At 60.4% G+C, this 55,416-nt stretch carries 52 protein-coding genes; 36 read left to right on the forward strand and 16 right to left on the reverse strand.

What is annotated here, in order from left to right; translation table 11 throughout:
* Positions 1-159: 159 nt before the first annotated feature.
* From cysG to ftsK, 6 genes are read right to left on the reverse strand one after another with little or no spacing between them, the layout of a single operon-like run.
* Entirely contained in the window at positions 160-1,554 is a 1,395-nt protein-coding gene (gene cysG, locus GIW79_RS19820; protein WP_054898296.1) for a siroheme synthase CysG, read from the reverse strand.
* On the reverse strand, positions 1,555-2,835 hold the full coding sequence (serS, locus tag GIW79_RS19825; protein ID WP_034127876.1) for a serine--tRNA ligase: 1,281 nt from the start codon (positions 2,833-2,835) through the stop codon (positions 1,555-1,557).
* Positions 2,836-2,850: 15 nt separating this feature from the next.
* The gene (crcB, locus tag GIW79_RS19830; RefSeq protein WP_236454346.1) at positions 2,851-3,225 is read right to left on the reverse strand and encodes a fluoride efflux transporter CrcB; all 375 of its coding nucleotides are present in this window, start codon (positions 3,223-3,225) and stop codon (positions 2,851-2,853) included.
* Complete coding sequence (locus GIW79_RS19835; protein ID WP_034127878.1) at positions 3,222-4,547, reverse strand: replication-associated recombination protein A; 1,326 nt, start codon at positions 4,545-4,547, stop codon at positions 3,222-3,224. The genes crcB and GIW79_RS19835 overlap by 4 nt, the downstream gene beginning before the upstream one ends.
* Before the next feature lie 27 nt (positions 4,548-4,574).
* Positions 4,575-5,198, reverse strand: a complete 624-nt coding sequence (gene lolA, locus GIW79_RS19840; protein WP_003174700.1) for an outer membrane lipoprotein chaperone LolA — start codon at positions 5,196-5,198, stop codon at positions 4,575-4,577.
* 54 nt (positions 5,199-5,252) lie between these two features.
* Positions 5,253-7,661 carry a DNA translocase FtsK gene (gene ftsK / locus GIW79_RS19845; RefSeq protein WP_032896677.1) on the reverse strand — a complete coding sequence of 803 codons (2,409 nt, stop codon included), beginning with the start codon at positions 7,659-7,661 and terminating at the stop codon, positions 5,253-5,255.
* Positions 7,662-8,137: 476 nt separating this feature from the next.
* Between ftsK and aat the strand changes: the two genes are divergently transcribed.
* The 3 genes from aat to infA all read left to right on the forward strand — a co-directional run bounded on the left by aat (position 8,138) and on the right by infA (position 9,901).
* Positions 8,138-8,818, forward strand: a complete 681-nt coding sequence (aat, locus tag GIW79_RS19850) for a leucyl/phenylalanyl-tRNA--protein transferase (RefSeq protein WP_089042250.1) — start codon at positions 8,138-8,140, stop codon at positions 8,816-8,818.
* 56 nt (positions 8,819-8,874) lie between these two features.
* On the forward strand, positions 8,875-9,582 hold the full coding sequence (locus GIW79_RS19855) for an arginyltransferase (RefSeq protein WP_003192088.1): 708 nt from the start codon (positions 8,875-8,877) through the stop codon (positions 9,580-9,582).
* Positions 9,583-9,682: 100 nt separating this feature from the next.
* Positions 9,683-9,901 (forward strand): translation initiation factor IF-1, encoded by a 219-nt coding sequence (gene infA / locus GIW79_RS19860; protein WP_002553999.1) that lies wholly within the window; start codon positions 9,683-9,685, stop codon positions 9,899-9,901.
* Positions 9,902-10,145: 244 nt separating this feature from the next.
* On the opposite strand, the gene clpA is transcribed toward infA, so the two are convergent.
* Together clpA and clpS are read right to left on the reverse strand one after the other, a co-directional pair.
* Positions 10,146-12,416, reverse strand: coding sequence for an ATP-dependent Clp protease ATP-binding subunit ClpA (gene clpA / locus GIW79_RS19865; RefSeq protein WP_003192090.1), 2,271 nt, complete (start codon positions 12,414-12,416; stop codon positions 10,146-10,148).
* Between the two features lie 29 nt (positions 12,417-12,445).
* On the reverse strand, positions 12,446-12,814 hold the full coding sequence (gene clpS / locus GIW79_RS19870; RefSeq protein WP_005789091.1) for an ATP-dependent Clp protease adapter ClpS: 369 nt from the start codon (positions 12,812-12,814) through the stop codon (positions 12,446-12,448).
* Between the two features lie 225 nt (positions 12,815-13,039).
* Between clpS and cspD the strand changes: the two genes are divergently transcribed.
* Entirely contained in the window at positions 13,040-13,324 is a 285-nt protein-coding gene (gene cspD / locus GIW79_RS19875) for a cold shock domain-containing protein CspD (protein WP_089042249.1), read from the forward strand.
* Between the two features lie 63 nt (positions 13,325-13,387).
* Here cspD and icd read toward each other — a convergent pair whose 3' ends face one another.
* Entirely contained in the window at positions 13,388-14,644 is a 1,257-nt protein-coding gene (icd, locus tag GIW79_RS19880; RefSeq protein WP_089042248.1) for an NADP-dependent isocitrate dehydrogenase, read from the reverse strand.
* A 483-nt stretch (positions 14,645-15,127) separates the two neighbouring features.
* Here icd and GIW79_RS19885 point away from each other — a divergent pair, with 483 nt between their 5' ends.
* From GIW79_RS19885 to GIW79_RS20000, 24 genes are all read left to right on the forward strand, one after another.
* A complete protein-coding gene (locus tag GIW79_RS19885) occupies positions 15,128-17,353 on the forward strand; it encodes an NADP-dependent isocitrate dehydrogenase (RefSeq protein WP_127880704.1) in 2,226 nt (741 codons plus the stop codon).
* Positions 17,354-17,578: 225 nt separating this feature from the next.
* Positions 17,579-18,025, forward strand: a complete 447-nt coding sequence (locus GIW79_RS19890; protein ID WP_054899043.1) for an NUDIX hydrolase — start codon at positions 17,579-17,581, stop codon at positions 18,023-18,025.
* A gap of 59 nt (positions 18,026-18,084) precedes the next feature.
* Positions 18,085-19,209: a tRNA 2-thiouridine(34) synthase MnmA gene (gene mnmA, locus GIW79_RS19895; protein WP_034127883.1), complete on the forward strand. Its 1,125-nt coding sequence runs from the start codon at positions 18,085-18,087 to the stop codon at positions 19,207-19,209.
* Positions 19,206-19,829 carry a high frequency lysogenization protein HflD gene (gene hflD / locus GIW79_RS19900; RefSeq protein ID WP_003192101.1) on the forward strand — a complete coding sequence of 208 codons (624 nt, stop codon included), beginning with the start codon at positions 19,206-19,208 and terminating at the stop codon, positions 19,827-19,829. The genes mnmA and hflD overlap by 4 nt, the downstream gene beginning before the upstream one ends.
* Before the next feature lie 125 nt (positions 19,830-19,954).
* The gene (purB, locus tag GIW79_RS19905) at positions 19,955-21,325 is read left to right on the forward strand and encodes an adenylosuccinate lyase (RefSeq protein ID WP_014718906.1); all 1,371 of its coding nucleotides are present in this window, start codon (positions 19,955-19,957) and stop codon (positions 21,323-21,325) included.
* A gap of 84 nt (positions 21,326-21,409) precedes the next feature.
* A complete protein-coding gene (locus GIW79_RS19910) occupies positions 21,410-22,576 on the forward strand; it encodes a ribosomal protein uL16 3-hydroxylase (RefSeq protein WP_014718907.1) in 1,167 nt (388 codons plus the stop codon).
* Entirely contained in the window at positions 22,569-22,991 is a 423-nt protein-coding gene (locus GIW79_RS19915; protein ID WP_236454901.1) for a GNAT family N-acetyltransferase, read from the forward strand. The genes GIW79_RS19910 and GIW79_RS19915 overlap by 8 nt, the downstream gene beginning before the upstream one ends.
* Before the next feature lie 226 nt (positions 22,992-23,217).
* Entirely contained in the window at positions 23,218-23,955 is a 738-nt protein-coding gene (locus GIW79_RS19920; protein ID WP_014718909.1) for a secretin N-terminal domain-containing protein, read from the forward strand.
* 493 nt (positions 23,956-24,448) lie between these two features.
* Positions 24,449-25,774, forward strand: coding sequence for an isocitrate lyase (gene aceA, locus GIW79_RS19925; protein ID WP_003174717.1), 1,326 nt, complete (start codon positions 24,449-24,451; stop codon positions 25,772-25,774).
* 643 nt (positions 25,775-26,417) lie between these two features.
* Complete coding sequence (locus GIW79_RS19930) at positions 26,418-26,831, forward strand: NADH-quinone oxidoreductase subunit A (RefSeq protein WP_003192109.1); 414 nt, start codon at positions 26,418-26,420, stop codon at positions 26,829-26,831.
* Between the two features lie 10 nt (positions 26,832-26,841).
* A complete protein-coding gene (locus tag GIW79_RS19935; protein WP_003174719.1) occupies positions 26,842-27,516 on the forward strand; it encodes a NuoB/complex I 20 kDa subunit family protein in 675 nt (224 codons plus the stop codon).
* Positions 27,517-27,588: 72 nt separating this feature from the next.
* On the forward strand, positions 27,589-29,373 hold the full coding sequence (gene nuoC / locus GIW79_RS19940) for an NADH-quinone oxidoreductase subunit C/D (protein ID WP_003192111.1): 1,785 nt from the start codon (positions 27,589-27,591) through the stop codon (positions 29,371-29,373).
* A 2-nt stretch (positions 29,374-29,375) separates the two neighbouring features.
* Positions 29,376-29,873, forward strand: coding sequence for an NADH-quinone oxidoreductase subunit NuoE (nuoE, locus tag GIW79_RS19945; RefSeq protein WP_056861694.1), 498 nt, complete (start codon positions 29,376-29,378; stop codon positions 29,871-29,873).
* Positions 29,870-31,228 (forward strand): NADH-quinone oxidoreductase subunit NuoF, encoded by a 1,359-nt coding sequence (gene nuoF / locus GIW79_RS19950; protein WP_057974910.1) that lies wholly within the window; start codon positions 29,870-29,872, stop codon positions 31,226-31,228. Before nuoE ends, nuoF begins: the two co-directional genes overlap by 4 nt.
* A gap of 136 nt (positions 31,229-31,364) precedes the next feature.
* Entirely contained in the window at positions 31,365-34,079 is a 2,715-nt protein-coding gene (gene nuoG / locus GIW79_RS19955) for an NADH-quinone oxidoreductase subunit NuoG (RefSeq protein WP_236454899.1), read from the forward strand.
* Positions 34,076-35,083: an NADH-quinone oxidoreductase subunit NuoH gene (nuoH, locus tag GIW79_RS19960; RefSeq protein ID WP_003174724.1), complete on the forward strand. Its 1,008-nt coding sequence runs from the start codon at positions 34,076-34,078 to the stop codon at positions 35,081-35,083. Before nuoG ends, nuoH begins: the two co-directional genes overlap by 4 nt.
* An 11-nt stretch (positions 35,084-35,094) precedes the next feature.
* The gene (gene nuoI, locus GIW79_RS19965) at positions 35,095-35,643 is read left to right on the forward strand and encodes an NADH-quinone oxidoreductase subunit NuoI (RefSeq protein WP_003174725.1); all 549 of its coding nucleotides are present in this window, start codon (positions 35,095-35,097) and stop codon (positions 35,641-35,643) included.
* Positions 35,644-35,652: 9 nt separating this feature from the next.
* Positions 35,653-36,156, forward strand: a complete 504-nt coding sequence (nuoJ, locus tag GIW79_RS19970) for an NADH-quinone oxidoreductase subunit J (protein ID WP_003174726.1) — start codon at positions 35,653-35,655, stop codon at positions 36,154-36,156.
* Between the two features lie 2 nt (positions 36,157-36,158).
* On the forward strand, positions 36,159-36,467 hold the full coding sequence (nuoK, locus tag GIW79_RS19975; RefSeq protein ID WP_003174727.1) for an NADH-quinone oxidoreductase subunit NuoK: 309 nt from the start codon (positions 36,159-36,161) through the stop codon (positions 36,465-36,467).
* Positions 36,464-38,317, forward strand: coding sequence for an NADH-quinone oxidoreductase subunit L (gene nuoL, locus GIW79_RS19980; protein ID WP_014718912.1), 1,854 nt, complete (start codon positions 36,464-36,466; stop codon positions 38,315-38,317). The genes nuoK and nuoL overlap by 4 nt, the downstream gene beginning before the upstream one ends.
* A 55-nt stretch (positions 38,318-38,372) precedes the next feature.
* The gene (nuoM, locus tag GIW79_RS19985) at positions 38,373-39,905 is read left to right on the forward strand and encodes an NADH-quinone oxidoreductase subunit M (protein WP_014718913.1); all 1,533 of its coding nucleotides are present in this window, start codon (positions 38,373-38,375) and stop codon (positions 39,903-39,905) included.
* 7 nt (positions 39,906-39,912) lie between these two features.
* On the forward strand, positions 39,913-41,376 hold the full coding sequence (gene nuoN, locus GIW79_RS19990; protein WP_003174731.1) for an NADH-quinone oxidoreductase subunit NuoN: 1,464 nt from the start codon (positions 39,913-39,915) through the stop codon (positions 41,374-41,376).
* A 238-nt stretch (positions 41,377-41,614) separates the two neighbouring features.
* Positions 41,615-41,965: a toxin gene (locus GIW79_RS19995; protein ID WP_032896660.1), complete on the forward strand. Its 351-nt coding sequence runs from the start codon at positions 41,615-41,617 to the stop codon at positions 41,963-41,965.
* Complete coding sequence (locus GIW79_RS20000) at positions 41,955-42,269, forward strand: helix-turn-helix domain-containing protein (protein ID WP_089042244.1); 315 nt, start codon at positions 41,955-41,957, stop codon at positions 42,267-42,269. Before GIW79_RS19995 ends, GIW79_RS20000 begins: the two co-directional genes overlap by 11 nt.
* 62 nt (positions 42,270-42,331) lie before the next feature.
* Here GIW79_RS20000 and GIW79_RS20005 read toward each other — a convergent pair whose 3' ends face one another.
* Both GIW79_RS20005 and GIW79_RS20010 read right to left on the reverse strand, forming a co-directional pair.
* Positions 42,332-43,084 (reverse strand): outer membrane beta-barrel protein, encoded by a 753-nt coding sequence (locus GIW79_RS20005; RefSeq protein ID WP_072446044.1) that lies wholly within the window; start codon positions 43,082-43,084, stop codon positions 42,332-42,334.
* 125 nt (positions 43,085-43,209) lie between these two features.
* Positions 43,210-44,043, reverse strand: a complete 834-nt coding sequence (locus GIW79_RS20010; protein ID WP_072446046.1) for an arylamine N-acetyltransferase family protein — start codon at positions 44,041-44,043, stop codon at positions 43,210-43,212.
* Positions 44,044-44,163: 120 nt separating this feature from the next.
* Between GIW79_RS20010 and GIW79_RS20015 the strand changes: the two genes are divergently transcribed.
* On the forward strand, positions 44,164-44,400 hold the full coding sequence (locus GIW79_RS20015) for a DUF6555 family protein (protein ID WP_003192128.1): 237 nt from the start codon (positions 44,164-44,166) through the stop codon (positions 44,398-44,400).
* Positions 44,401-44,430: 30 nt separating this feature from the next.
* Here the strand turns inward: GIW79_RS20015 and GIW79_RS20020 are convergent, their stop codons facing one another.
* Together GIW79_RS20020 and GIW79_RS20025 are read right to left on the reverse strand one after the other, a co-directional pair.
* Positions 44,431-44,631, reverse strand: a complete 201-nt coding sequence (locus tag GIW79_RS20020; protein WP_032902837.1) for a DUF6021 family protein — start codon at positions 44,629-44,631, stop codon at positions 44,431-44,433.
* A gap of 12 nt (positions 44,632-44,643) precedes the next feature.
* The gene (locus GIW79_RS20025; RefSeq protein ID WP_057974912.1) at positions 44,644-44,823 is read right to left on the reverse strand and encodes a hypothetical protein; all 180 of its coding nucleotides are present in this window, start codon (positions 44,821-44,823) and stop codon (positions 44,644-44,646) included.
* A 114-nt stretch (positions 44,824-44,937) separates the two neighbouring features.
* On the opposite strand from GIW79_RS20025, the gene GIW79_RS20030 reads away from it, so the two are divergent.
* Positions 44,938-45,459 carry a DUF3087 family protein gene (locus GIW79_RS20030; protein WP_054917278.1) on the forward strand — a complete coding sequence of 174 codons (522 nt, stop codon included), beginning with the start codon at positions 44,938-44,940 and terminating at the stop codon, positions 45,457-45,459.
* 20 nt (positions 45,460-45,479) lie between these two features.
* On the opposite strand, the gene GIW79_RS20035 is transcribed toward GIW79_RS20030, so the two are convergent.
* On the reverse strand, positions 45,480-46,340 hold the full coding sequence (locus tag GIW79_RS20035) for a Dyp-type peroxidase (protein ID WP_089042243.1): 861 nt from the start codon (positions 46,338-46,340) through the stop codon (positions 45,480-45,482).
* 138 nt (positions 46,341-46,478) lie between these two features.
* Here GIW79_RS20035 and GIW79_RS20040 point away from each other — a divergent pair, with 138 nt between their 5' ends.
* Together GIW79_RS20040 and GIW79_RS20045 are read left to right on the forward strand one after the other, a co-directional pair.
* Positions 46,479-48,095: an NADP-dependent glyceraldehyde-3-phosphate dehydrogenase gene (locus GIW79_RS20040; RefSeq protein WP_089042242.1), complete on the forward strand. Its 1,617-nt coding sequence runs from the start codon at positions 46,479-46,481 to the stop codon at positions 48,093-48,095.
* 163 nt (positions 48,096-48,258) lie between these two features.
* Positions 48,259-49,320, forward strand: a complete 1,062-nt coding sequence (locus GIW79_RS20045) for an FUSC family protein (RefSeq protein WP_034127894.1) — start codon at positions 48,259-48,261, stop codon at positions 49,318-49,320.
* Between the two features lie 121 nt (positions 49,321-49,441).
* Here the strand turns inward: GIW79_RS20045 and GIW79_RS29685 are convergent, their stop codons facing one another.
* Complete coding sequence (locus GIW79_RS29685; protein ID WP_156358951.1) at positions 49,442-49,594, reverse strand: hypothetical protein; 153 nt, start codon at positions 49,592-49,594, stop codon at positions 49,442-49,444.
* Between the two features lie 8 nt (positions 49,595-49,602).
* A complete protein-coding gene (locus tag GIW79_RS20055) occupies positions 49,603-50,334 on the reverse strand; it encodes a TetR/AcrR family transcriptional regulator (RefSeq protein WP_034127895.1) in 732 nt (243 codons plus the stop codon).
* Between the two features lie 355 nt (positions 50,335-50,689).
* Between GIW79_RS20055 and GIW79_RS20060 the strand changes: the two genes are divergently transcribed.
* From GIW79_RS20060 to GIW79_RS20075, 4 genes are read left to right on the forward strand one after another with little or no spacing between them, the layout of a single operon-like run.
* Complete coding sequence (locus tag GIW79_RS20060) at positions 50,690-51,397, forward strand: ABC transporter ATP-binding protein (RefSeq protein WP_054917300.1); 708 nt, start codon at positions 50,690-50,692, stop codon at positions 51,395-51,397.
* The gene (locus tag GIW79_RS20065) at positions 51,394-52,593 is read left to right on the forward strand and encodes an ABC transporter permease (RefSeq protein ID WP_236454897.1); all 1,200 of its coding nucleotides are present in this window, start codon (positions 51,394-51,396) and stop codon (positions 52,591-52,593) included. The genes GIW79_RS20060 and GIW79_RS20065 overlap by 4 nt, the downstream gene beginning before the upstream one ends.
* Positions 52,586-54,064 carry a TolC family protein gene (locus tag GIW79_RS20070; RefSeq protein WP_236454895.1) on the forward strand — a complete coding sequence of 493 codons (1,479 nt, stop codon included), beginning with the start codon at positions 52,586-52,588 and terminating at the stop codon, positions 54,062-54,064. Before GIW79_RS20065 ends, GIW79_RS20070 begins: the two co-directional genes overlap by 8 nt.
* Positions 54,054-55,316: an efflux RND transporter periplasmic adaptor subunit gene (locus GIW79_RS20075; protein ID WP_236454889.1), complete on the forward strand. Its 1,263-nt coding sequence runs from the start codon at positions 54,054-54,056 to the stop codon at positions 55,314-55,316. The genes GIW79_RS20070 and GIW79_RS20075 overlap by 11 nt, the downstream gene beginning before the upstream one ends.
* Positions 55,317-55,416: the final 100 nt, after the last annotated feature.

Raw genomic sequence — 55,416 nt, forward strand, 5'->3', positions numbered from 1 at the left:
GACGGCATCCGATTTTTTTTCCGTGTTCTCGTGGGCTGGAAGTTGTTAATAAGAGACGGGGCGAGGGAGCTTCCCCCCGTTGGGCTGCGTGGCGCCCCCAAAATTTGGGGGGCGCTCCCCCTCCCACCGGGACCAACCTCCCTCGCCACAAGAGCCGGTTCAGACTTGGGATTGAGCGCCCTCGAACCACTTGAGCTTCTCACGCAGTACCACCACTTCACCGACGATCACTAATGTCGGCGCATGCACCTCATGCTCCGCCACCATGCGCGGCAGGTCGGCCAGGGTGCCGGTGAACACGCGCTGGTTGGACGTGGTGCCCTGCTGGATCAGCGCCGCTGGGGTGTCCGACGCGCGCCCGTGCTTGATCAACTGCTCGCAAATGATAGGCAAGCCAATCAAGCCCATGTAGAACACCAGGGTCTGTGAGGGGCCGACCAGGTCTTGCCAAGGCAAGTCCGAGGTACCGTTCTTCAAGTGCCCGGTAATAAAACGTACAGATTGGGCATAGTCGCGATGAGTCAGCGGAATCCCGGCATAGGCCGCGCAACCACTGGCTGCCGTAATACCCGGCACTACCTGGAACGGGATGCCGTGGGCCGCCAACTCTTCGATCTCTTCGCCACCACGACCAAAGATGAACGGGTCCCCCCCCTTGAGGCGCAGCACGCGCTTGCCTTGCTTGGCCAGGTCTACCAGTTGCTGGTTGATCTGGTCCTGGGGCACCGCGTGATCGGCGCGACGCTTGCCGACGTACACGCGCTCGGCATCACGACGGCACAGTTCCAAAATCGCCGGCGCAACCAAACGGTCGTACAGCACCACGTCGGCTTGCTGCATCAGGCGCAATGCGCGGAAGGTCAGCAAATCCGGGTCGCCTGGGCCCGCACCCACCAGGTACACCTCACCGGGCGCGTAAGGCGGCGCGCCATTGACCTTTTCGATCAACAGGCGCTCGGCCTCCTCGCCCTGCCCGGCCAACTGGCGGTCGGCAATCGGGCCCTGGAACACTTCTTCCCAGAACGCCCGGCGTTGCTGCACATCCGGGTACAAACCTTTGACCTGAGCCCGAAAACGCGCGGCCAGCCCAGCCAATTGACCGTAGGTCGAGGGAATCCAGGTTTCCAGCTTGGCGCGGATCAGCCGTGCCAGTACCGGCGCGTCACCGCCGCTGGAGACGGCAATCACCAAGGGTGAACGGTCGACAATTGCCGGGAAGATCACGCTGCACAACGCTGGCGCGTCCACCACATTGACCGGCACGCAGCGACGCTTGGCATCACTGGATACTTGCGCATTCAGTGGCTCATCGTCGGTGGCTGCGATAATCAGGGTGCAACCGTCCAGGTCGGCCTCCTGATAACCGCGCAACATCAGTTCCCCGCCACTGCCCAGCACCAGCTCACGCAGCTGGCTTTCGATCTGGGGAGCAACCACCCGCAACACCGCGCCGGCGTCGGCCAGCAGCCGGGATTTGCGCAAGGCAATCTCCCCACCACCGACGACCAACACACGGCTGCCGCGCAGGTTATGAAACAGCGGCAGAAATTCCATTTAGCGGATGACCTCAACGCCCGCCATGTAAGGCTTGAGCACCTCAGGTACACGGATCGAACCGTCCGCCTGCTGGTAGTTTTCCAGCACGGCCACCAGGGTACGGCCTACGGCCAGGCCCGAACCGTTGAGGGTGTGCACCAGCTCCGGCTTGCCGGTTTCCGGGTTGCGGAAACGCGCCTGCATGCGACGGGCCTGGAAGTCACCGCAGTTGGAGCACGACGAAATCTCGCGGTATTTGTCCTGGCTCGGCACCCACACTTCCAGGTCGTAGGTTTTCACGGCGCTGAAGCCCATGTCGCCCGTGCACAGGGCCAGTACGCGGTAAGGCAGCTCCAGCAACTGCAGCACACGCTCGGCGTTGGCAGTCAGGCCTTCCAGGGCTTCCATGGAGGTCGACGGCTCTACTACCTGGACCATTTCAACCTTGTCGAACTGATGCTGGCGGATCATGCCACGGGTGTCGCGACCCGACGCGCCGGCTTCGCTACGGAAGCACGGGCTGTGAGCAACCAGCTTCAACGGCAGTTGCTTGGCGTCGAGGATTTCGCCGGCGACGATATTGGTCAGCGACACTTCGGCGGTCGGGATCAGGTACAGGTCGGCTTCGCCGTCGCGGCTGATCTTGAACAGGTCTTCTTCGAATTTCGGCAGTTGGCTGGTGCCCATCAACGCCGGCGCCTGAACCAGGTACGGGGTGTAGGCCTCTTCATAACCGTGTTCGCCGGTGTGCAGGTTGATCATGAACTGCGCCAGTGCACGGTGCATGCGCGCAATCGGGCCGCGCAGCAAGGCAAAGCGTGCGCCGGACATTTTTGCCGCGGTTTCAAAATCCAGGCCACCGGTCAATTCGCCCAAGGCGACGTGGTCCTTGATCTCGAAATCGAAGGCTTTCGGCGTGCCCCAGCGGCGCACTTCGACGTTGCCTTCTTCATCTTCGCCGACCGGCACAGATTCGTGGGGCAGGTTCGGAATGCCCAGCAGGATCGAATCCAATTGGGTCTGAATGCCTTCCAGCTCGATTTTGCCATCGGACAGCTCAGTGCCCATGCGCTCGACATCCGCCATCAACGGCGCGATGTCTTCACCGCGCTGCTTGGCCTGGCCGATGGACTTGGAGCGCGCATTACGTTCAGCCTGCAGTGCTTCGGTGCGGGTCTGGACGGTCTTGCGCTGTTCTTCCAGCGCTTCGATGCGCGCAACATCCAAGGCAAAGCCACGGGATGCCAGGCGGTCCGCTACGTCCTGAAGGTTGCTACGTAACAGTTTGGAATCGAGCATGTCGGTCTCTCGTTATCAAAGTTTGGTCAAGAACAGGCCAGCCCAGGTGGCGAGCAGCCCGCCGAATACGCTGATGGCCGCATAGCCAATCGCCAGCGGCACTTGCCCGCTTTCCAGCAGGCGCACGGTATCCAGTGAAAAGGATGAAAAAGTCGTCAGGCCGCCAAGAAAGCCAACCATCAGGCCGGCACGTACCTCGACAGGCACTTCCGGGCGTAACAAAAACAGGCCGTATAACACGCCGATCAACAGGCAGCCCACGATATTAACGGCGAGCGTCGCCGTATAGAAGTGTTTCGGCCAATTGGCGTTGATCCAATTGCCGGTGGCGAAGCGCAGCAGTGTACCGGCGATACCTCCCGCCGAGACGGCGATCACCAAAGGAATCATGTTTTTCTCCGCTGCCTGGGGCTCAGACGGTCGAGGGTGGCCAGGTGGTTGAGCTTCTCACCGATCTTCAGCTCCAGGCCACGGGGCACTGGCTGGTAGAACGGCTGCGGCTCCAGCTCATCGGGGAAGTAGTCTTCGCCGGCCGCGTAGGCGTCCGGCTCATCGTGGGCATAACGGTATTCGTCGCCATACCCCAGCTGCTTCATCAGCTTGGTCGGCGCGTTGCGCAGGTGCAGCGGCACTTCGAGGGAACCATGCTCGGCGGCCGCACGCAGGGCCGACTTGAAGCCCATGTACACTGCGTTGCTTTTGGGCGCGCAGGCCAGGTAAGTGATGGCCTGGGCGACCGCCAACTCGCCTTCCGGACTGCCGAGGCGCTCCTGCACCTCCCAGGCGGCCAGGCACAGGCTCAGGGCCCGCGGGTCGGCATTGCCGATGTCTTCGCTGGCCATGCGCACCACCCGACGCGCCAGGTACAGCGGGTCGCAACCGCCATCGATCATGCGCGCAAACCAATACAGCGCGCCATCAGGGTTGGAACCGCGTACGGATTTGTGCAGCGCGGAAATCTGGTCGTAGAAGGCTTCGCCGCCCTTGTCGAAACGCCGGCGTGTGTCACCGAGCAAGCTTTGCAACAGGTCGACGCCAATCTCGCCGCCGTCTTCGGCCAGGTCGGAAGCATTCTCCAGCAAGTTGAGAAAGCGGCGCCCGTCGCCATCGGCGGCGGTCAGCAAAATCTTGAAACCTTCATCGCTGAGGCTCAGCTGGCGCTTGCCCAGCCCCTTGTCTTCGCTCAAGGCTCGGTGCAGCAGCTTTCGCATCGCCGCTTCATCCAGACTCTTGAGCACATAGACCCGCGCCCGTGACAACAAGGCGTTGTTCAATTCAAAGGAAGGGTTTTCGGTGGTGGCGCCGATAAAGATCAGCGTACCGTCCTCGACATAAGGCAGGAACGCATCCTGCTGCGACTTGTTGAAGCGATGCACTTCGTCGACGAACAGGATAGTGCGTTTACCGTATTGCCCGGCCTGCTGCTTGGCGACTTCCACCGCCTGGCGGATCTCCTTGACCCCGGCGAGCACCGCCGAGACCGTTTCAAAGTGCGCATCCGAGACCTTCGCCAGCAACCGCGCCAGGGTGGTCTTGCCCACGCCCGGCGGCCCCCAGAAAATCATCGAATGCAGCGCACCCTGCTCCAGGGCTTCGCGCAAGGGCTTGCCCCGAGCGAGCAGGTGTTCCTGACCGACGTACTCATCCAGGTTGGTCGAACGCAAGCGCGCGGCCAACGGCTGGGCAATCGGGTCACTTCGAAACAGATCCATGGGCAGCGTTTGAAACCTCTGGGCAGTTTATTCCTGGATCACGTCGGCACCCTTGGGGATGTCGAACTTGAACTTGGACGCGGGCACCGGCTGGTTGGCCTTGACCCCGGAGAACAGGATATCGGTGCGCTGGCCGACGCTGTCGACCAGGCGCATGTTGTTGATCACGCCGTTGCCGAACGACAGGGACAGCGTGTCAAACAACGTGTCCTTGGATTTTGGCTTGAGGGTGAACTCGATGACGTTGCTGGTCTGCTTGGAGGTGATGTCGAAGCTGTCGTTGATTTTCGACACATCACCCGACAGCAGCAGTGCCGGGGTCTGGTTCAGGCGCGGATCGAGCTTCTTGATGGTCGCCTGTTCCAGGTCCGGGTCCCACAGCGTGACTTTCTGGCCGTCGGAAACGATGGTCTGCTCCGCCTTGCCTTCGGTATGCCAGTAGAACAGCCCTGGGCGCTGCACGGCCATTTCACCGGCTGTTTCCTGCAACTGGGTGCCGCCGGCATCCAGGGTCAGCTGGGAGAAGCGCGCGGTGAGGGTCTGGGATTTGTCCAACAGGTTCTTCAGGCTGGCGACGGAAGCCGGGTCAGCGTGAGCCGAAACAGCGGTCAGGGCCAAGGCTGGCAACAACAGCATGCGGATAAAGCGCATGGGAGTCCTCATTGAGTAGTCAGGGCACGCCGCGTGTTGCCACGCGGCGCGGAATCAGTCGCGCATCTGCCCGGGGGCGATGACTTCACGCGAGCCATTGGTGTTCATTGCGGTCACGACGCCGGCCATTTCCATGGCTTCGATCATGCGGGCGGCACGGTTGTAGCCGATTTTCAGCTTGCGCTGCACCGCGGAGATCGACGCACGGCGGCTTTCCAGTACGAAGGCCACGGCTTCGTCATACAAAGCGTCGGTCTCGGCATCGTCATCACCGCCACCGCCGCCATTTTCAAAGCCGCTGCCGGCTTCTTCGACGCCGTTGAGGATGTCGTCGTTGTACTCGGGCGCGCCGCGCAGTTTCCAGGCTTCGACCACACGGTGGACTTCGTCATCGGAAACAAAGGCGCCGTGAACGCGAATCGGCAGGCTGGTGCCCGGCGGCATGTAGAGCATGTCACCGTGGCCCAGCAGTTGCTCGGCGCCACCCTGGTCAATGATGGTGCGCGAGTCGATCTTGCTGGAGACCTGGAACGCCATGCGGGTCGGAATGTTGGCCTTGATCAGGCCGGTGATCACGTCCACCGACGGCCGCTGTGTCGCGAGGATCAAGTGGATACCCGCCGCCCGTGCCTTCTGGGCGATACGGGCGATCAGCTCTTCAACCTTCTTGCCGACGATCATCATCATGTCGGCAAATTCATCGACCACCACCACGATGGTCGGCAGCTTGGTCAGCAGTGGTGCTTCATCGTGAATACTTTCGCGCTTGTACAGCGGGTCGGTCAGCGGTGTGCCGGCGTCCTGGGCTTCCTTGACCTTGGCATTGAAGCCCGACAGGTTACGCACGCCCATCTTCGCCATGAGCTTGTAGCGGCGCTCCATCTCGGCAACGCTCCAGCGCAGGGCGTTGGCGGCGTCCTTCATGTCGGTGACCACCGGGCACAGCAGGTGCGGGATGCCTTCGTAGATCGACAGTTCCAGCATCTTCGGGTCGATCATGATCAGCTTGGCGTCATCCGGCCCGGACTTGAACAGGATCGACAGGATCATGGCGTTCACACCCACCGACTTACCGGAACCAGTGGTACCGGCTACCAGCAAGTGCGGCATTTTCGCCAGGTCGGTAATCACCGGCTTGCCGCCGATGTCATGGCCGAGCGCCAGGGTGACCGGCGATTTGAAGTTGTCGTATTCCGGCGTCGACAGCACTTCGGAGAAGCGCACGATCTGGCGGTCTTCGTTGGGAATCTCGATACCCACGGTGGTCTTGCCCGGGATCACTTCCACCACGCGCACGCTGGTCACGGCCAGGGAACGTGCCAAGTCTTTGGCCAGGTTGGAAATGCGGCTGACTTTTACCCCGGCGGCCGGTTGGATTTCGTAACGGGTGATCACCGGGCCCGGATGGATCGAGTCCACCGACACTTCGACGCCGAATTCCTTGAGCTTGATTTCCAGCAGGTGGCCGACGGCCGCCAGGGATTCGGGGGAATAGTTGAGTTGTTTCTTTTCGGCCGGGTCCAGAATCGAGATCGGCGGCAAGGTGCCTTCGACGGCGCTGTCGATGAACAGCGGTGCCTGCTTCTCTTTTTGCACGCGATGGCTGGGCTCCGGCGCCTTGGGCGGTGCCGGGGCGATCACGGGCGGCACCTGCTTTTCACGGTCCGACATGTGCTTGCTCAGGGCCTGCTCGCGCTCGATCAAGCGCTCCTTGACCTTGGCTTGCTCGCGCCGATCCGGCGTGCTTGGGGCCACCACCTCGTTGACACGGGTGTCGACCTCACGCAGCTGCGCCACCATTTGCTTGCGCTCGACACGGGCGGCCCACCAGCGGTTGGCGGCGCCCTGGAACAATTCGAACAGGTCGAGGGTGATCTTGCCGGTCACGTCCATCACCTTGAACCATGACAGGTCGGTGAATACCGTGAGGCCGAACAGGAACAGCGCGATGAACATCAGGGTGCTGCCCTGGATATTCAGGGTCCTGCGCGCCAGGTCGCCAAGGCTTTCACCCAGGGCCCCGCCCGCGCCCGCCGGCAGACCGGTCGGGGCATGGAAGTGGATATGCGCCAGCGCAGCGCCCGACAGCACCAGGAACACCAGGCCGATCAGGCGCCAGGAGAACAGCCAGCCGCTCCACTGCCACGGCTCGTGACGCTGGCGGAAGATCTGCCAGGTCTTGATCGCCAGCAACAGCGGGAAAATGTAGGCAAAGTAACCCAGGATCATGAAGAGGATATCGGCGCTGTAGGAACCTACAGGGCCGCCGAAATTCTGCACGTCATCGATCTTGCTGTTATGGCTCCAGCCCGGATCGTCCTTGCCATAGGTCAGCAAGGCCATCATCAGGAACAGGCACAGCGCACCGATGGCAATCAGTGCGCCTTCCTTGAGTCGGTAATGCAGGTGCTGGCGCCAGGCCGGTACGACTGCTGCTTTAGGTGCTGCGGCGGATTTCTTCAAAACGGGTCTATTCCTGCGCCTTTAGCGCGTCCATCTGTTGAATGACTACACACGACTGTTCTATCCGGAACAGTTGAAAAATGAACGAATGTTGCTGAATCTACTTTTAACACCCGGTGACGGATAGGTGAAATGGCGATAACGCCACAATGGCCGCATTGTACGGGTTTGCGTGCGCGATGCCACACACTTGCCCTTCACCCGACTGCACGCACAATTTGAGCATGCATTGCCTTTGCTGACAAAGGCTTATGAGCTGTATTTAGCAATCCAGGCAAGCTTGGCAAATGGCCGGCATGCGCCAGACCCGATTACGACCACACCCTGTGTACAGAGTTGCAAAAACACCCGTTCATGCTAATCCTCGTCAATCGCCTATTCGGGCTGGCCCCATGGCGCAGGGTCGTCAATAATCAACGCTTGCGGTGCAGGTGCATGACCTGCCACTCCCCTCCCCTTCCCTAAGCCTGGATGCCATGCTGACCTGGTTACAACGCGACACCCTGACGTTCCCTCCCTTGGCCAAGGCCATGCGCGAACCCAACGGCCTGCTCGCCGCCGGTGGCGACCTGTCGGCCGAACGACTGATCCAGGCCTACCGCCATGGCTGCTTCCCCTGGTTCTCCGAAGGCCAGCCTATCCTCTGGTGGTCGCCAGACCCGCGCACGGTGATTTTCCCCGACGAGCTGCATGTTTCCCGCAGCCTGGGCAAATTATTGCGCCAGCAGCGCTATACCGTGACCTTCGACCAGGATTTCGCCGCCGTCATCCAAGCCTGCGCCGCGCCCCGGGCCTACGCCGATGGCACCTGGATCACCGAAGGTATCCAGAAGGCTTATCTGGAGCTGCACCAACGCGGCTATGCGCATTCCGTCGAGGTCTGGGACCAGGGCGAACTGGTAGGTGGCCTTTATGGCCTGGCGATGGGCCAGTTGTTTTTTGGCGAGTCCATGTTCAGCCGCGCCGACAACGCCTCCAAATTCGGCTTCGCCACGCTGACCCGGCAACTGCAAGCCTGGGGATTTGTGCTGATCGATTGCCAGATGCCCAACGATCACCTGCACAGCCTGGGCGCCCGCGGCATACCCCGCAGCGTCTTCGCTGATGTCCTGCATAAACATCTGGACCAACCCAACGCCGGGCCGTGGGTTTCCTAGGCGACTTTCGCGCACGTGGCTTACACTTATTTCAAAGCTTATCCCGAGGGTTGATCATGACCGAGCTGGCGCGCTTGAAGTTCTATGCCACTCAAGCCCACTCATGCAGCTATCTGCCCGACGAGCAGGCCACCACGCTGTTCCTCGATCCCAGCCAGCCCATGGACGTGCATGTGTATGCCGACCTGTCCGAGATGGGCTTCCGGCGCAGCGGCGATCACCTGTATCGCCCCCATTGCCAGAACTGCAACGCGTGCGTGCCTGCGCGTATCCCGGTTGCGCAGTTTTCGCCCGACCGTAATCAGAAACGCATTCTCAAGCGCAACGCTGACCTGACAGTACACGCCACCAAACCCCAATACAGCGAAGAATATTTCGATCTCTACCAACGCTATATCGAGCAGCGTCATGCCGACGGCGATATGTATCCGCCCAGCCGCGACCAGTTTTCCACATTCCTGGTGCGTGACTTGCCTTTTTCGCGCTTCTACGAGTTCCGCCTCGATGGCCGCCTGCTGGCCGTAGCGGTGACCGACCTACTGCCCAACGGCCTCTCGGCCGTGTACACCTTCTATGAACCGACCGAAGAACGCCGCAGCCTCGGGCGCTTCGCCATCCTCTGGCAAATAGGCGAAGCGCTGCGCCTGGAGCTGGAAGCGGTGTACCTCGGATACTGGATCAAGAACTGCAAAAAGATGAACTACAAGACCCAATATCGGCCCATTGAGCTGCTGATTAATCAAAGATGGGTCACGCTTAACTAGAACCCCTTGGCTTGAACACCCTTTTTCGGGCACAATGCACGCCGCTTTTGCCTGGCGCAGTTGCACCGGGCCATTCACTGGATACCGAGGGCTTTACTGCATGTCGAAAGAAGACAGCTTCGAAATGGAAGGCACTGTCGTCGACACCCTGCCCAACACCATGTTTCGTGTGGAGTTGGAAAATGGGCACGTCGTAACCGCGCATATCTCCGGCAAGATGCGCAAGAACTACATTCGTATTCTTACCGGTGACAAAGTGCGCGTCGAGCTGACGCCCTATGACTTGAGCAAAGGGCGCATCACTTACCGCGCTCGCTAAGCAAGTCAATACAAAACGCCCGGTTATGCCGGGCGTTTTTGTGTGCGCAGGATTTAACAGTCGCCACTTGACCCTGTGGGAGCTGGCTTGCCTGCGATAGCGGTGGGCCAGTTAACGATGTGCGACTGAAGGACCGTCATCGCAGGCAAGCCAGCTCCCACAGTTGACCGTCATTGTCTCGTAATCGTATTTCAGGCAGCAAAAAGGCGCCTTTCGGCGCCTTTTGCAATGTTGCAGCTAACGATCAGGCCATTTCAGCCGTGGTCTCGAACTCGAAGGTCAGCTCGCCGTCCTTCAGGTCGATGTGTACCACCCCACCATGGTCGGAGAGTTCGCCGAACAGGATCTCTTCGGCCAATGGCCGCTTGATCTTGTCCTGGATCAGACGCGCCATTGGGCGTGCGCCCATTGCCGCATCGTAGCCGCCCTCTGCGATCCAACTGCGGGCCGCTTCCGTCACATCCAGCTGCACGCGCTTGTCTTCCAACTGCGCTTGAAGCTCGGTGAGGAACTTGTCCACCACGCTTTTGATGACCTCATGGCTGAGGCGACCAAACTGGATAATGGTGTCCAGGCGGTTGCGGAACTCCGGCGTGAAGCTCTTCTTGATGACTTCCATGGCATCGGAGGAGTGATCCTGATGCGTAAAGCCGATCGAAGCCCGCGCCGCGGTTTCGGCACCGGCGTTGGTGGTCATGATCACGATCACGTTGCGGAAGTCTGCCTTGCGCCCGTTGTTATCGGTCAGGGTCCCGTGGTCCATGACCTGCAATAGCAGGTTGAAGACTTCCGGGTGAGCCTTTTCGATTTCATCGAGCAGCAATACGCAATGTGGCTGCTTGGTGATCGCCTCGGTCAACAGGCCGCCCTGGTCGAAGCCGACATAGCCCGGAGGCGCACCGATCAAGCGCGACACAGTGTGGCGCTCCATGTACTCGGACATGTCGAAACGGACCAGTTCGATGCCCATGGCCTTGGCCAGCTGGCGAGCCGCCTCGGTCTTGCCGACGCCGGTCGGGCCTGCGAACAGGAACGAACCGACTGGCTTGTCCGGCGACTTGAGGCCAGCACGCGACAACTTGATCGCCGTGGACAGCGAGTCGATGGCCGCATCCTGGCCAAACACAGTGAGCTTGAGGTCGCGCTCCAGGTTACGCAGCAACTCCTTGTCGGAGCTGGTGACGTGTTTTGGCGGAATCCGCGCGATCTTGGCCACGATGTCCTCGACTTGAGGCACGTCGATGCGCTTCACGCGCTTCTCGACCGGCTGCAGGCGCTGATAGGCACCCGCTTCGTCGATCACATCGATGGCCTTGTCAGGCATATGCCGGTCATTGATGTAGCGCGACGCCAGCTCAGCCGCCGCACGCAAGGCCTCATCGGTGTATTCGATGCCATGGTGCGCTTCAAAACGCCCCTTGAGCCCGCGCAGGATACCGATGGTGTCTTCAACCGACGGCTCGGACACGTCGACTTTCTGGAAGCGACGCGCCAGGGCACGGTCTTTTTCGAAGATGCCGCGGAATTCCTGGAACGTGGTCGAACCAATGCAACGGATATCACCCGAGGACAGCAGTGGCTTGAGCAGGTTGGAAGCGTCCATCACCCCACCGGAAGCTGCACCGGCGCCAATGATGGTATGGATCTCGTCGATGAACAGGATGGCCTGTGGACGTTTTTTCAACTCACCGAGCAACGCCTTGAAGCGTTTCTCGAAATCGCCACGGTACTTGGTCCCGGCGAGCAACGCGCCCAGGTCAAGGGAATAGACGACACTGCTGGCCAGCAGGTCTGGCACCTGGTTGTCGACAATGCGCTTGGCCAGGCCTTCGGCAATCGCGGTCTTACCCACGCCCGCCTCGCCCACCAGCAACGGGTTGTTCTTGCGACGACGCGCAAGGATCTGCGCTACACGCTCAACCTCATGCTCACGCCCCACCAGCGGATCGATCCGCCCCTGGCGCGCCATTTCATTGAGGTTGCTGGCATAGGCATCCAGCGGATTGCTCGAAGAAGAAGACTCACCGCCCTCCTCGTCCTGCATATCCTGCTCACCCTCGGAATGATCGCCGTGCCCAGGCACTTTAGAGATACCGTGGGCGATGTAATTGACTACATCAATACGGGCAACGCTCTGCTGCTTGAGCAGGAACACGGCCTGGCTTTCCTGTTCGCTGAAAATTGCCACAAGCACGTTCGCGCCCGTGACTTCACGCTTACCGGAGCTCTGTACGTGGAACACAGCACGCTGCAATACCCGCTGGAACCCCAGGGTTGGCTGGGTTTCGCGGTCCTCGTCATGCACGGGGATCAGTGGCGTGGTGGAGTCGATAAACTCCTGCAGGTCATGCTTGAGCTTGTCGAGGTTGGCGCCGCACGCACGTAGAACGGTGGCGGCAGCTTCGTTATCCAAAAGTGCCAACAGCAGGTGTTCGACGGTCATGAATTCATGACGCTTCGAACGAGCCTCCTTGAAGGCAAGATTGAGGGTGACTTCGAGCTCGCGGTTTAACATAGCTTCACCTCATACCCAAGTGGTCGGCGTTAACCGTCCTTCTCGATTTCACAGAGTAGCGGATGCTGGCTTTCCCTGGCGTACTGGTTGACCTGCATGGCCTTTGTCTCGGCGATGTCGCGGGTAAACACTCCACATACTGCCCGTCCTTCTGTGTGAACGGCCAGCATTACCTTGGTCGCCAACTCGCGGTTCAGGTTAAAAAACACCTCGAGCACTTCGACGACGAAATCCATCGGTGTGTAGTCATCATTGAACAAAACCACCTTGTACATCGGCGGCGCCTGTAAAGCAGGCTTGGCCTCCTGAACAGCAATGCCTGCAGAACCGTCGTCGTCATGTTCCTGATCCGGGCGATCCTGATTGAATGTTAGTCGAATCTGGCTGTTTGCATGCATGGGAAAGAAAGGTTCGTCAGTGGTTCAATTACAGTGGTGGGGGCGACCTGTCAGAATTTCAACTCTGACTCTTGGGTCACCTTGACTATCGGCGAAACGGTGTTACAACAAATAGAGCCCACAGTGGGTAAAAAAGGTCCGCGCAGTCAACCTTATTTATTCGGGTTAGGACGGATAGACAGGATGATACTCCAGTGATGGAGTCTGGTGCAGAGGGATAAGGGAATGGCTAGTGGTAAGGTCAAGTGGTTCAACAATTCCAAGGGTTACGGCTTCATTAATGAAGACGGCAAGCAAGAAGACCTTTTTGCGCATTTCTCAGCGATCCAGGCGGATGGGTACAAAACGCTGAAGGCGGGTCAACCGGTATCCTTTGACATTACCCAGGGCCCAAAGGGCTTGCATGCGGTGAATATCAAAGGCATCACCACCACGCCCGCTGTAGAAAACGGCGCGGCGCACGGTCACAAATCAAGACAAGAAAAGCAAGCAGGCCTGACCAGCTTCTGAACAAAGCACTGAAAGCAAACCGGCCGCCCCGAATCATCAGGGCGGCCGGTTTTGTCTACCTGTTTACATATGCTTGATCAACGCGTCACCAAAGCCCGACGACGACAGCAACGTAGCGCCATCCATCAGACGCTCGAAGTCATAGGTCACGGTCTTGGCCGAAATCGCGCCATTGGTGCCCTTGATAATCAGATCCGCCGCCTCGACCCAACCCATATGCCGCAGCATCATTTCCGCCGACAGGATCAATGAACCAGGGTTGACCTGATCCTTGCCCGCATATTTAGGCGCAGTGCCGTGGGTGGCTTCAAACATTGCCACGGTGTCCGACAGGTTGGCCCCCGGCGCAATACCGATACCGCCCACTTCCGCCGCCAGGGCGTCGGACAGGTAATCACCATTGAGGTTGAGGGTCGCGATCACGTCATATTCGGCCGGGCGCAGCAGGATCTGCTGGAGCATGGCGTCGGCAATAGCATCTTTGACCACTACATTCTTGCCGGTCTTGGGGTTCTTGAACTGCATCCACGGCCCGCCATCGAGCAAGGTCGCACCGAACTCTTCAGCCGCCACCTCATAGGCCCACTCCTTGAAGGCACCCTCGGTGAACTTCATGATGTTGCCTTTGTGCACGATGGTCAGCGAGTCGCGGTCGTTATCCACCACATACTGCAAGGCCTTGCGCGCCAGGCGCTTGGTGCCCTCTTTGGAGACCGGCTTGACGCCAATCCCGCAATCCTGGTCGAAACGGATCTTGGTCACGCCCATTTCTTCCTTGAGGAACTTGATCACCTTGATCGCTTCCGGCGAACCGGCCTTCCACTCGATGCCCGCGTAAATATCCTCGGAGTTCTCACGGAAGATGGTCATGTCCACGTCGCCAGGCTTTTTCACCGGGCTGGGCACGCCTTCAAACCAGCGCACCGGGCGCAGGCACACGTACAGGTCAAGTTGCTGGCGCAGGGCCACGTTCAGCGAGCGGATACCGCCACCCACCGGCGTTGTCAGCGGGCCCTTGATGGACACCACGTAATCCTTGACCGCATCCAGGGTTTCCTGGGGAAGCCACGTATCCTGGTCGTAGACTTGAGTGGCCTTTTCACCAGCGTACACCTCCATCCAGGAGATTTTGCGCTTGCCGCCGTAAGCCTTTTCAACAGCGGCATCGACCACCTTGATCATCACCGGGCTGATGTCGACGCCAATACCGTCACCTTCGATGTAGGGGATGATCGGTTGGTCAGGAACATTGAGAGAATGGTCTGCATTGACGGTGATTTTGTCGCCGACTGCCGGAACCTGAATCTTCTTGTATCCCATGCTGAACTCCATCTATGGATTGAACATCTGGCTGCGTTCGAGCCTACTCCAGATAAATGGCGACTGAAACCTCACGCCATGCTCATTTGCACCGAAAACAGCACATTTGGTGGCCTACAAGCCTGAAAGCAAAGGGAAAAGCGCCAATCTTGAGCACATCTCACCACCCCACGCACCTGCGACCTTTAGACCAATGGACGAGCCCCCTTTTGTATGAAGGCTCAGCGTAAGCATAGCGACCTATGTATAATGCCGCCGCTGACCAAAGAGTCACGACGGCGGACCGCTCTAGCACGTAGCCTTTCGCCAGAAAGCCGGACTATTACCATAGCCCACCCGCTTGACGCTCGACTGATGCAAACCAACATCACCGCGAAGAAACCTCGACATTTCGCTCATGGATGACTTTGAACGAACGCGCTCTACCCGGCGCATCTCGAGTTTCTGCGCACGCTTTCAGCAAAGAAGAGAGTTAATCCGAATATGCCCACCCGCTCGAAGATCATCTACACCTTCACCGACGAAGCCCCAGCCCTCGCCACCTATTCACTGCTGCCTATCGTAGAGGCCTTCACCGCTTCCGCTGATATTGCCGTGGAAACCCGCGACATTTCCCTCGCCGGGCGCATCCTCGCAAGCTTCCCCGAGCAACTGGGCACCAAGGCCATCCCGGACCACCTCGCCGAACTGGGCGACCTGGCCGTTACGCCTGAAGCCAATATCATCAAGCTTCCCAACATCAGCGCCTCGACCCCGCAGCTGCAAGCCGCGATCAAGGAACTGCAGGCCCAGGGCTACGCCCTGCCGGACTACCCTGAAACCGTAACCACCGACGCGGAAAAAGAAACCCGTGCACGTTACGACAAGGTCAAGGGCAGCGCCGTGAACCCGGTACTGCGCGAAGGCAACTCCGACCGTCGCGCACCGCTGTCGGTCAAGAACTATGCACGCAAGCACCCGCACAAGATGGGCGCCTGGGCTGCCGACTCCAAGTCGCACATTGCCCACATGAACAACGGCGACTTCTACGGCAGCGAAAAAGCCGTGCAGATCGAAACCGCTGACGCGGTCAAAATTGCGCTGGTTGCAAAGGACGGCACCACCACCGTCCTGAAGGAAAAGACCAGCGTTCAGGCCGGCGAAATCATCGACACCGCCGTGCTGAGCAAGAAAGCCCTGCGCAGCTTCATTGCCGCTGAAATCGAAGACGCCAAGAAGCAAGGCGTGCTGCTGTCGGTTCACTTGAAAGCCACCATGATGAAGGTCTCCGACCCGATCATGTTCGGCCAGATCGTTGCCGAGTTTTATAAAGACGCCCTGGCCAAGCACGCGACCGTGCTGGAACAGATCGGCTTCAACCTGAACAACGGCATTGGCGACTTGTACGCTCGCATCAAGGCCCTGCCGGCCGACCAGCAAGCGCAGATCGAAGCCGACATCCAGGCGGTCTACGCCGTTCGCCCTGCCCTGGCGATGGTCAACTCCGACAAAGGCATCACCAACCTGCACGTGCCAAGCGACGTCATCGTCGACGCCTCGATGCCAGCGATGATCCGTGACTCCGGCAAGATGTGGGGCACCGACGGCCAGTTGCACGACACCAAGGCTGTGATCCCGGATCGCTGCTACGCCACCATCTACCAGGCGGTCATCGAAGACTGCAAGGCCAATGGCGCCTTCGACCCGACCACCATGGGCAGCGTGCCAAACGTTGGCCTGATGGCCAAGAAAGCCGAAGAGTACGGTTCCCACGACAAGACCTTCCAGATCAAGGCTGACGGCGTTGTCCGCGTCACCGACAGCCAGGGCAACCTGCTGATGGAACAGAACGTCGAAGCTGGCGACATCTTCCGCATGTGCCAGACCAAAGACGCTCCGATCCAGGACTGGGTCAAGCTCGCCGTCAACCGTGCCCGCGCCAGCAACACCCCAGCCATCTTCTGGCTGGACCCCCAGCGCGCCCACGATGGCGTAGTGGTCGAGAAAGTTCAGACTTACCTGAAAGACCACAACACCGAAGGCCTGGACATCCGCATCATGGCCCCGGTCGATGCGATGAAGTTCACCCTGGAGCGCACCCGCAAGGGCCTGGACACCATCTCGGTGACCGGCAACGTACTGCGCGACTACCTGACCGACCTGTTCCCGATCATGGAACTGGGCACCAGCGCCAAGATGCTGTCGATCGTGCCGCTGATGAATGGCGGTGGCCTGTTCGAAACCGGCGCTGGCGGTTCGGCTCCCAAGCACGTGCAGCAACTGCTGGAAGAAAACTTCCTGCGCTGGGATTCCCTGGGCGAGTTCCTGGCCCTGGCTGCGTCCCTTGAGCATTTGGGTGTGACGTACAACAACCCGAAAGCCCTGGTACTGTCCAAGACCCTGGACCAGGCCACCGGCCAGTTCCTGGACAACAACAAGTCGCCATCGCGCAAAGTCGGCAACATCGACAACCGCGGCAGCCACTTCTACCTGGCGCTGTACTGGGCACAAGCCCTGGCCGCCCAGACAGAAGACACTGCACTGCAAGCGCAGTTTGGCGAACTGGCCAAAACCCTGGCCGAGAACGAAGCAACCATCGTTGCCGAACTCAACGCCGTACAGGGCAAGCCAGTGGACATCGGCGGCTACTACGCGCCGAACCCTGAGCTGACCAGCAAAGCCATGCGCCCGAGCAGCACGCTCAATGCGGCGATTGCCAAGTTGAAGTAAGGTTGTAAGGATGCGAAGAAGCCCCGGCCCAGTGCCGGGGTTTCTGTTTCGGACTGCCACCGATTTAACTGAAGAAACCCAATAGAATGTGGGAGCTGGCTTGCCTGCGATAGCGGTGGGTCAGCTACTGAATAGCTTGCTGGTAGACCGTCATCGCAGGCAAGCCAGCTCCCACATTGCCCGCAATCCTGCCCGAAGACCGCGGGGCATCCCAAGAGACTTCCCATGACCTGGCAACCTCACATCACCGTCGCCACCATCGTCGAAGACAACGGCCGCTTCCTGATGGTCGAAGAACTCAAGGGCGGCCGCGCCGTGCTCAACCAGCCCGCCGGCCATCTGGACCCGAATGAAACCCTGACCGAAGCCGCCGTGCGCGAAACCCTGGAAGAAACCGGCTGGGACGTGGAAGCCACCGGCATCGTCGGCATCTACCTGTATACCGCCCCGAGCAATGGCGTGACCTACCAACGGGTCTGTTTTATCGCCAAGGCACTGAAACACCACCCGGAATATCAACTTGACGAAGGCATCCTGCGCGCCAGCTGGCTGACCCGTGACGAGTTGATGGCCCTGCGCGAGGACTGGCGCAGCGAGCTGATTATCCGCTGCATCGATGATTATCTGGCCGGCCAACGCCACAGTCTCGAATTGATCCGCCCTTCTCTTTAGCCTTGCGGGCCCAGGCCTGCTAGAATCGCGTCCTTTTTCAAGACACCCGTTGAAACCCTATGCGTGATCCAGCCCCTTCTGACACACAAAAGAAGCGCGTCATCGTCGGCATGTCCGGCGGCGTGGACTCTTCCGTTTCCGCCGTTCTGCTCATGGAGCAGGGTTATGAGGTGGAAGGCCTGTTCATGAAGAACTGGGAAGAAGACGATGGAACCGAATACTGCACCGCCATGGACGACCTCGCGGACGCCCAGGCCGTGTGCGACAAGATCGGCATCAAGCTGCACACCGCCAACTTCGCCGCCGAGTACTGGGACAACGTGTTCGAGCACTTCCTGGCCGAATACAAGGCCGGCCGCACGCCGAACCCGGACATCCTGTGTAACCGCGAAATCAAGTTCAAGGCCTTCCTCGACTACGCCATGATGCTCGGCGCCGACCTGATAGCTACCGGCCACTACGTGCGCCGTCGCGATATCGATGGCCGCACCGAATTGCTCAAGGGTCTGGACCCGAACAAGGACCAGAGCTACTTCCTGCACGCCGTGGGCGGTGAACAGATCGCCAAGACTCTGTTCCCGGTCGGCGAGCTGGAAAAACCCGAAGTGCGCAAGATTGCCGAGAAACACGGCCTGGCCACCGCCAAGAAGAAAGATTCCACCGGTATCTGCTTTATCGGCGAGCGGCGCTTCAGTGATTTCCTCAAGCAATACCTGCCGGCGCAACCGGGCGAGATCAAGACCACCGAGGGTGAAGTGATCGGCCGCCACCACGGCCTGATGTACCACACCATCGGCCAGCGCCAGGGCCTGGGTATTGGCGGTTTGAAGGACGCCGGTGAAGAGCCGTGGTACGTGCTGGTCAAAGACCTGGAAAACAACGTGCTGGTGGTCGGCCAGGGCAACGAGCACCCGCTGCTGTTCTCCGGCGCCCTGCTCGCTTCCGAGATTTATTGGGTCAACCCTATCGACCTGAGCACCCCGCGCCGCCTGACCGCCAAAGTGCGTTATCGCCAGAGCGACCAGCCCTGCACCCTGGAAAAGACCGCCACCGGCTACCGTGCCACCTTCGATGACCCGCAACGCGCGGTCACCCCTGGCCAGTCCGTGGTGTTCTATGACGGCGAGATCTGCCTGGGCGGCGGCGTGATTGAAGTCGCGCAAGCCTGGAGCAACCCGGCATGAGCCCGACCCAGGAGCAGTTGACAGCCCTTGGCGGTGTCTTTCTCGCTGCGGTACTGGTGGACAAGATCGCCAAGACCGGCCAGGTCACTGAAGCCGGCCTGACCTGCATGCTCGGCAGCCTGCTGATCCGCGACCCCAAGGACACCCTTGAGGTTTACGGCGGCGACGACCTGGCCCTGCGTGAAGGCTATCGCGCCCTGATCGGCGCCCTGGAGCGCGACCCCAGTACTTTGCAGCGCGAGCCGCTACGTTATGCCCTGTCGATGCTCGGCCTTGAGCGCCAGTTGGCCAAGCGCGACGACCTGCTGGACACCATCGGCAAGCGCCTGCCGCAGATCCAGTCCCAGGTAGAACACTTCGGCCCGGCCCACGAAAACGTGATCGCCGCCTGTGGTGCGCTGTACCAGGACACCTTGAGCACCCTGCGCCAGCGCATCCAGGTGCATGGCGACATGCGTAACCTGCAGCAACCCAACAACGCGTCGAAAATCCGCGCCCTGCTCCTGGCCGGTATTCGTTCGGCACGCTTGTGGCGCCAACTGGGCGGTCATCGCTGGCAGTTGGTGATCAGCCGACGCAAATTGCTCAAAGAGCTTTACCCGTTGATGCGCAACGAATAAGTCGCACCAGCAGGCTGTTTTCAAGCCATTACGCGTAATACGCCGGTCAGTTGGCGACGGACCGGCGGATTTTTTCATGTATGATACGCGCCCCATTTCGTTGCCCGACTGTCCGAGAACACCCCATGCAGCTCTCTTCGCTCACTGCGGTTTCCCCTGTTGACGGCCGCTACGCCGGCAAAACCCAGGCCCTGCGCCCTATTTTCAGCGAGTACGGCCTGATCCGTGCCCGTGTCCTGGTTGAAGTGCGCTGGCTCCAGCGCCTGGCCGCTCACCCCGCCATCAGCGAAGTGCCGGCGTTTTCCGCCGAGGCCAACGCTGTATTGAACACCCTGGCGGAAAACTTCTCCCTGGAGCACGCCGAGCGTGTGAAAGAGATCGAGCGCACCACCAACCACGACGTCAAAGCCATCGAATACCTGCTCAAAGAGCAAGCGGCCCAACTGCCGGAACTGGCCCAGGTCAGCGAGTTCATCCACTTTGCCTGCACCAGCGAGGACATCAACAACCTGTCCCACGCCCTGATGCTGCGCGAAGGCCGTGATGACGTGATGCTGCCGCTGATGCGCCAGACCGCCGAAGCCATCCGCGAGCTGGCGATCCGTTTCGCTGCCGTGCCGATGCTGTCGCGCACCCACGGCCAGCCGGCCTCGCCGACCACCCTGGGCAAAGAACTGGCCAACGTGGTGTACCGCCTGGAGCGCCAGATCGCCCAAGTCGCCGCCGTGCCATTGCTGGGCAAGATCAACGGCGCTGTAGGCAACTACAACGCCCACCTGTCGGCCTACCCTGAGATCGACTGGGAAGCCAACGCCCGCGCCTTCATCGAAGACGAATTGGGCCTGGGCTTCAACCCCTACACCACGCAGATCGAACCCCACGACTACATCGCCGAGCTGTTCGACGCGATTGCACGCTTCAACACCATCCTGATCGATTTCGATCGCGATATCTGGGGCTACATCTCCCTGGGCTACTTCAAGCAGCGCACTATTGCAGGCGAAATCGGTTCGTCGACCATGCCGCACAAGGTCAACCCGATCGACTTCGAAAACTCCGAAGGCAACCTGGGTATCGCCAACGCCCTGTTCCAGCACCTGGCCAGCAAGTTGCCGATCTCCCGCTGGCAGCGCGACCTGACCGACTCCACCGTACTGCGTAACCTCGGCGTCGGTTTTGCCCACAGCGTGATCGCGTACGAAGCCAGCCTCAAAGGCATCAGCAAGCTGGAGCTCAACGAGCAGAAGATTGCCGCTGACCTGGACGCGTGCTGGGAAGTACTGGCCGAGCCGATCCAGACCGTGATGCGCCGCTACAACATCGAAAACCCCTACGAGAAGCTGAAAGAATTGACGCGCGGCAAGGGCATCAGCCCCGAAGCGCTGCAAACTTTCATCGACGGCCTGGACATGCCAGCCGCAGCCAAAGCCGAGCTGAAACTGCTCACCCCGGCCAACTACATCGGCAACGCTGTAGAACAAGCCAAGCGCATCTGATCCAAGCAAGCTCCTTTGAGACGCCCGGCCGCGCCGGGCGTTTTTATTCCTGTCTTAAAAGTGCTTTTTTTCAATAGGTTACACATGAATCCTGATATCCCTCTTCAACTTCTGGGCGGCATCACGGCACGGGAATTCCTGCGCGACTACTGGCAGAAAAAACCGCTGCTGATCCGCCAGGCCATCCCTGACTTCGAAAGCCCGATCGACGCCGACGAACTGGCAGGCCTGGCCCTGGAAGAAGAAGTCGAGTCGCGCCTGGTGATCGAACACGGCGAGCGCCCGTGGGAACTGCGTCGCGGCCCGTTCGCCGAAGACGCTTTCAGCACCCTGCCCGAGCGCGAGTGGACCCTGCTGGTGCAGGCAGTCGACCAGTTCGTGCCGGAGGTGGCTGAGCTGCTGGAGCACTTCCGCTTCCTGCCGAGCTGGCGTATCGATGATGTGATGATCAGCTTCGCCGCGCCGGGTGGCAGCGTCGGTCCGCATTTCGATAACTACGATGTGTTCCTGCTGCAAGCCCAGGGCAAGCGCAACTGGAAGATCGGCCAGATGTGCAATTCCGAAAGCCCGTTGCTGCAACACGCCGACCTGCGCATCCTCGCCGAATTCGAAGAAAGCGCCGAATGGGTGCTCGAACCGGGCGACATGCTCTACCTGCCCCCGCGCCTGGCCCATTTCGGTATTGCCGAAGACGACTGCATGACCTATTCCGTAGGTTTCCGTGCACCGAGCGCCGCTGAAGTGCTGACCCACTTCACCGACTTCCTCAGCCAGTACCTGACCGACGAAGAGCGCTACACCGACGCCGACGCCCAGCCGGTCAGCGACCCACACCAGATCCAGGGCGACGCACTGGACCGCCTCAAGGGCCTGCTCGCCGAGCACATGAGCGATGAGCGCATGCTGCTGACCTGGTTCGGCCAGTTCATGACCGAGCCACGCTACCCGGAACTGGTGGCCGGTGAAGAGTTGGGCGAAGAAGACTTCATCAACAGCCTGCAAGACGGCGCGATCCTGGTGCGCAACCCGAGCGCACGCCTGGCCTGGTCCGAAGTGGATGACGACGTACTGCTGTTCGCCAGCGGCCAGAGCCGTTACCTGCCGGGCAAACTGCGTGAACTGTTGAAGCTGGTGTGCTCGGCCGATGCACTGCACAGCGAAAACCTGGGCGAGTGGCTGGCCGACGAAGACGGTCGCGACCTACTGTGCGAACTGGTCAAGCAAGGCAGCCTGGGGTTCGCGGATGAATAAAATTCACGTAAGTGTCGCGGACTGGCGAAAGGATATCGACGAGATTCGGCGCATTCGTGAAGCGGTATTCATCGCTGAACAATCGGTCCCGCCTGAATTGGAGTGGGACGCGGACGATGCCGATGCGGTGCACTTTCTGGCGTTCGAAGGTGATTTCCCGATCGGCACCGCTCGGCTGTTGTCCAGCGGCGAAATCGGGCGCGTTTCGGTACTCAAGGACTGGCGTGGGCTGAAGGTGGGCGACAAGCTGATGGAAGCGGTGATCGGCGTGGCCGAGAAGCGCGGCCAGACCCGGCAATTCCTAAGTGCGCAGGTGTATGCGGCGCCGTTCTACGAGCGCTTGGGCTTCAGGATCGTCAGTGATGAATTCCTGGAAGTCGGGATTCCGCATGTGGATATGGTGCGCGGGGACTGATCCGAGACCGCGTCGCCTGCATCGCAGGCAAGCCAGCTCCCACACTGACCACATTCCAAAGGTTGTACTCGGTCAAGTGTGGGAGCTGGCTTGCCTGCGATAGCTATTTCAGCAACACCACAAATGCCCTGCCTGCCAGGGCATTTTGCCGTCTACGATTCAACTTGCGACCCACCAGGCCGACAAACTGGCACTATCAAGCAAATGACTCGCAGAGATAACGGACATGTCCCTACGCACCCTGCTCACCGCCCTCGTGATGACCGTCAGCGCTTGCGCCATGGCCGCCACTGAAGTCGTCAACCTGAACAACCGCACCAGCGCCGACCTGCTGCCCGTGGCGCAGAACTTCATTGGCAAGGACGGCACCGTCAGCGCCTACGGCAACCAACTGATCGTTAACGCTGAGCCCGCCAGGATCGAGGGCTTGCGCGCACTGCTCGGCCAATTGGATACACCGGCCAAACGCCTGCTGATCACCGTCGATACCAACGAGAACAACCAGCAGAACAGCGGTGACAGCCAGACCCGCATCATCAGCTACGGCACTGCCAGCCGCGACGGTGGCGTGCAGCAGATCCAGGCCAGCGAAGGCGTGCCTGCGCTGATCCAGGTCGGCCAGAGCGTACCGCTGACCACCACGCAACAGGACAGCTATGGCCGTCTGCAAAACCAGACCCAGTATCGCAACGTCACCCAGGGTTTTTACGTGACCGCCAGCGTCACTGGCGAAACCGTACACTTGGCCATCAGTACCAACCGTGACCGCATGAGCCAGGAACGTCCCGATGTAGTGAACGTGCAAAGCACCGACACAACCGTCAGCGGCCGCCTGGGCGAATGGATCCCCCTGGCCGGCATCAATCGTGAAACCCAGGCGGACAAATCCTCTACAACCCGCAGCTACTCTACTCAGGGCCGCGATGACCTGACTTTACGGGTCAAGGTCGACACCCTGAACTGAGGCACCAAAAACTGACTGGCAAGTCGCATTAGACTAAAGATGTAGTGCCTGAAAAAAAGCACTACAAAACATTTGACGAGCCAAAAAAGCATGGGCATGATGGCCTCGCTCCCGCTAATCAGGGGCCCTGGCAAGGGCCTTCGGATCGCCGCTCTAAGCTACCCACCTGAGCCGATTCGTGTCTGTACCGCCCACAAGGTGTGTTTGACGTTGGTTGCGACTGGAACGAAGTTGTCCCGAGGGACGGAAGCCAACCAGGTAACCCGGCTACACACTGATGGATCGTACAAAGGCCCACGACGCCCGAAGACCGTTCGCAGTTTGCCTTTACCTGCTCAACTCCCCCTTGAGCCCCATCGTTCATACCGTCGCCTACCTCCGTCAGATTTGACTTGAACACCAAAGCTTCTGGTCAGCGAGCAACCCTACCCAGGCAACGAATGCCGGGCTGGCAAACGGATACTTCAAACAAGACGCGACGAGGTTTTTCCCCATGGCACTGACACGCGAACAGCAAATTGCAGCCCTTGAAAAAGACTGGGCTGAAAACCCACGCTGGAAAGGCGTGACCCGCGCTTATTCCGCTGCTGACGTCGTCCGCCTGCGTGGCTCGGTCCAACCTGAGCACACCTTTGCAAAACTCGGCGCCGAGAAGCTGTGGAACCTGGTCACCCAAGGTGCCAAGCCTTCTTTCCGTCCCGACAAAGATTTCGTCAACTGCATGGGCGCCCTCACTGGCGGCCAGGCAGTCCAGCAGGTAAAAGCCGGTATCCAGGCGATCTACCTGTCCGGCTGGCAAGTGGCAGCGGACAACAACTCCGCTGAATCCATGTACCCCGACCAATCGCTGTACCCGGTGGACTCGGTGCCAACCGTGGTCAAGCGCATCAACAACTCGTTCCGTCGTGCCGACCAGATCCAGTGGAAAGCCGGCAAGAACCCAGGCGATGAAGGCTACATCGACTACTTCGCGCCAATCGTGGCTGATGCCGAGGCCGGTTTCGGCGGCGTACTCAACGCCTACGAGCTGATGAAGAGCATGATCGAAGCAGGCGCTGCCGGCGTGCACTTCGAAGACCAGCTTGCGTCAGTGAAGAAATGCGGCCACATGGGCGGCAAGGTACTGGTACCGACCCAGGAAGCCGTGCAGAAGCTGACCGCTGCCCGCCTGGCCGCTGACGTTGCCGGCACACCGACCATCATCCTGGCCCGTACCGACGCCAACGCGGCAGACTTGCTGACCTCGGACTGCGACCCGTACGACCAACCATTCGTTACCGGCGAGCGTACCCAGGAAGGCTTCTATAAAGTGCGCGCCGGCCTCGACCAGGCAATCGCCCGCGGCCTGGCCTACGCGCCGTACGCCGACCTGATCTGGTGCGAAACCGCCAAGCCGGACCTGGACGAAGCCCGTCGCTTCGCCGAAGCGATCAAGAAGGAATACCCGGACCAACTGCTGTCCTACAACTGCTCGCCTTCCTTCAACTGGAAGAAGAACCTGGACGACGCGACCATCGCCAAGTTCCAGCGCGAACTGTCGGCAATGGGCTACAAGCACCAGTTCATCACCCTGGCCGGCATTCACAACATGTGGCACAGCATGTTCAACTTGGCGCACGACTACGCCCGCAACGACATGACAGCCTACGTGAAGCTGCAGGAGCAGGAATTCGCTGACGCCGCCAAAGGCTACACCTTCGTTGCGCACCAGCAGGAAGTGGGCACCGGTTACTTCGACGACATGACCACCGTGATCCAGGGCGGCACCTCGTCCGTGACCGCGCTGACCGGTTCGACCGAAGAAGAGCAGTTCCACTAAGTACCGCGTACACGGCCACTGCGGCCCCACGGAAGACCTAACCACAGTGCCGCGCAACAATCACGCCCCGACTGGTTCGGGGCGTTTTTTTTGCCTAGGAATCACCGAAAATCAATGGTGGGAGCTGGCTTGCCTGCGATGGCGGTGGGTCAGAGGCAAGTGTTTCAGCTGATCCGCCGCCATCGCAGGCAAGCCAGCTCCCACATTGACCGCGCCCTATCCATAGTTTTTTACTAAAAACATTGATCCAGAGCGGTATCCGCGCACATCCGATCGGTTAAAAGAACCGTTGCGACAACTAAGCGACACTCAAGCAAGTAACGGTAACTTCCCGCGCCACATGAGAAACACTCGCTTACACCCCTCGCAAACAATATTCATTATCATTTGGCACCCGAAAACTTCGTTACAGCTTAAACAAAACATAATTGATGAAAAGCCCGCTAATGCCCACACCACAAGGGCTACAGCCCCAAGAAGGTGCACTATGTGCTTATTCCACCGAATAATTTCGCCCTGGGAATTTTACTTGCCCGGTGTTTAGCCATAAAATCACCGCGATTGATTGCAGTGCGACATATCGTCACTGCATCGTTACTTTTTCGAGCTCAGAGACCTTTGCTCTCTGTTAAGGATTTCCAGCATGACCGACGCGACAGGACTCATGGCCCACAACTGGGGCTTTGCCATTTTCCTTCTCGGTGTTGTAGGCCTCTGCGCCTTCATGCTCGGCGTGTCCAGCCTCCTCGGGTCAAAAGCCTGGGGCCGCAGCAAAAACGAACCGTTCGAATCCGGCATGCTGCCTACAGGTGGCGCCCGCTTGCGGCTCTCAGCCAAATTCTATCTGGTCGCGATGTTGTTCGTGATCTTCGATATCGAAGCCCTCTTTCTCTTTGCATGGTCTGTGTCCGTCCGCGAAAGCGGCTGGACCGGATTCGTCGAAGCTCTCGTTTTCATAGCAATTCTGTTGGCAGGTCTTGTCTACCTGTTCCGAGTGGGCGCCCTTGACTGGGCTCCGGAAGCTCGTCGCAAGCGGCAAGCGAAGCTGAAACAATGAGGCTTTGGCAATGCAATACAATCTCACCAGGATCGACCCGGATGCTCCTAACGAGCAGTACCCCATCGGCGAACGGGAAACCGTTTCCGACCCGTTAGAAGACCAAGTCCACAAAAACATCTACATGGGCAAGCTGGAAGACGTGCTGAGTGGCGCGGTCAACTGGGGGCGTAAAAACTCCCTGTGGCCGTACAACTTCGGCCTTTCGTGCTGCTACGTGGAAATGACCACCGCCTTCACGGCGCCCCACGACATCGCACGCTTCGGCGCCGAAGTTATCCGGGCCTCGCCGCGCCAGGCGGATTTCATGGTTATCGCCGGGACCTGCTTTATCAAGATGGCGCCGATCATCCAGCGTCTCTATGAGCAAATGCTCGAGCCGAAATGGGTTATCTCCATGGGTTCGTGCGCCAACTCCGGTGGCATGTACGACATCTACTCGGTCGTTCAAGGGGTGGACAAGTTCCTGCCCGTGGACGTCTACGTGCCTGGCTGCCCGCCCCGTCCCGAAGCGTTCCTGCAAGGCTTGATGCTGTTGCAGGAATCGATTGGCAAGGAGCGTCGCCCACTGTCCTGGGTGGTCGGTGATCAAGGCGTTTATCGCGCCGAGATGCCGTCTCAAAAGGAACAGCGCCGCGAACAGCGAATCGCAGTCACCAACCTGCGCAGCCCCGACGAAGTCTGATCCAGCACCGCTTCTTTTATAGAACGAAAACCTGGCTTCATTCTTTACGTTGACCGAAAGCGATAAAAAACCATGACTACAGGCAGTGCTCTGTACATCCCGCCTTACAAGGCAGACGACCAGGATGTGGTTGTCGAACTCAATAACCGTTTTGGCCCTGACGCCTTCACCGCCCAGGCCACACGCACCGGTATGCCGGTGCTGTGGGTGGCGCGTGCCAGGCTCGTCGAAGTCCTGACCTTCCTGCGCAACCTGCCCAAGCCGTACGTCATGCTCTATGACCTGCATGGCGTGGACGAGCGTCTGCGCACCAAGCGCCAGGGCCTGCCGAGCGGCGCCGATTTCACCGTGTTCTACCACCTGATGTCGCTGGAACGTAACAGCGATGTGATGATCAAGGTCGCGCTGAGCGAGAGCGACCTGAGCATCCCGACCGTCACCGGTATCTGGCCGAACGCCAGCTGGTACGAGCGTGAAGTCTGGGACATGTTCGGTATCGACTTCCCGGGCCACCCGCACCTGACGCGCATCATGATGCCGCCGACCTGGGAAGGTCACCCGCTGCGCAAGGACTTCCCTGCCCGCGCCACCGAATTCGACCCGTTCAGCCTCAACCTGGCCAAGCAGCAGCTAGAAGAAGAGGCGGCGCGCTTCCGCCCCGAAGACTGGGGCATGAAGCGTTCCGGCACCAACGAGGACTACATGTTCCTCAACCTGGGCCCGAACCACCCTTCGGCTCACGGTGCCTTCCGTATCATCCTGCAACTGGACGGCGAAGAGATCGTCGACTGCGTCCCGGACATCGGCTACCACCACCGTGGCGCCGAGAAGATGGCCGAGCGCCAGTCCTGGCACAGCTTCATCCCGTACACCGACCGTATCGACTACCTCGGCGGCGTGATGAACAACCTGCCGTACGTGCTCTCGGTCGAGAAGCTGGCCGGCATCAAGGTGCCGGACCGCGTCGACACCATCCGCATCATGATGGCCGAGTTCTTCCGCATCACCAGCCACCTGCTGTTCCTGGGTACCTATATCCAGGACGTCGGCGCCATGACCCCGGTGTTCTTCACCTTCACCGACCGTCAGCGCGCCTACAAGGTCATCGAAGCCATCACCGGTTTCCGCCTGCACCCGGCCTGGTACCGCATCGGCGGCGTGGCCCACGACCTGCCGAACGGCTGGGAACGCCTGGTCAAGGAATTCATCGACTGGATGCCCAAGCGCCTGGACGAGTACCAGAAAGCCGCCCTCGACAACAGCATCCTCAAAGGCCGCACCATCGGCGTCGCGCAGTACAACACCAAAGAGGCCCTGGAATGGGGCGTCACCGGTGCTGGCCTGCGTTCCACCGGTTGCGACTTCGACCTGCGTAAAGCGCGCCCGTACTCCGGCTACGAGAACTTCGAGTTCGAAGTACCGCTGGCGGCCAATGGCGATGCCTACGACCGTTGCATCGTGCGCGTCGAAGAAATGCGCCAGAGCCTGAAGATCATCGAGCAGTGCATGCGCAACATGCCGGCCGGCCCGTACAAGGCGGATCACCCGCTGACCACGCCGCCGCCCAAAGAGCGCACGCTGCAGCACATCGAAACCCTGATCACGCACTTCCTGCAGGTTTCGTGGGGCCCGGTGATGCCGGCCAACGAATCCTTCCAGATGATCGAAGCGACCAAGGGTATCAACAGTTATTACCTGACGAGCGATGGCGGCACCATGAGCTACCGCACCCGGATTCGTACCCCAAGTTTTGCCCACTTGCAGCAGATCCCTTCGGTGATCAAAGGCGAGATGGTCGCGGACTTGATTGCGTACCTGGGTAGTATCGATTTCGTTATGGCCGACGTGGACCGCTAAGCATGAACAGCACGCTTATCCAGACAGACCGTTTCACCTTGAGTGAAACCGAGCGCTCGGCCATCGAGCACGAGCTGCATCACTACGAAGACCCGCGCGCGGCGTCTATCGAAGCCCTGAAGATCGTCCAGAAGGAACGTGGCTGGGTGCCCGACGGCGCCCTCTACGCCATCGGCGAGATCCTCGGCATTCCCGCCAGCGACGTTGAAGGCGTGGCCACGTTCTACAGCCAGATCTTCCGCCAGCCGGTTGGCCGCCACATCATTCGCGTGTGCGACAGCATGGTCTGCTACATCGGCGGCCATGAGTCCGTGGTCAGCGAGATCCAGAATAAACTGGGCATCGGCCTCGGCCAGACCACCGCGGACGGCCGCTTCACGCTGCTGCCGGTGTGCTGCCTGGGCAACTGCGACAAGGCGCCGGCGTTGATGATCGACGACGACACATTCGGTGACGTACAGCCTGCTGGCGTGACCCAATTGCTCGAGGGCTACCCATGACCCTGACTTCCTTCGGCCCGGCCAACCTGATCAAGCGTTCGGCCGAGACTCACCCCCTCACCTGGCGCCTGCGTGACGACGGCGAGCCGGTATGGCTCGACGAGTACCAGGCCAAGAACGGCTACGCGGCTGCGCGCAAAGCCTTCGCCGACATGGCCCAGGACGATATCGTCCAGACCGTGAAAGACGCCGGTCTTAAAGGTCGCGGCGGTGCGGGTTTCCCCACCGGCGTGAAATGGGGCCTGATGCCCAAAGACGAATCCATCAACATCCGCTACCTGCTGTGCAACGCGGATGAGATGGAGCCCAACACCTGGAAAGACCGCATGTTGATGGAGCAACTGCCCCATCTGCTGATCGAAGGCATGTTGATCAGCGCCCGTGCGCTCAAGACCTACCGTGGCTATATCTTCCTGCGTGGCGAGTACACCACCGCCGCCAAGCACCTCAACCGTGCCGTGGAAGAAGCCAAGGCAGCCGGCCTGCTGGGCAAGAACATCCTCGGCTCCGGTTTCGACTTCGAACTGTTCGTGCACACCGGCGCCGGGCGTTATATCTGCGGTGAAGAAACCGCACTGATCAACTCCCTCGAAGGCCGCCGCGCCAACCCGCGTTCCAAGCCGCCCTTCCCTGCCGCCGTGGGCGTGTGGGGCAAGCCGACTTGCGTGAACAACGTCGAGACCCTGTGCAACGTGCCGGCCATCATCGCCGACGGCGTGGACTGGTACAAATCCCTGGCCCGCGAGGGCAGCGAAGACATGGGCACCAAGCTCATGGGTTTCTCCGGCAAGGTCAAGAACCCTGGCCTGTGGGAGCTGCCGTTCGGCGTGACCGCTCGCGAGCTGTTCGAGGACTACGCCGGCGGCATGCGCGACGGCTACACCTTGAAAGCCTGGCAGCCAGGTGGCGCCGGCACCGGTTTCCTGCTGCCCGAGCACCTCGACGCACAGATGTATGCCGGCGGCATCGGCAAGGTGGGCACCCGGATGGGTACTGGCCTGGCGATGGCGGTGGACAATACGGTGAACATGGTCTCGTTGCTGCGCAACATGGAGCAGTTCTTTGCCCGCGAGTCCTGCGGTTTCTGCACCCCATGCCGCGACGGTTTGCCGTGGAGCGTCAAGCTGCTGATGGCCCTGGAAAATGGCGAAGGCCGCGAGGGTGACATCGAAACCCTGCTCGGCCTGGTCGGCTTCCTTGGCCCAGGCAAGACCTTCTGCGCTCACGCACCGGGCGCCGTGGAGCCATTGGGCAGCGCAATCAAATACTTCCGCCCTGAATTCGAGGCCGGCATCGCGCCAACACGCGCGGGCGAACTCACTCAGGTGGTATCACCGACCATGGTCGGTGCGTAGAGCTTAAAGAAGCGAAGGGTCCGTGCCCTTCGCTTTTCTCATGTGCTGACGCCGCAAAGGCTGTGTAGATGCACATGAATAACAAGATTCCATTAGCCACGCCCGCTGACAACGGGCCAACGAAGAACTTTGAACCATGGCCACTATCCACGTAGACGGCAAAGCGCTCGAAGTCGATGGGGCGGACAACCTGTTACAGGCATGTCTGTCACTCGGCCTCGACATCCCGTATTTCTGCTGGCACCCCGCTCTCGGTAGCGTCGGTGCCTGTCGCCAGTGTGCGGTCAAGCAATACACAGACGAAAACGACACCCGTGGTCGTATCGTCATGTCCTGCATGACCCCAGCCACCGACAACACCTGGATCTCCATCGACGATGAAGAGTCCAAGGCGTTCCGCGCCAGCGTTGTCGAATGGCTGATGACCAACCACCCCCACGACTGCCCGGTCTGTGAGGAAGGCGGTCACTGCCACCTGCAAGACATGACGGTGATGACCGGCCACAACGAGCGCCGTTATCGCTTCACCAAGCGTACCCACCAGAACCAGGACCTCGGCCCGTTCATTTCCCACGAAATGAACCGCTGCATCGCCTGCTACCGCTGCGTGCGCTTCTATAAAGACTACGCCGGCGGCACCGACCTCGGCGTGTTCGGCGCCCACGACAACGTGTACTTCGGTCGCGTTGAAGACGGCGTGCTCGAAAGCGAATTCTCCGGCAACCTCACCGAGGTCTGCCCCACCGGTGTGTTCACCGACAAGACCCACTCCGAGCGCTACAACCGTAAGTGGGACATGCAATTTGCGCCGAGCATCTGCCATGGCTGCTCCAGCGGTTGCAACATCTCGCCGGGCGAGCGCTACGGTGAATTGCGCCGTATCGAAAACCGCTTCAACGGTTCGGTCAACCAGTACTTCCTGTGCGACCGTGGCCGCTTCGGCTATGGCTACGTAAACCGCGAAGACCGTCCGCGCCAGCCGCTGCTGGCCGATGGCGCCAAGCTGAGCCTGGACGCCGCGCTGGATAAAGCCGCCGACCTGTTGCGCGGGCGCACTATCGTCGGTATCGGTTCGCCACGCGCCAGCCTCGAAAGCAACTTCGCCTTGCGTGAACTGGTGGGTGCAGAGCATTTCTACAGCGGCATCGAAGCCGGTGAACTGGAGCGCATCCGCCTGGTCCTGCAAGTGCTGAACGACAGCCCGCTGCCAGTGCCGAACATGCGCGACATCGAAGACCACGATGCGATCTTCGTACTCGGTGAAGACCTGACCCAGACCGCTGCACGCATCGCGCTGTCACTGCGTCAGTCGGTCAAAGGCAAGGCCGAAGAAATGGCCGACGCCATGCGCGTACAGCCTTGGCTTGACGCCGCCGTGAAGAACATCGGCCAGCACGCGCTGAACCCGCTGTTTATCGCTTCCCTGGCTGAAACCAAGCTCGACGACATCGCTGAAGAATGCGTACACGCCGCGCCGGACGACCTGGCCCGCCTCGGTTTCGCCGTGGCCCACGCCCTCGACGCCAGCGCACCCGCCGTTGAAGGCCTGGACGCTGAAGCTGTCGAGTTGGCTCAGCGCATTGCCGACGCCCTGCTGGCGGCCAAGCGCCCGCTGATCATTGCCGGTACCTCGTTGGGTTCCAAGGCGCTGATCGAAGCCGCCGCCAACATCGCCAAGGCCCTTAAGCTGCGCGACAAAAATGGCTCCATCAGCCTGGTGGTGCCGGAAGCCAACAGCCTGGGCCTGGCAATGCTCGGTGGCGAGTCCGTGGACGCAGCGCTGCAAGCAGTGACCGACGGCAACGCCGACGCCATCGTGGTGCTGGAAAACGACCTGTACACCCGCACCGCTGCCGCCAAGGTTGACGCTGCACTGGATGCTGCCAAGGTGCTGATCGTCGCCGACCACCAGAAGACCGCCACCAGCGACCGCGCCGACCTGGTACTGCCAGCCGCCACCTTCGCCGAAGGCGACGGCACACTGGTCAGCCAGGAAGGCCGCGCCCAGCGCTTCTTCCAGGTGTTCGATCCGAAGTACATGGACGCCAGCATCCTGGTGCACGAAGGCTGGCGCTGGCTGCATGCCCTGCGCGCCACCCTGCTGAACCAGCCGATCGACTGGACCCAACTCGACCACGTGACCGCTGCCACCGCCGCCAGCGCGCCGCAGCTTGCTCGTATCGTGGATGCCGCGCCTTCTGCCGCGTTCCGCATCAAGGGCCTGAAACTGGCACGTGAGCCGCTGCGTTACTCCGGTCGTACCGCCATGCGTGCTGACATCAGCGTGCACGAGCCACGTACCCCGCAAGACAACGACACCGCGTTTGCCTTCTCCATGGAAGGTTATTCGGGTTCGGCCGAACCCCGTCAGCAGGTGCCGTTTGCCTGGTCGCCGGGCTGGAACTCGCCGCAAGCCTGGAACAAGTTCCAGGACGAAGTCGGTGGTCACATCCGCGCTGGCGACCCGGGCACTCGCCTGATCGAAACCAGCGGTGACTCGCTGAACTGGTTCGCTGCGGTACCGCGTCCGTTCAACCCGGCGCCGGGCACCTGGCAAGTCGTGCCGTTCTTCCACCTGTTCGGCAGCGAAGAAACTTCTTCCAAGGCCGCGCCGGTTCAAGAGCGCATTCCTGCCGCCTATGTGTCCGTGGCCAAGTCCGAAGCCGACCGCCTGGGCGTCAACGACGGTGCCTTGCTCAGCCTCAACGTGGCCGGCCAGACCTTGCGTCTGCCGCTGCGTATCAACGATGAGTTGGGTGCCGGCCTGGTTGCACTGCCTAAAGGCATCGCCGGTATTCCGCCTGCCATTTTCGGCAAAACCGTTGACGGTCTGCAGGAGGCAGCGCAATGACTTGGTTCACGCCGGAAGTAATTGACGTGATCATCTCGGTGGTCAAGGCCATCGTGATCCTGTTGGCCGTGGTCGTCGCGGGCGCCCTGCTCAGCTTCGTCGAACGTCGCCTGCTGGGCTGGTGGCAGGACCGTTACGGTCCGAACCGCGTTGGCCCGTTCGGCATGTTCCAGATCGCTGCCGACATGCTGAAAATGTTCTTCAAGGAAGACTGGACCCCGCCGTTTGCCGACAAGGTGATCTTCACCCTGGCACCGGTGGTAGCCATGAGCGCCTTGCTGATTGCGTTTGCGATCATCCCGATCACCCCGACCTGGGGCGTGGCGGACCTGAACATCGGTTTGCTGTTCTTCTTCGCCATGGCCGGTTTGTCGGTATACGCGGTGCTGTTCGCCGGTTGGTCGAGCAACAACAAGTTCGCCCTGCTGGGCAGCTTGCGTGCCTCGGCCCAAACCGTATCCTATGAAGTGTTCATGGGGTTGGCACTGATGGGCATCGTGGTGCAGGTTGGCTCGTTCAACATGCGCGACATCGTCGAGTACCAGGCGCAGAACCTGTGGTTCATCATTCCGCAGTTCTTCGGCTTCTGCACCTTCTTCATCGCTGGCGTGGCCGTGACTCACCGTCACCCCTTCGACCAGCCGGAAGCGGAACAGGAACTGGCCGACGGTTACCACATTGAATATGCCGGTATGAAGTGGGGCATGTTCTTCGTCGGTGAGTACATCGGCATCATCTTGATCTCGGCCCTGCTGGTCACGCTGTTCTTCGGCGGCTGGCACGGTCCGTTCGGCATCCTGCCGCAGTTGGCCTTCTTCTGGTTCTTCCTGAAGACCGCGTTCTTCATCATGCTGTTCATCCTGCTGCGCGCCTCGATTCCGCGCCCGCGCTATGACCAGGTGATGGATTTCAGCTGGAGATTCTGCCTGCCGCTGACCCTGATCAATTTGCTGGTGACGGCTGCCGTCGTGTTGTTGAACACGCCCGCTGCCGCGGTTCAGTGAGGATTTGACCCATGTTCAAATATATTGGCGACATCGTTAAGGGTACCGGTACCCAGTTGCGAAGCCTGGTGATGGTGTTCGGTCACGGCTTTCGCAAACGCGACACCCTGCAATACCCCGAAGAAGCGGTGTACCTGCCGCCGCGCTATCGCGGCCGCATCGTACTGACCCGCGACCCCGACGGCGAAGAGCGTTGCGTAGCCTGCAACCTGTGCGCCGTGGCGTGCCCGGTGGGTTGCATTTCCCTGCAGAAAGCTGAAACCGAAGATGGTCGCTGGTACCCGGACTTCTTCCGCATCAACTTCTCGCGCTGCATTTTCTGCGGCCTCTGCGAGGAAGCTTGCCCGACCACCGCGATCCAGCTGACGCCGGATTTCGAGATGGCCGAGTTCAAACGTCAGGACCTGGTGTACGAGAAAGAAGATCTTTTGATCTCTGGTCCCGGTAAAAACCCTGATTACAACTTCTATCGTGTTGCAGGTATGGCCGTTGCCGGTAAGCCAAAAGGCGCCGCACAAAACGAAGCCGAGCCGATCAACGTGAAGAGCTTGCTGCCTTAAGGAAGAAAGATGGAATTCGCTTTCTATTTCGCATCGGGTATTGCAGTGGTGTCCACGCTTCGCGTGATCACCAACACTAACCCCGTGCACGCCCTGCTCTACCTGATCATTTCGCTGATCGCCGTGGCCATGACCTTTTTCAGCCTCGGCGCACCGTTCGCCGGTGTGCTGGAAGTGATCGCCTACGCCGGCGCCATCATGGTGCTGTTCGTGTTTGTGGTGATGATGCTCAACCTGGGGCCGGCTTCGGTCGCCCAGGAGCGCGTCTGGCTCAAGCCCGGCATCTGGCTCGGCCCGGTTGTCCTCGCAGCCCTGCTGCTGGGTGAACTGCTGTATGTGCTGTTCGCTCACCAGAGCGGCCAGGCCATCGGCCACACCACCGTAGACGCGAAAGCCGTGGGCATCAGCCTGTTCGGCCCGTACCTGCTGGTGGTCGAACTGGCTTCGATGCTGCTGCTCGCCGCAGCCATCACTGCCTTCCACTTGGGCCGCAACGAAGCCAAGGAGCAATGACGATGCCTGCTATCCCTTTGGAGCATGGTCTGGCGGTCGCCGGCATCCTGTTCTGCCTTGGCCTGGTCGGCCTGATGGTTCGCCGTAACATTCTGTTCGTGTTGATGAGCCTGGAAATCATGATGAACGCTGCGGCACTGGCGTTCATCGTGGCAGGCGCACGTTGGGGCCAGCCGGATGGACAAGTGATGTTCATCCTGGTGATCAGCCTGGCAGCCGCCGAAGCCAGTATTGGCCTGGCGATCCTGCTGCAGCTGTATCGTCGCTTCCACACGCTTGATATCGACGCTGCCAGTGAGATGCGCGGATGAACATGATCTTTCTGACTTTCGTATTCCCCCTGATCGGTTTCCTGCTGCTGTCGTTCTCTCGCGGGCGCTGGTCGGAGAACCTCTCGGCCCTGATCGGCGTGGGTTCCATCGGCCTGTCGGCCATCGTGGCCGCCTACGTCATCTGGCAATTCAACGTGGCGCCGCCCGAAGGTGGTCACTACACCCTGGTGCTGTGGCAGTGGATGGCGGTCGAGGGCTTCAAGCCCAACTTCGCCCTCTACATCGACGGCCTGTCGATCACCATGCTCGGCGTGGTGGTGGGTGTGGGTTTCCTGATCCACCTGTTCGCGTCCTGGTACATGCGCGGTGAAGCGGGCTACTCGCGCTTCTTCTCGTACACCAACCTGTTTATCGCCAGCATGCTGTTCCTGGTGCTGGGCGATAACCTGTTGTTCCTGTACTTCGGCTGGGAAGGCGTGGGCCTGTGCTCGTACCTGTTGATCGGTTTCTACTACAGCAACCGCAACAACGGTAACGCAGCACTCAAGGCGTTTATCGTCACCCGCATCGGCGACGTGTTCATGGCCATCGGCCTGTTCATCCTGTTCCAACAGGTGGGCACGCTGAACATCCAGGAACTGCTGGTGCTGGCACCGCAGAAATTCCAGGTCGGCGACTTCTGGATCACCCTGGCTACCCTGATGCTGCTGGGTGGCGCCGTGGGTAAATCTGCGCAACTGCCGCTGCAAACCTGGCTGGCGGATGCAATGGCCGGTCCTACCCCGGTATCGGCACTGATCCACGCCGCCACCATGGTAACCGCCGGTGTCTACCTGATCGCCCGTACCCACGGCCTGTTCACCCTGGCGCCGGACATCCTGCACCTTGTAGGCATCGTTGGCGGCGTGACCCTGGTACTGGCCGGCTTCGCCGCGCTGGTGCAGACCGACATCAAGCGTATCCTCGCCTACTCGACCATGAGCCAGATCGGCTACATGTTCCTGGCCCTGGGCGTCGGCGCCTGGGACGCGGCGATCTTCCACCTGATGACCCACGCGTTCTTCAAGGCCCTGCTGTTCCTCGCCTCCGGCGCCGTGATCGTGGCCTGCCACCACGAGCAGAACATCTTCAAGATGGGCGGCCTGTGGAAGAAACTGCCACTGGCGTACGCCAGCTTCATCGTCGGTGGTGCCGCTCTGGCCGCCCTGCCGCTGGTAACCGCAGGCTTCTACTCCAAGGACGAAATCCTCTGGGAAGCTTTCGCCAGCGGTAACCAGAACCTGCTGTACGCAGGCCTGGTAGGTGCGTTCATGACCTCGCTGTACACCTTCCGCCTGATCTTCATCACCTTCCATGGTGAAGCCAAGACCGAAGCGCACGCAGGCCACGGCATCTCCCATTGGTTGCCACTGTCGGTGCTGATCATCCTGTCGACCTTCGTCGGTGCGATGATCACCCCGCCACTGCACGGTGTATTGCCACAAAGCGTCGGCCATGCCGGCGGCGAAGCCCAGCACAGCCTGGAAATCGCCTCGGGCGCCATCGCCATCGCCGGTATCCTGTTGGCGGCTCTGCTGTTCCTCGGCAAGCGTCGCTTCGTGACTGCCGTGGCCAACAGTGGCATTGGTCGCTTCCTGTCGGCCTGGTGGTTCGCTGCCTGGGGCTTCGATTGGATCTACGACAAACTGTTCGTCAAACCTTACCTTGCGATCAGCCACGTGCTGCGCAAAGACCCGCTCGACCAGACCATCGGTTTGATCCCGCGTGCCGCCAAGGCCGGTCACACCGCCCTGAGCCGCAGCGAGACCGGCCAATTGCGTTGGTATGCAGCGTCCATGGCGGCGGGTGCCGTTCTGGTGATCGGCGCCATCGTCGTGGTAGCGGTCTGACTATGTTTAAGTGCACTGCGTACTTTGCGAACTTGCGAAAGGAAACGAGCCCGTCATGATTCTGCCCTGGCTAATCCTGATCCCCTTTATCGGCGGCCTGCTCTGCTGGATGGGTGAACGCTTCGGCGCCACCCTCCCCCGCTGGATTGCGTTGCTGACCATGTCCCTGGAACTCGCGCTCGGCCTCTGGCTGTGGGCCCACGGTGACTATTCATTCGCTCCGGCACCGGGTGTCGATCCCACCTTCGCGCTTGAATTCAAGCACGTGTGGATCCAGCGCTTCGGCATCAATGTGCACCTGGCCCTCGACGGCCTGTCGCTGTTGATGATCCTGCTGACCGGCCTGCTGGGTATCCTCTCGGTACTCTGCTCCTGGAAAGAGATCCAGCGTCACGTGGGCTTCTTCCACCTGAACCTGATGTGGATCCTGGGCGGCGTTGTCGGCGTGTTCCTCGCCCTCGACCTGTTCATGTTCTTCTTCTTCTGGGAAATGATGCTGGTGCCGATGTACTTCCTCATCGCGCTCTGGGGTCACAGCTCTTCGGACGGCAAGAAAACCCGGATCTACGCAGCGACCAAGTTCTTCATCTTCACCCAGGCTTCCGGCCTGATCATGTTGGTGGCGATCCTGGGTCTGGTCCTGGTCAACTTCAACAACACCGGCGTGATTACCTTCAACTACGCCGACCTGTTGAAAACCAAGATGTCGCTGACCACCGAGTACGTGCTGATGCTGGGCTTCTTCATCGCCTTCGCGGTGAAGCTGCCGGTGGTGCCGTTCCACTCCTGGTTGCCTGACGCTCACGCCCAGGCGCCGACTGCCGGTTCCGTGGACCTGGCCGGTATCCTGTTGAAGACCGCTGCCTACGGCCTGCTGCGTTTCGCCCTGCCGCTGTTCCCGAATGCCTCGGCCGAGTTCGCGCCGATTGCCATGACCCTGGGTCTGATCGGGATCTTCTACGGTGCGTTCCTGGCCTTCGCCCAAACCGACATCAAGCGCCTGATTGCCTTCTCGTCCGTTTCCCACATGGGTTTCGTACTGATCGGCATCTACTCCGGCAGCCAGCTGGCGTTGCAAGGCGCAGTGATCCAGATGTTGGCCCACGGTGTTTCTGCCGCTGCGCTGTTTATCCTGAGTGGCCAGCTGTACGAGCGCCTGCACACACGCGACATGCGTGAAATGGGTGGCGTGTGGTCGCGCATCGCATACCTGCCGGCGATCAGCCTGTTCTTCGCCGCCGCATCCCTCGGCTTGCCGGGTACCGGTAACTTCATCGGCGAGTTCCTGATCCTGATGGGTGCCTTTGTGCAAACGCCGTGGATCAGCGCCATCGCCACCTCCGGCCTGGTGTTCGGTTCGGTCTACTCGCTGATCATGATCCACCGCGCCTACTTCGGCCCGGCCAAGTCCGACACCGTCCTGCAAGGGATGGATGCGCGCGAACTGATCATGGTGCTCGGCCTTGCGGTACTGCTGATCTTCATCGGCGTGTACCCGCAACCGTTCCTGGACACTTCTGCCGCAACGATGCATGGCGTGCAGCAGTGGTTCGGCACCGCCTTCTCCCAACTCGCTTCGGCCCGGTAAGAGCGCTATGGAATTCACGATCCAACACTTTATCGCGCTTGCGCCGCTGCTGATTACCAGCCTCACCATCGTGGTGGTGATGCTGGCAATCGCCTGGCGCCGCAATCACTCGCAAACGTTCCTGCTGTCCTGCGCCGGGTTGAACCTGGCCCTGCTGTCGATCATCCCGGCCCTCAAGGTCGCGCCACTGGCAGTCACGCCATTGATGATGGTCGATGACTTCGCGCTGCTGTACATCGCCCTGATCCTGGTGGCGACCCTGGCCTGCGTCACCCTCGCCCACGCCTACCTCGGCGAAGGCGGCACCGGCTACCCGGGCAACCGCGAAGAGCTGTACCTGCTGATCCTGCTGGCTGCGGCCGGCGGTATCGTGCTGGTCAGCGCGCAGCACCTGGCGGGCCTGTTCATCGGCCTGGAACTGCTGTCGATCCCGACCTACGGCCTGGTGGCCTACGCCTTCTTCAACAAACGCTCCCTGGAAGCCGGCATCAAGTACATGGTGCTGTCGGCAGCCGGTTCCGCGTTCCTGTTGTTCGGTATGGCCCTGCTCTACGCCGAAGCCGGCAGCCTGAGCTTCACCGGTATCGGCCACGCCCTGGCCGCTACCAACAGCCCGGCGCCGATTGCCCAGCTGGGCCTGGCGATGATGCTGATCGGCCTGGCGTTCAAGCTGTCGCTGGTGCCATTCCACCTGTGGACCCCAGACGTGTACGAAGGCGCCCCGGCGCCGGTGGCCGCGTTCCTGGCGACCGCGTCGAAAGTGGCCGTGTTTGCAGTGATGGTGCGTCTGTTCCAGATCTCCCCTGCCGCCAACACCGGCGTGCTGAGCAACGTGCTGACGGTGATCGCCATTGCGTCGATCCTGTTCGGTAACCTGCTGGCGCTGACCCAGAACAACCTCAAGCGTCTACTGGGTTATTCGTCCATCGCCCACTTCGGCTACCTGCTGATCGCCCTGGTGGCGAGCAAAGGCCTGGCCGTGGAAGCCATTGGCGTGTACCTGGTCACCTACGTGATCACCAGCCTGGGTGCGTTCGGCGTCATCACCTTGATGTCGTCGCCGTATAAAGGCCGTGACGCCGACGCCCTGTACGAATACCGCGGCCTGTTCTGGCGCCGTCCGTACCTGACCGCCGTGCTCACCGTGATGATGCTGTCGTTGGCCGGCATTCCGCTGACGGCGGGCTTTATCGGCAAGTTCTACATTGTCGCGACCGGTGTCGAAGCCCACGAATGGTGGCTGGTTGCCTCGCTGGTACTGGGCAGCGCCATCGGCGTGTTCTACTACCTGCGCGTGATGGTCACCCTGTACCTGATCGAGCCAAACCTGCGCCGTGTGGATGCCGAGCTGCATTGGGAACAGAAGGCAGGCGGCGTCATGCTGCTGGCCATCGCCCTGCTCGCATTCTTCCTGGGCGTGTACCCACAACCGTTGCTCACCCTGGTGCAGCACGCGGTGCTGGGCGTTTGATCGCTTAGGTTGATGCACTAAACAGAACGGCGCCTTTGGGCGCCGTTTTGCGTTTCTGTAGCTTTGCTTTTTCCCTTCCCTACTCGCTGAAATTTCCTCTTCAATCTGCCTCCTCATCCGGCATCTACCCCGTTGGATGCGGCCTTAAGGTGTTTGTGTTTTAAGAAAGTTCCCACAGCTTGGGCGCTTGACCCATAGCGAGTGGGCTACCAAACTATACGCAGGCTACGTACAGAACATGGATGCTCTATTTATCGAACTGCCGGCATTCGAACGGCATCGCAGCGACTATCTGAGCGATGAGCTTTTTCACGGTTTTCAGCAGGAGTTGATGAAAAACCCAGAAGCGGGAGACGTGATCGAGGGAACGGGCGGGTTGAGAAAGGTTCGCTTCGTCGATGAGCGACGAAACAAAGGCAAGCGCGGTGGCCTGCGGGTCATTTACTACTGGTGGTCAGGCGGTACGCAATTCTGGTTATTCACTTTGTACGGCAAACACGAACAGAACGACCTGACGCCACAACATAAAAAAGCCCTTAAACACATGCTAGACAGGGAAATCAAAGCGAGAACACACCATGAAACGTGAAATCTTTTCCGAACTGGTCGAAGGCTTCGACGCCCTGGCTGGTGAACGCCAGGGAAAAATCACCCTGCGCACCCACAAAGCGCACCTCAACAAGCTGGCGCCACTCAGCGCTGACGAGGTAATCGCCGTACGCCAGCAACTCAACCTGTCCCGCTCGGTATTCGCCATGTACCTGCGCACCAACACCCGCACCCTGGAGAACTGGGAGCAAGGCCGGGCCAAGCCGAATGCGCAGGCTGTCACGTTGATACGACTAGTGGCGCGCTTTCCGGAAACCGTGGCGCAACTTGCCGCATTGGGCTGACCGGCAATAGCCGCAAAAAAAACGCCCCGAGCATTCGGGGCGTTTTTGCAGCGCAAACAGCGTCAGAACGCGATACCCACCTTGAAACCGTACTCATCACGCTTGAGCTTGGTGTTGTCGGCCACATAGGAATCGTTATCGAGCTTGTACTCGGTGCGGGTGTAGTACAGGCCCGCCATCACTGGCAGGTCGCCCTTCTGGTTCATCAGCAGGCTGACTTCGGCGTAAGGGTTGGTGCGGTCCTTGAGGTCCACGCTATCGCTGCCAACGCCGTCCACCTTGAGCTTGGCGCGACCGTCGATGGTGCGACGGGCGCCGGCTTCAACGCGCAGGGTCATGTCATCGAACTGGTGGTTGTAGCCCAGGGCTGCCTTGGCAAACGGCGACTTATTGGTGAGCTTCATGTCGTAGCCATTGGTGTCCGGCTCGTAGCGGGTCCAGGTGTAGCCACCGCCCACGATCACATCGACGAAGTTGCGCGCGTCCAGCGCGGCGCGCCAGCCGAGGTCGAGGTCGGCCTGGCCTTCCTTGAGTTTGTTATCGCTTTTTTCGCCGTACTTGGCTTCGATACCGGCCTGGTAGATAAAGCCCGACTCGGCGGTGAGCTTGTTGCCGAAGTTGTAGAACAGGCCGGCTTCGGGCATGTGGTCCTTGTCGCTTTCGCTACCGCCTTCAAGTTTGAAGTCGTTGTAGCTGCCCATGATCCCGAACGTGGAAATCGGGTCGGTGGAAGGTGCTGCGAACACCACGCCAGGCGCAGCCACCAGGGCCAGCAACGAGGTGTTCTTGATGAATTTTCCGAATAGTTTGGACATCGTTTTACATCTCCATTTTAAGGTGGGCAAAGTATTCAGGAATCGGTTCGAACCTTGGCGTTTGCAAAAAGTTCGAACTGATTTGCACCAAAACGGAGAAAAAACGGTTCAGCGAAGGCTCTATCTCAATACTCTTCGAGATCGGCCCTGATCAGGTGCTCAACCGCTTCGCGAAGTTGCGGCTGAGCCGGCAAACAAATGCCGAAGGTGTCGCGCAATAACGTCAGCAACTCATCAGCACTCTCCAGCTTGCGCTTCTCGCTGGGCCGATCCAGGTAATGAACCGCATAGCGGGCGTTTGCCAACGTATGGCGCCTGCCAGGCGCAAGCAACGCGGCTTTCAACTGCCCTACAAACGGGGAGCCTGGGTGCGTGGAGACATACCAGTTGCCGATTTCATAGTCGATGTCGGCCTGGGTTTGCAGATCAAACACGTACAGGCCACGCCACTCCTCGCCCACCTGCGCCCACAGCGTGTAGCTGCCGTGTTTGAGCGTCAGGCGATAAGGCTCATGAGCGGTGGCCTGGGGTGCGTCGTTGTCCAGTTGCAACGGGCTGCTGGGCACCATGCCGCCAAAACCGACATCGGTGATATAGCGCACGCCGTCGAGGGTCACCAGGCTCAAGCGATGGGTTCGCCCAGTGTGGGCGTCTGGTGGGCCGCCGATCACCACACGCCCGGTGATGCCACGGGCTTCGAAGCCCAACTCCTGCAAGAGTGCCAGGAACAGCTGGTTCAACTCGTAGCAATAGCCGCCGCGCCCCTCGTGCAGCACCTTGCGCTCAACGCTGGGCAGGTCGATCGGTACCGGTGCATGCATCAACGTCGACAGACTTTCAAAGGCAAAGCTGCACACATGGCGCAGTTGCAAGTCCCGCAGGGTTTGCAGGGTGGGCGGCGGTGGCGAGGCATAGCCCAGGCGTTGCAGGTACAGGCGGCTATCGGTGAGTGTGTGCATGGCACGGTCCTTGGGCGCAGGGCAAGAGCGTCACTATGCCGCGCCTCTGCCTGCGTTGTCATTTTGAATGAACCTTTTGGAGCGCCGGCCTATCCATCTATAACAAGATTGGGAGGCAGCATGAGTACCGCAAAAATCTACACCGTCCACTATCAGCTACACGGTAAACCCAAGTCTTTCGTGGTGCGCGCCGAAGTGATGAACAACGCCGAGGCCTGGCATTGGGCGGCCGTCGATGCCGACATTGCCCATGTCAGCCGCATCGGCCGCGTAGGTCACGAACAGGTGAAAAAGACCACCCGGCCCTGGGCGGAAAAATACGGTATCAGCGACGTCAGCTGGTCGCCGCCCAGGTAAACAAAGCCCCGCATAACGGCGGGGCTCGGTTCATTGCTTCAAGTCGCCCAACGGATCGTAGGGCGGCTTTTTTTTCGCTGTCTCGTCGTCCTTTTTGTCCAACGGCGCAATAGCCGGGCCGATGGGATCGACCTGTGGGTCGGCTACATCCGGCGAATCCGGGTCGAAGCCCAGTTCATCCTTGCCACTGGCGTGTTCGTTGGAAGAGGGACCATCGGTAGGTTTGTTCATCATATTCTCCTGCTAAAGCGGGCGGGCTCTGTCGTGGAGGTTTTCCAGGTCTTCTTCGACGCGCTCGACATCGTTGTCCGGACTGCGCTCTTTGGGATCGTTGGGGCGCAACGCATCGTTATCACGCTCCTCCTCACCCGGCGTACGGTTCGGATCCGGTGTACCTGGGGGTGGCTGCTTGTGTTCAGACATGATGACTGACCTCATGAGGGGTTCACCATTTTAGAGAAACCGCCCCGCGCCATCGTTCAACTTCATTGCGCCAGGCGTGAGAAGATGACCGCCCTTTTTGGAGACCTGCCCCGGATGTTCGAACTCAAACCCTGCGACCCCACTGCCTATCGCCAACAGACCCGCCGTAGCACGTTGATCGTCGCGGCGCTGTTCCTGGCCTTGGCCATGCTGCTGTCGAGCCTGGCGGTGATGCTGTTCGGTGAGCCTGGCGGTGACAATTTTCGCTTCAATGTCGGTGGCGTCTTCGCCGGGGTGTTGATCACGGTCGCGCTGGTGCGTGGCCCGTTCTGGAGCCAGGCCTGGTTGGCGCCGGCGGTGTATGGCTGGCAACTCAAGCGCAGCCTGATGAGCGTGACCAATGTGATGCACAAGGTCACCGAGCGGGTGCAAGCCAACGACCCCACTGCCATCAAGCTGTTGCGTTTCTATCACTTGGGGCTGACGCAGATGCACGAGCTGGACGCCAACTCCAGCGCCCAGGCGCAACTGGTCGGCGAAATCGAAGCACACAAGGCGAAGATGCACGCACTGGGGATCGACACCGAACAAACCCGGCTCGATCCCGCGTGGCTGGAAGCGCTCAAAAGCGCTTGAAGGAGCAGGCAAAAAGGCGGTTAAAAAACCAGACTCAGGTCCAGGCGCCCTTCCCTGACCGGCGGACACCAGTAATAGCCACCGGTCAGCGGCTTGCTGATGCGATACAGGCCATCGACAATCCCATCTTCCAACCCACTCATGCGTCGTAACTGCGCTTCAAACGCATCGAATGAATGACCAAACGCGAGGAACATCAACCCCGCCTGACCATTCTCGGCCCAGGGCATCGAACGACGTACCACGAAGGCTTCCGGGGTAAAGCTTTCCTGGGCAGTGCGCTTGGTATGGGCCGATTCCGGGGCGTCGTCGAGTTCTTCGTTGTCGCCATGGCGGCGGCCAATGATGTGGTCACGCTCCTGGGCAGGCAATGCGGCGAAACCGTCAAGGTCGTGCTGCCATTGCTGGATCGCGGCAAAGCTGGCGCCGCTGTCGGTCAGCGCGGCTTGCACGGCGGCATCGTCGTGGGGGTTTTCGGTGCCGTCTTCGTAGTCGGTCAGGTCAAAGCCGGTCTTGTAGCGGAAACCTTCAGTCGATTGCACCAGGCGAAACGCCGGAGCCAGCGCTTTTTCCACGGCACGGCTGCGCAGCAACAACTCACCGCGATCCACCCCATGCAACCATACCCACAGCGCCTGCTGAGTCGACGGGTTGTGCGCGCCAAGGCCGCTAACGGCCGGGAATGAGCGCAGCCCTGGGATCTGGGCGCCCAGCGCTTTCACCAGCGGCTCACCGAACCCCACCACGGCCGCCGCATCCGTCAACTGCACCAGCGCGTCCAGCGCAGCGGGCACGGCTTGCAACGAATCCAGGGCAAAAAACAGATGGCGGGCCTGCAAAGGCACCGGTGCGGCAAGAATGCCCGGCTGGTACTGACTCATGTGAACTCCTTCTGAAAAGCCGCGCAGTTTACCCGGCGTACACGACCCTGCGAACAAGAATGCGCGCAAGCCTTGCGTTAGAGCCGCTTGTTGGGTGACTCTCTAGTCATGTTTTGCAACTATTCCAGGGGTAGCGACATGACCACCAGCAACCTGCTCGCCCAGCTGTTTCCCACCTCCACCGCGCAGATTCCCGAGCAATTTCGCCTGGCGGCGCCCATTGAACAACGTGAATACCTGGTCGATGGCCAGTTGCAGGTCTGGAACGGCCCGCTCGCCCGCGTGCAAAGCCCCGTGCAACTGAGTGATGAGCGTGTACACATCGGCAGCACGCCGTTGCTGGATGCCGACACCGCCCTCACCGCCCTGGATGCTGCCGTGCGCGCCTACGACCGTGGCCAGGGTGCATGGCCGACGATGCGCGTGGTCGAGCGTATCCAGCACGTCGAAGCGTTTTTGCGGCGCATGCGCGAACAGCGCGATGCGGTGGTCAAGCTGCTGATGTGGGAGATCGGCAAGAACCTCAAGGACTCGCAGAAAGAATTCGACCGTACCTGCGACTACATCACCGACACCATCAATGCCCTCAAGGAACTCGACCGCCGCAGCAGTCGTTTTGAACTGGAGCAGGACACCCTCGGCCAGATCCGCCGCGTCCCCCTGGGCGTGGCGTTGTGCATGGGGCCTTACAACTACCCGTTGAACGAGACCTTCACCACGCTGATCCCGGCCTTGATCATGGGCAATACCGTGGTGTTCAAGCCGGCCAAGCTGGGTGTGCTGTTGATCCGCCCTTTGCTGGAAGCCTTCCGCGACAGCTTCCCGGCCGGGGTGATCAACGTGATCTACGGCAGCGGCCGCGAGACCGTGAGCGCGCTGATGGCCAGCGGCAAGATCGACATCTTTGCGTTTATCGGCACCAACAAGGCCGCCAGTGATTTGAAAAAGCTGCACCCCAAGCCGCACCGTTTGCGTGCTGCGCTGGGCCTGGATGCCAAAAACCCGGGGATCGTGCTGCCCGAAGTGGACTTGGACAACGCGGTGAACGAAGCCGTCACCGGTTCGCTGTCGTTCAACGGCCAGCGTTGCACCGCGTTGAAGATCCTGTTCGTGCATGAAGACGTGGTCGAGCGCTTTATCGAGAAATTCAACGCCAAGCTGGCGACGCTCAAGCCCGGCATGCCGTGGGAGGATGGCGTGGCGCTGACGCCACTGCCAGAAGTGGGCAAGGTCGATTACCTCAGCGAACTGGTGGCCGATGCGGCGCGCCATGGCGCCAAGGTCATGAACCCCGAGGGCGGCAGCAGCCGTGGTTCGTTCTTCTACCCGGCGGTGCTGTACCCGGTGAACCCGCAGATGCGCGTCTACCACGAAGAGCAATTCGGCCCCGTGGTGCCGATCGTGCCCTATCGCGACCTGGAGACCGTGATCGACTACGTGCTGGACTCGGACTTCGGCCAGCAGTTGAGCCTCTTCGGCACCGACCCCGTGGCAGTCGGACGCCTGGTGGACACCTTCGCCAACCAGGTGGGCCGTATCAATATCAACGCCCAATGCCAGCGCGGGCCGGACACATTCCCCTTCAACGGCCGCAAGAACTCGGCCGAGGGCACGTTGTCGGTGCATGACGCCTTGCGCGTGTTCTCGATCCGCACCTTGGTGGCGACCAAGTTCCAGGAGAGTAACAAGGCGTTGGTCAGCGATATTTTGCGCAACCGCGATTCGAGTTTCCTGACTACCGATTACATCTTCTAAAATCAACCCCGTTCCAATGTGCAGACAGGTCAGTGTGGGAGCTGGCTTGCCTGCGATGCCGGCACCTCGGTCTTTCAGTCAGGTCGCGGTGATGCTATCGCAGGCAAGCCAGCTCCCACATTTGATCGAGCACATTCATACATTTGAGGCCATTTTAAGACTGATGAACCTGCCCTTCTTTGCCCGGCGCCTGCTGCGCCCCTTGCTCGACCCCTACCGCCGCTTTCGCCATGCCAAGCTGATCCACGCCGCGCGCGTATCGGTGGGCTTGCTGGCAACCATCCTGCTGACCACCGGGCTCAACCTGCCTCACGGGGAATGGGCGTCGGTGACCATGCTGATCGTCATCGGCGGGTTGCAGCACCACGGCAATATCGGCAAAAAAGCCGTCGAACGCGCCTACGGCACCTTGATCGGCGCCAGCGTCGGCTTGCTGCTGGTGGTGCAGCAGGCTTACTTCGGCCTGCCGTTGCTCACCTACCTGTTGATGTCCGTGGTGTGCGGGTTCTTTTCCTATCACGCCATCGGCAAGGGCGGTTATATCGCGCTGCTGTCGGCGATCACGGTGTTTATCGTCGCCGGCCATGGCGACAACCCGATCTCCGATGGCCTGTGGCGCACCGTCGATATCCTCATCGGCATTGTGCTGGCCCTGGCGTTTTCCTTTGCCTTGCCGTTGTACGCCGTGTATTCGTGGCGCTACAACCTGGCCAGCGCCCTGCGTGACTGCGCGCAGATTTATAGCCGGATCATCAATGGCCAGTCCGTGACTGACGATGAACACCTCAAGCTGCTCAACCGTTTGAATGGGGCGATGGTGCAACTGCGTTCGTTGATGCCGTCGGTGTCCAAAGAAGTGCGGATTTCCATGACTGAACTGGATGCGATCCAGCGGCACCTGCGCCTGTGCATCAGCACCCTGGAGATTCTGGGCAATACCCGGCCGGACCCGCGCGACGAGCAGGCCACGGCGCGGATGCAAGTCATGTTGAAAGCCGAGCATCGGCAAATTCGGGTGCAGTTGGTGGGTATGGCACGCGCGTTGAAATCGGGGGTGACGGAGCGATTGGAGCGTACCGGTCACGCCCATGCCAGTGAGCCTGCGCTGGATGCACCGGTGTACAGTGCGCTGGATGGGTATCGCCTGTTGACCCTGCAACTGGCGGCGAACGTCGATCAGATGCGTCAACGGCTTGGCAAAAGTGCCGCACGCTGGAAGATTTAGCGACAGCTGGAGAGCAGCTTTACGTACATCGACACATTCACACTTTCTCTTACATATTTTTCACGTTTTATTCACAAGCCGAGACGTAGTGTGAAGCCTCATCCGTTACAAACGTTGCATATCAAGCCCGCCGCCCCAGCGGGCTTTTTTTTGCCTGTTTTTTGGCTCCGAAAAAAGGGCCAACCTCTGTAGCAGCGAGCTTGCTCGCGAAGAACGCAATGACGCCGCGGTTAGCCAGAGTGCTCGCGCTATCGTTGACGTTTTTCGCGAGCAAGCTCGCTCCTACAGGGCGTGGTGTTCGCGTAGGGCGCGCTGGGTTTCCAGCACCTTGGCCAGTGCCGTTTCGGCTTCCTGGCTTTGCTGCGGCACCCGAATCGCCGCCGACACCAGCGTGATCAGCTTGGCCATCACCTCGGCATCCGTGGCCGGGCGGCCCAGGCTCATGGAGTTCATCAGCAGGCGCAGTTCGGTGCCGGCCATGACCCCGGAAATGGCCTTGAGGGCAAATTGCAGGCGCACCCCCAGTTCATTACGTGGCAAATCCGGCAGGGCCAGGGCGAAGGCTTCGAAGAAACGCTGGAACACCGGCTGGTAATGGACCTTGAGGTATTCCTGGATAAACGGCGAGGTGTCGCTGTAGACCCGGCCCAGGAAGCGGATGAACGAGCGCCCTTCCCCGCTGGCCGGGTCGCTGCGCTCCAGGCCCATGGCCGGGGCAAACAGCACGCCCAGGAGTGTGTCGCAATCGAGCGGGCCATCGGATTCGGCTTCACAGCGCGCCAGGAGTTCCAGGCGTTGCTCGTTGAGGGGCTCCAGGCGCTGCATCAGCAAGGTTTTCATCAGGGAGTCCTTGTCCCCGAAGTGGTAGTTCACCGCCGCCAGGTTGACCTGGGCACGCTCGGTTATCTGCCGTAGCAACACGGCGTCATAGCCGTACTTGATGAAAAGAGCCTCTGTCGCATCCAGCAGTCGAGTCTTGGTAACGTTTGGAGCGCTGAGTTTCTTCGCGACCATATGGGTTCCACGGCGGAAATATTGTTTTAAAAAATAATTTGATTTTTTATACCGGGGCGGCCCGTCGAAAGCAAGTAGTGACACTCCGCCATATCGTGCAAAGCCCTTATATCCGGGCTTTTGAGGCAAATCGTAGAGTTTTTACCCACCTCTTACACCCGCTGAGAAAATCGTTTCAACCGGTAAAACCGCTCTACCTCGACGGCTGGCGAAGCGTCAGGAAGGCAGTTACTATTCAAACAATATTTTAAAAACAAGAAATAAAACCAGTCCGTGACGGCTACAGGCAGCTTCTGAACTTGTTACAAGGAGTTTCGGGGAGCAAGGCGGTACCGTCGAGACTGCAGGCGTAGTCATGATGACACAGACCCCCGCGCAACCCGGCTTGATTTCCCTGCAAGGCATCGGTAAGCGCTATCAGCTCGCCGGGCAAGAATTGAGCATTCTCAATGACGTGTGCCTGTCCATCGCCAGCGGTGACAGCTGCGGCATTCTCGGTGCCTCTGGCTCCGGCAAAAGCACCCTGCTCAATATCCTCGGCCTGCTGGACCTGCCCAACTGCGGCCAGTACCACTTTGCCGGCCACGATATTTTCAACGCCACCCCCGATGAGCTGGCGGCGATCCGCAACCAGCAGATCGGTTTCGTGTTCCAGAGCTTCAACCTGCTGCCACGCCTCAGTGCCCTGGACAACGTCGCGCTGCCCTTGAGTTATCGAGGCGTGTCGCGGCATGAATCGGTGGAACACGCCCAGCGCATGCTCGCACAAGTCGGCCTCGCCGAACGCGCCCAACATCGCCCCGCCGACCTCTCCGGTGGGCAGCGCCAACGTGTGGCCATTGCCCGCGCCTTGGTCGGCAAACCCTCGGTGATCCTGGCCGACGAACCCACCGGCAACCTCGACAGCACTACCGCCCAAGAGATCATGGACCTGCTGTTGAACCTCAACCGTGACCAACAGGTGACGCTGATCATCGTCACCCACGACCCCCACATTGCCGAGCGTCTGGAGCGCAAGATCCTGGTGTGCAACGGCGTGGTGCATGAGGCCGGGCGCCCATGAGCCTGCGGGTCGAGCAGAGCCTCAGCCAGTTGCTGCACGAAGCCTTTATCAGCCTGCGTACCCTGGGCAAGCGTTCGATCCTGGCGCTCTTGGGGATCGTCATCGGCAGTTCCTCGGTGGTGGCGCTGATCAATATCGGCCACAACGCGGCGGTGGATGCGGCGATGATTTTCAAGGACATGGGTACCGACACCCTCATCGCCCAGTTCCCGTCCAAGGGCAGCAGCAATGTGCCGATGCGCACCCAGCTCGACCTGGATGCGGTACGCCGGGCAGTGCCGGGCATTGCCCATATCGGCGCACTCAGCCTGTTCAGCGGGCCCATTGTGTTTCATGGGCGGACCGCCAATGCCAACTTTGTCGGCATTACTGCCGGTATCCAGGACGCCATGCGCCTGGCGCTGCGTGAGGGGCGCTTCCTGTCACCCTTCGATGCCAACGAAACCTACGCGGTGATCGGCGACCAGCTCGCCCAGGCCCTCGGCGCGCCAGGTGACCCGCTGCAGCTGGGTGACCGTGTGCGTATCAACGATTACCTATTTCTGGTGGTGGGCATCCTGCACAACCAACCCCGGGCCATGCTGATGCCGGTGCAGGCCAACGAATCGCTGTTTATTCCCGCCGAGGGCATGCGCCGCATCTATGCCAACCCGCAGATCAACAACGTGCTCATCCGCGCGGCGCCGGGGCAGGACATGGAACGCATAGCCAGGGACGCCGCCGCCGCGCTGCAACCCCAGCTCACCGACCATAGCGTCGACATCACGGTGCCCCAGCAAATGATCGATGGCATGACCCGCCAAAGCCGCACCTTCGCCTATCTACTCCTGGCCCTCGGCGCGATCTCCCTGGTAGGCGGCGGTGTGGGGGTGATGAACGTGATGCTGATGAACGTCTCGGAACGCCGCCGTGAGATCGGCATCCGCATGGCCCTGGGCGCGCGCCAGCGGGATATCCGCAACCTGTTTTTGCTCGAAGCGGTCACCCTCACCGCCGTGGGTGCGCTGTGCGGCGCAGTCCTGGGCATGACCGCTGCCTGGCTGTATGCGTGGCTGTCGGGCTGGGCCTTTGCGTTGGCAGTGGCTGCCCTGCCCCTGGGCGTGGGCAGTACGTTGCTGGTGGGTTTGTTCTTTGGCATTTACCCGGCGGTGTCGGCCTCACGCTTGCAGCCGGTCGAGGCCCTGCGCGATGAATAAGTACCTACCGCTGCTCATGCTGATCAGCCTGCCGGGCATGGCCGCCGACGTGGTGATCAACCCTCAGGCACCCAGCACTACCCGCAGCGGCTACGAGCGTAGCGTCTCGCTGAATGCCCAGGCCAGCACCATGACCCTGGGGGACGCGGTGTACCTGGGCCTGCGTAATAACCCGGCGATCCGCAGCGCCTACCTGCAACGGGTGGCGCAGAAGTTCGACCTGCGCGTGGCCGAAGACGTGTTCAACCCCAAACTCACCCTCAACAGCTATTACCGCAGCACCCGCGGCTCCCAAGACAATGCGCGCAACGCCAACGTCGCGCCCACCAGCAGCCTGCTCGGCGAATACGGCACGCGCTTGAGCATGGCCTGGACCCAGCAGTTGAACAACGCCAACCGCGCCGGCCGCTACCGCAGCGACGGCCTGGACCTTGCGATCATCCAACCGCTTATGCGCGGGGCCGGCTGGGATGCCACCACCGCACCGCTGCGCCTGTCGCGCCTGGCCGAGCAGGCCAACCGCCTGAACCTCAAGGCCACCGTGGCGCAGACCATCAGCCAGATCATCGCCACCTACCGCGAATTGTTGCGCGCCCAGGAACAGTTGGTGATCGTCCAGGAAGCGCTCAAACGCTCCACTACTTTACTGGAGGTGAACAAAGCGCTGATCAGCGCCGGGCGCATGGCCGAATTCGAGATCGTGCAGACCGAAGCCGATATCGCCACCCAGCAATTAGGCGTGGAAGAAGCGCGCAACCAACTCGACACCAGCCGCCTGGCGTTGCTGCGCCTGCTGGCCCTGGACCTGTCGACACCGGTGCGTGCCACCGAGGCCCTGGAAGCCACCCCCATGGAGATCGACAAACGCCAGGCCTTTAACCTCGCGCAAAACCAGCAACCGGAATACCTCGCTGCCCTGCTCGGCAGCCAACAGGCCGACCTCGACCTGGTGATCGCCAAAGATTCCGGGCGCTGGCAGGTGGACCTGGTCGCCGGCGCCAACCAGATCCGCGCCGCCACCGATAACGACAACGGCCATAACAATAACCGCACCTGGGACAGTTACGCCGGGGTGCAAGTGCAAATCCCTATTGGCGATATCAGCACGCGCCAGGCCGAAGTGCGTGCACGGGTAAATGTAGAAGACCAGGAAATCCGCATTACCGACGCCCGCCAGGAGCTGGAGCGCAACGTCAACAATGTGGTGCGTGACCTTGGCACCCGCTGGCGCCAATATGAAATATCCAAGCGCGCCGTGGAGTTGTCGCGGCGCAAGATCGAGATCGAGCGGGAAAAGCTCAGCGCCGGGCGCTCCACCAACTTTCAGGTGCTGAGCTTCGAGACCGACCTGCGCAACGCCGAAAACGCCCAGCTCAATGCGCTGATCGCTTATTTGAACGCCCAGACTCAGCTTGATCTGACCCTGGGCATGACGCTGGAAAGTTGGGAAATTGCCCTTAATGACTACTAATAAAAAATCCCTGCTGGCCGTTGCCTTGTTCCTGCTGTTGGCCGGCGCGGCCGCCGCCCTGCTCAGTCAACGCAGCGGGGCTGAGCAGGCGGGTACAGGCGAACAGTGGCTGGCCGTAAAGCCCGACCCGTTGGTGCACCAGATCGGCCTGGTGGGCAAGATCGAGCCTGACACCACCGTCGTCCTGACGGCGCCGTTCGACGGCAATGTGCTGGCCAACCTGGTCGAACAAGGCCAGCGCGTTGAGGCCGGCCAAGTCCTGTTGCGCATGGACCCGGCGACGCTTGAAGTACAGCTGCGCGACGCCCTCTCCGCGCAACTCAAGGCCCGACGCACCGTGCAGGAAATGCAGGACTGGGGCAGCAGCCCCACCGTCAGCCGCGCCCGTCGCAGTTTACGCACCGCTGAAATGACCGCGGGCAACACCCAACGCAAACTCACCGAGAGCGAAAACCTGTTCAAGCGCGGCATCATCCCGCGCAACGAACTGGATGACCTCAAACAGCAAACCCAGCAACAGCAATTGGACTTGGTGGCGGCGCGCAGTGAGCTGCAACAAGCCCTGGACCAAGGCCAGGGCGAATACCGGCAGATCGCCGAAATGGAGCTGACCAATGCCACGGTGAAGTACGAAGCCTTGCAAACACTGCTCGAAGGCAAGGAGGTCAAGGCGCCCTTCTCCGGCATCGTGGTACCGGCGCCCGGCAGCACCAGTACCGCTCAAGGTGGCGGCAATAACAACGCGCCGGTGCAGGCCGGCAGCAAGGTCAGCCAGGGCCAGGTGCTGTTCGGGCTGGCCAATATCGAACGCTTGAAAATCGTGGCCAAGGTCTCAGAGCTGGATATCAACCAGCTGCGTCAGGGCCAGACCGTTGAAGTCATGGGCGATGGCTTTGATGGCGAGCGGCTGACAGGTTCAGTCAGCGTGGTCAGCGGCCTGGCCATCGCCAGCGACAGCCAGGGCAGTGCGCAGTTTCCGGTGACCTTGTCGATCCCCACCCTGACGCCCCAGCAGTTACAACGGGTGCGCCTGGGCATGAGTGCGAGGTTGACGATTGTCACTTATAACAATGACCAGGCGATCGTGATTCCCAGCCAGGCGATCCAGGCGGACATGACGGTGGAGTATCGGACGGCGATGGATAAACCGGTGCAGCAGGTAAAAGTCACCACCGGGCAATCGACGCCGCAGGGGGTTGAGGTGTTTGGGCTTGAAGCGGGGTTGGTGAGGATCGGGGGAATCAATCACTGACCCTCGATCCAGATGTGGGACCGCTGCACTGTGGCGAGGGAGCTTGCTCCCGCTGGGCTGCGCAGCGGCCCCAAGATCCTGGGAGCGCTTCGCACTCCAG

The organism is Pseudomonas sp. PA-7-1E (assembly GCF_021605325.1).
GTDB lineage: Bacteria > Pseudomonadota > Gammaproteobacteria > Pseudomonadales > Pseudomonadaceae > Aquipseudomonas > Aquipseudomonas fluorescens_BV.

Coding starts and splice junctions, on each gene's coding strand:
- aceA (WP_003174717.1), top strand. CDS start 24,449: ATGGCACTGACACGCGAACAGCAAATTGCAGCCCTTGAAAAAGACTGG.
- GIW79_RS19855 (WP_003192088.1), top strand. CDS start 8,875: ATGACCGAGCTGGCGCGCTTGAAGTTCTATGCCACTCAAGCCCACTCA.
- GIW79_RS20005 (WP_072446044.1), bottom strand. CDS start 43,084: ATGTCCAAACTATTCGGAAAATTCATCAAGAACACCTCGTTGCTGGCC.
- nuoL (WP_014718912.1), top strand. CDS start 36,464: ATGAACATGATCTTTCTGACTTTCGTATTCCCCCTGATCGGTTTCCTG.
- cspD (WP_089042249.1), top strand. CDS start 13,040: ATGGCTAGTGGTAAGGTCAAGTGGTTCAACAATTCCAAGGGTTACGGC.
- GIW79_RS19995 (WP_032896660.1), top strand. CDS start 41,615: ATGGATGCTCTATTTATCGAACTGCCGGCATTCGAACGGCATCGCAGC.
- GIW79_RS19890 (WP_054899043.1), top strand. CDS start 17,579: ATGACCTGGCAACCTCACATCACCGTCGCCACCATCGTCGAAGACAAC.
- GIW79_RS20015 (WP_003192128.1), top strand. CDS start 44,164: ATGAGTACCGCAAAAATCTACACCGTCCACTATCAGCTACACGGTAAA.
- GIW79_RS20055 (WP_034127895.1), bottom strand. CDS start 50,334: ATGGTCGCGAAGAAACTCAGCGCTCCAAACGTTACCAAGACTCGACTG.
- serS (WP_034127876.1), bottom strand. CDS start 2,835: ATGCTCGATTCCAAACTGTTACGTAGCAACCTTCAGGACGTAGCGGAC.
- purB (WP_014718906.1), top strand. CDS start 19,955: ATGCAGCTCTCTTCGCTCACTGCGGTTTCCCCTGTTGACGGCCGCTAC.
- nuoF (WP_057974910.1), top strand. CDS start 29,870: ATGACCCTGACTTCCTTCGGCCCGGCCAACCTGATCAAGCGTTCGGCC.
- GIW79_RS20020 (WP_032902837.1), bottom strand. CDS start 44,631: ATGAACAAACCTACCGATGGTCCCTCTTCCAACGAACACGCCAGTGGC.
- GIW79_RS19915 (WP_236454901.1), top strand. CDS start 22,569: ATGAATAAAATTCACGTAAGTGTCGCGGACTGGCGAAAGGATATCGAC.
- icd (WP_089042248.1), bottom strand. CDS start 14,644: ATGGGATACAAGAAGATTCAGGTTCCGGCAGTCGGCGACAAAATCACC.
- clpA (WP_003192090.1), bottom strand. CDS start 12,416: ATGTTAAACCGCGAGCTCGAAGTCACCCTCAATCTTGCCTTCAAGGAG.
- GIW79_RS20060 (WP_054917300.1), top strand. CDS start 50,690: ATGATGACACAGACCCCCGCGCAACCCGGCTTGATTTCCCTGCAAGGC.
- GIW79_RS20000 (WP_089042244.1), top strand. CDS start 41,955: ATGAAACGTGAAATCTTTTCCGAACTGGTCGAAGGCTTCGACGCCCTG.
- GIW79_RS19935 (WP_003174719.1), top strand. CDS start 26,842: ATGCAATACAATCTCACCAGGATCGACCCGGATGCTCCTAACGAGCAG.
- GIW79_RS20030 (WP_054917278.1), top strand. CDS start 44,938: ATGTTCGAACTCAAACCCTGCGACCCCACTGCCTATCGCCAACAGACC.
- GIW79_RS20040 (WP_089042242.1), top strand. CDS start 46,479: ATGACCACCAGCAACCTGCTCGCCCAGCTGTTTCCCACCTCCACCGCG.
- GIW79_RS20070 (WP_236454895.1), top strand. CDS start 52,586: ATGAATAAGTACCTACCGCTGCTCATGCTGATCAGCCTGCCGGGCATG.
- aat (WP_089042250.1), top strand. CDS start 8,138: ATGCTGACCTGGTTACAACGCGACACCCTGACGTTCCCTCCCTTGGCC.
- GIW79_RS19930 (WP_003192109.1), top strand. CDS start 26,418: ATGACCGACGCGACAGGACTCATGGCCCACAACTGGGGCTTTGCCATT.
- GIW79_RS19920 (WP_014718909.1), top strand. CDS start 23,218: ATGTCCCTACGCACCCTGCTCACCGCCCTCGTGATGACCGTCAGCGCT.
- infA (WP_002553999.1), top strand. CDS start 9,683: ATGTCGAAAGAAGACAGCTTCGAAATGGAAGGCACTGTCGTCGACACC.
- cysG (WP_054898296.1), bottom strand. CDS start 1,554: ATGGAATTTCTGCCGCTGTTTCATAACCTGCGCGGCAGCCGTGTGTTG.
- GIW79_RS20025 (WP_057974912.1), bottom strand. CDS start 44,823: ATGTCTGAACACAAGCAGCCACCCCCAGGTACACCGGATCCGAACCGT.
- GIW79_RS20010 (WP_072446046.1), bottom strand. CDS start 44,043: ATGCACACACTCACCGATAGCCGCCTGTACCTGCAACGCCTGGGCTAT.
- crcB (WP_236454346.1), bottom strand. CDS start 3,225: ATGATTCCTTTGGTGATCGCCGTCTCGGCGGGAGGTATCGCCGGTACA.
- nuoE (WP_056861694.1), top strand. CDS start 29,376: ATGAACAGCACGCTTATCCAGACAGACCGTTTCACCTTGAGTGAAACC.
- hflD (WP_003192101.1), top strand. CDS start 19,206: ATGAGCCCGACCCAGGAGCAGTTGACAGCCCTTGGCGGTGTCTTTCTC.
- mnmA (WP_034127883.1), top strand. CDS start 18,085: ATGCGTGATCCAGCCCCTTCTGACACACAAAAGAAGCGCGTCATCGTC.
- nuoJ (WP_003174726.1), top strand. CDS start 35,653: ATGGAATTCGCTTTCTATTTCGCATCGGGTATTGCAGTGGTGTCCACG.
- lolA (WP_003174700.1), bottom strand. CDS start 5,198: ATGCGCTTTATCCGCATGCTGTTGTTGCCAGCCTTGGCCCTGACCGCT.
- nuoG (WP_236454899.1), top strand. CDS start 31,365: ATGGCCACTATCCACGTAGACGGCAAAGCGCTCGAAGTCGATGGGGCG.
- GIW79_RS20045 (WP_034127894.1), top strand. CDS start 48,259: ATGAACCTGCCCTTCTTTGCCCGGCGCCTGCTGCGCCCCTTGCTCGAC.
- GIW79_RS19885 (WP_127880704.1), top strand. CDS start 15,128: ATGCCCACCCGCTCGAAGATCATCTACACCTTCACCGACGAAGCCCCA.
- nuoH (WP_003174724.1), top strand. CDS start 34,076: ATGACTTGGTTCACGCCGGAAGTAATTGACGTGATCATCTCGGTGGTC.
- nuoM (WP_014718913.1), top strand. CDS start 38,373: ATGATTCTGCCCTGGCTAATCCTGATCCCCTTTATCGGCGGCCTGCTC.
- GIW79_RS20065 (WP_236454897.1), top strand. CDS start 51,394: ATGAGCCTGCGGGTCGAGCAGAGCCTCAGCCAGTTGCTGCACGAAGCC.
- GIW79_RS19835 (WP_034127878.1), bottom strand. CDS start 4,547: ATGGATCTGTTTCGAAGTGACCCGATTGCCCAGCCGTTGGCCGCGCGC.
- nuoK (WP_003174727.1), top strand. CDS start 36,159: ATGCCTGCTATCCCTTTGGAGCATGGTCTGGCGGTCGCCGGCATCCTG.
- GIW79_RS19910 (WP_014718907.1), top strand. CDS start 21,410: ATGAATCCTGATATCCCTCTTCAACTTCTGGGCGGCATCACGGCACGG.
- nuoI (WP_003174725.1), top strand. CDS start 35,095: ATGTTCAAATATATTGGCGACATCGTTAAGGGTACCGGTACCCAGTTG.
- GIW79_RS20075 (WP_236454889.1), top strand. CDS start 54,054: ATGACTACTAATAAAAAATCCCTGCTGGCCGTTGCCTTGTTCCTGCTG.
- nuoN (WP_003174731.1), top strand. CDS start 39,913: ATGGAATTCACGATCCAACACTTTATCGCGCTTGCGCCGCTGCTGATT.
- clpS (WP_005789091.1), bottom strand. CDS start 12,814: ATGCATGCAAACAGCCAGATTCGACTAACATTCAATCAGGATCGCCCG.
- GIW79_RS20035 (WP_089042243.1), bottom strand. CDS start 46,340: ATGAGTCAGTACCAGCCGGGCATTCTTGCCGCACCGGTGCCTTTGCAG.
- nuoC (WP_003192111.1), top strand. CDS start 27,589: ATGACTACAGGCAGTGCTCTGTACATCCCGCCTTACAAGGCAGACGAC.